This window comes from Thomasclavelia spiroformis DSM 1552, assembly GCF_025149465.1.
GTDB classification, from domain to species: Bacteria; Bacillota_I; Bacilli_A; order Erysipelotrichales; family Coprobacillaceae; genus Thomasclavelia; species Thomasclavelia spiroformis.
This window is the reverse complement of sequence record NZ_CP102275.1, coordinates 1-57,671: the sequence shown is the minus strand read 5'-3', so window position 1 is coordinate 57,671 and position 57,671 is coordinate 1. Positions and strand designations below refer to the sequence as shown.

The following is a 57,671-nucleotide window of genomic DNA, read 5'->3' as shown; positions in this document are numbered from 1 at the left end:
TTATTTTATCAAATCCATATTTTTTTCCAATTCCAATTGTATTACTTTCATGTTGTCGATAATAAATCAATGGCTCATTAATACTTTTTAAACCACCGTATAGAGCTGCAATAACTCCAAACCAATAATCATGGGCCCAGCTATTATTTAAATCACCAATATAATTCAATATTTCTTTTTTTATTGCAGTAGTTGCTCCAGTAACAAAATTATCGTTCAATATATAGTAAAGTGCATCATATTGATTATTCAAATATTTATCTTGATAACTTAAACTTTCAAAAAGGTTTCCTGTAACTTCTAAATTTTCATTTGTAATATATGCATTAGAAAATACTAACAATGTATCTGGATCATTATTAAATACCTGACACATTAGATCTATTTTATTTTCTTTCCAAATATCATCTTGATCGCAAAAGAAGATTATATCTCCTGAACATAATGTAATTGCCTGATAAAAATTCTTAGCAAACCCTAAATTTTTTTTATTCAATTTTAATGTATATTCAACATTACTCGATTTTAAAATTTCATTACAAATTTCTAATGTTTTATCTTTAGAACCATCATCACAAATAATAATCTCATCTATTTTTTTTGTTTGATGTAAAATACTATTCAATTGTTCTTCGATATATTTTTCACCATTATAGGTACACATTGCAACTGATACTTTCACATTTACACCTCTTTATCATGCAATTTTTTTTCTAATATCGCTATATGTTGAATTAAATTTTTCTGTTTTTCTTCTAATGTTGACACTCTAACAAACAATGTATAAACTACAATAATTAATAAAAAAATTATAAAAGCAAATACCATATTAGCTGTTGAAATTACCCCAATAAAATTTGCAGCAAAATATGCTATTTGAGGAAAAATAGCTACAATAATTAAAGCAATAGAACATAATAACCATACGAGAGCATAGTCAGAACGTAATTTGCCTTTCTTTACACTTTTTATCAATATTAAAAATAAAAAAACTGATAAAATAATTAAAATTAATTGTAATGTCAATGTCATTTTTTTTCCTCCTACTCTTAATTAAAAAATATAATTGTTATAAGAACTCTTAACATATACTGAATCGAACTACCTATTCCAGCATAAATACTTGTTCCTGCAACACGATCTTCCATCTTTACTTGAATTTCTTTCACTTTAAAACCTTTTTTCATTTGATATGCTAAAGTATCCGGTTCTGGTTTTCGATTTAATTCATATGCATAATCTTTAATTAATTTACGATTAATTATCCGCATCCCACTTGTAGGGTCATTTATTTTTTGTCCAGTTGTTAATTTAATCATTGTAGTAATTAAACGACTGCCTACCATACGAGCAGACATATGTTTTTTCACATCAACAAATCTTGAACCAATCACAATATCATGCCCATTTTCAATTTCTTTTACTAAAGCAGGTATATATTCTGGTAAATGTTGACCATCACCATCAAATTGAATTGCTGCATCATAATCATTCTCGTAAGCATATTTATATCCTGTTTGTACTGCACCAGTTAGTCCTAAATTAACTGGTAAATCAATATGATTTATTTTATTTTCATCAAGAATTTTGGGTGTGCTATCTTTTGAACAATCATTAATTACCACGTAATCACAACCTGTATTAGCAGCTTCTAGCTGTCTAACAACTCTTAAAATATTCTCCTCCTCATTGTAAGCAGGAATTATTACTAAAACTTTCATTTCTTTCTCCTTTATAATTTTATATTTTACAACATAACTAGCTATAAGAACTAACTTTCACAAATCGATATATTTTATCAAGATAATTAAAAGATGTAAAAGTCAACAAAATTCCATCTATAATAAATTTAAAATATCTCTTTTCTTCAATATCTTTCAATGCAATATTAAATCTTGCATTTGCCTTTAAATAACGTTTAGCTTTTCTATCATCATTATGATTATTTACATATTGCTTTGCCTCTTTAATATCTGCAATTTTATTTTTAGAATATTTTTTTGTTATAAATCTTGCAAAAAGATATTGCTCATATAAATTGCTTCTAGAAATACTAGAAGATGTCATTCGATACTTTAACACCGTTTCATCAATATTAGATATTTTATACCCATTTAAAACTGCTCTTAATGTAAAATCATAATCTTCACATAATGGCATATTTCGATAACCATTTAATTTCTCAAATACTTCTTTTTTTCCAAACCATGTTGGATGTGAAATAATTTGATTATATCTTAATGCTTTTTTTATCTTATCCATATTTGTAGGTACTTTTTTTATTGAATAAATGCTTTTTCCATTTTCATCTATCATTTGAGATATTCCACCAATTAAATCATAATTATTTTCTTCTAAATACCTCTTTTGATTTTCTATACGTTTATTGATTGAAATATCATCAGCATCCATCCTACAAATATATTTACCTTTAGCCAATCCAAGCCCTTTATTCAAAGATGCTGTAAGTCCCATGTTTTTTTCATTAACATAAAATTTAATTCTCTTATCTAGGTTTGCATATTCCTTAATAATTCTTATATGTAAATTATTGTCAGGATTATCTAAAATTATTATATATTCAAAATCTTTATATGACTGATTTAATATAGATTCTATTGCCTGTCTTAAAAAAATTTCTTCCTCTTTATAAGTAGACATAATAATTGATACTAAACACATCTTATTCTCCTCAATTTTTAATTATTTTTTAAATTATCATACAACATTTTTATTATATTATCATCTATATTTTCATCAAATTTTCTCGCCATTAAATAATTTGAATTAATTAGCTCATCATAATCATTTATGGTAAATGTTTTAGGATGATTTACCTGTCCATTCCAATCCACTAATGTCAACTTATCTTCACAAGTATCTTTATAGTTACTATTCATAAATAATGTTTGAAATATTGACTCATCAGGTACAAGACAATTTTTATAATAGCTTGAAAATAAATCTAATCTACTATAAATATCAAATATACAGTCATATGTTAAAACCCACCATTGACTACCAAAATAAAATTTCACATTCAAAAAATTTTTACGCTTTAAAAATAATGTTTTAGATAAACCACCGGTAACAATCATATAAATAATTTTCGTTACTCTAGAAAATAAAGATATTTTCATCAGCCATTCTGGATAATATAATTCATTTCTTTTTAGAAGTCGATTATATGTCAAATCACTTTGATCTATTACTTCAATAAAGTTTTTTCCTCTATTTTCTTCTAAATATTTTTTTATCTCGCTTTGATTCTTTAAAGGAAAGTCCTGCCCACTTAATAACCAAACGTAATCATATTTTTCCTTGCTATTAAAAACTGCTTGTAATAAATTTTTAGTAGCTTTAATCATTGAAATATTTCCCCACTTGATATCAATTCTTTTATCTTCAGGTAATATATGAATATTAGACCCCATTTTTATTAAGTTTTCGATATTAGATTTTTTATCTAAATGAATGAAGAAAATATTTTCTTTATCATTTAATGCATCTATCATCATGTTTATCTGTTTTGCATTTTTATGACATAAAATAATATAAGCAATTTTCATTATCAATTTCCTTTCAGGGTTTATTTTATAATGATCCTTTTCCATAAACTACACTTTTTACAGTCTTATACATAATTGTAAAGTCTAACCAAATTGACCAATTATGATAATAATAATCATCCAATTTACATCGATAACTGAATTCAACATCACTTCTACCATTAGCCTGCCACATTCCCGTAACACCTGGTTTTAGCTTAATAATTGAATCATAATATTGACCCATATCTTCTTTCTCTCTAGGAAGATAAGGTCTAGGGCCAATAAAACTCATTTCTCCTTTTAAAACATTAATAAACTGTGGCCATTCATCTAAAGAAGTTTTTCTTAAAAAATGACCAACTGGAGTAATTCTAGGATCATCTTTTAATTTTTTATTAGTCAAATATTCTTCTTTTATTTTAGAATCTTCCTTCATTAATCTTTCTAATTCTTTTTCAGCATTTGGTATCATTGATCTAAATTTATAAATTTTAATTAACTTACCATTTTTACCTATTCGATACTGTGAAAACATGATATTATCATAATCTCCACTTTTTACATATTTATATTTTACATACACCATTAATGGCAATAATGTTATTACCCCTACAATTCCTGCTAAAATATCAATAAATCTTTTAATAAACTTATCTAATATACCAATTGTATCATTTGATGTAGCTATTAATAATTGTCCATCAAAATCTTGTACTTCTGATGAAAAAGTCATTGTTCCATTAACATTTGGAAGATACTTTACAGAGGCAACTTTTCCATAAATATCACTCATAACTTTATCAATTACTTGTTGATTAGCTTCAGGTAAAGCAATGATTATTTGTTCAATTTCATTATTTTCAATAGCCTCATTTAAATTATCATAATCATATACTCTACTATGTTTAATAATATTTTCTTGTTTAAAACCAAATAAATCTTTAGTGTTATTTACATCTACATATCCCTTTACGCTAGTTAATGCAAATCTATTATTATTAGATATTTTTCCAAGTCGTGCAGCTTCATAACCTGTGCCAATTACTAAAGTTTTTCTTGCAAAAATTTCTCTAAATGCAATTCTTAAAAATCTTGATGCAAGTAAACTTATAATAAACATTGCAACAACCATAACTGTTAAATGAATTCTTCGATCATATCCATAACTTTTAGGTACTAAAACTAATAAAGCAATAAAAAAGCAAAAACTTGTTTTTACTAATTGCTTAATCTCATTCCAAATTAAACATGTTTTTAAAGAATAGTGCCCATAAATAAACATAAATAAAAAATATAATGTTCCTGAACCTATTATTAATTTAGTATCCATATGAAAATACAGACAAATAAAGTAATACATTACTATCTCAATTGCAAAAAGCATAATAGGCATTAATTTTCTATTCACTGTTTCACCTCTCATCGTTTTATTGATTAATATTTTTTATAAATTTCTACAAAGTTCTCGCATTAATAATATCATATATTAGAATATTTGTCATTTTTACCTCTATCATTTGTCTGCTTTCTACTATTTCTTAAAATCGACAAATATTCATATATAAGCTATAATAGTAAAAGGAGGATTAACTTAATGGAAACTTTTTATAAACATATGAATAATTTTATTTGGCAACATCCATTTATTAAAGGATGTATACACTTTACATCTAGATTTTGCCCATATATGATAATAATTTTCTATTCTTTATTTTTATTAAAAATTTATATTGAATGGCAAAGTCATCTTTTTTTCTTTATTAAGAATCCTTTATATTCTATTTTAATTGTAATTGTATTAAAATTAATAATTAATAGAAAACGTCCAATTCAAAAATATAATATAAAACCTGTAGATGATTTAAAAAGAAGAAACTATTCTTTTCCAAGTATTCAAGTTGCCTTTGCTGTTTCTGTGGCTCTTACAGTTCTTAGATATGGTCCTAATATGGGACTACTATTATCAACATTAGCAATTGCATTAACTATTTCTAGATTTCTATCTGGTGTTCATTATTTAAGTGATGTAATTGTCAGTATATGTATTGCATTTGCTATTAACATGATTTTTATCTAATTATATAGAATAAAATCCTGTTTAAACTATTATTTATTTTAGTTTAAACAGGATTTTTAATATTCTATTTTTTATATATTTGGATCAGTTGGATCCCATGTTTGACTTGATGGAATTTTTTGAGTCTTTGGTTTATTTAATGGATCAAATCTTCTTGTTACTATTTCTACTTTTGTTTTCAAAGTACAGTTATCATATATCCATTTAGCATCTTCACAAGTTAATCTTACACATCCATGTGAACACGTTGTTCCTAACTTATTATATTCCTCTGTTAATAATGTATATGGATTCATTTTATCATATGGAACAGAATGAAATAAAATTCTATTAACTATTCTTGTAGAATATTGCCCATAGCTTGATTCTACCAATGCTCGCCAACGATATTTAGCAGGTGTATAAAATGTCCCTGTTGGCGTATCATTCCCAACTGAACATATAAAACGTTTATACGCTATTTCATATTCACCTTCACCATTTTGTATTAAAACCGTTACTACATTAGTTTGTTTATTTACCCTTAATGCATATGAGTTTTGTAACCCTATTAGTTTTTCTAAATCCTCACACAAATTATCATTAGCATCATAGCAAACTTTAAATCCATTTCTATATGAAAAAGTTAATGATGATTTATTTGTTTCTACTGGTTTATCAGCATTTTTTGAATAGAGTTTAATTTCAATTGCTTCTAATCTATAGGAACCACCTACTGTTCCTGCAACTTTATCATTACTTGTCCAATCTAACCAACCAATATTTTGACAATATACCCGATAATACACATCATAATAATTTGATATTTCGCCACTTAATCTGATTTTTATCGCTTCAAGCCTTCTAGATTCACCGGTTGTACCACTAATAGCTCCATTACCTACATAATCTTGCCATCCGTAATCTTCTATGTAAGTACTATATTCAATCTTTCCAGCATAGTTATTTTCATTTAAAGATATTTGAATTGCTTCTAACCTTTTTGATTCTTCACTCATCCCACTTACATTTCCATTAGTAACTGTACCTAACCAGCCATAATCCTGTACATGAGTATTATAAAAAATATTTGGTATAGTATCATCAGTTTGTTGAACAGTCTCTATATTATCTTCATTACCATTTATAGCATATACAAAATTTAACATTGCAGTAAAAATCAACCCAAAACTAATCAATAAACATATTACCTTTTTCATAATTATCCCTCCACATTAATCAAAAATATTATACTTTAATATTACGAAATTAAATTTATTACTTGCACACTACTCTTTAATACTATTTTACTACATATAATCATAATTTTTAAGCCCATTCTAAAAGTTAAATACATATTTTGATTTTTATTTTTAAAAATATTACTTATTTATAATAAAAAAGATAAAACTAATGTCTTATCATTAAATATTCAACGAATAAAAATAAAAAGATTAACCCCTATGCAATGCAGGAATCAATCCTTATTATCTGTTTAAAAATTAAATTAGTATCAATAAATTTAGCTTCATTATCACCCTATCTTTTTATGATTTTATAAACTATTACTTTGCTGTTAAATATATTCGAAATTTATTTTAACAATCACTAATATTCTTTAAATGTATATATTCAATTATAAAATTTATCTATTTTTAATAAAATAATTTATATTACACTACCCTTACAGCATGTGTAAATTTTCCACTGGATACGGAAGAAATTTTAACCACCTCACCTGAATGAGGTGCATGTATATATTGCCCATTACCAATATAAATCCCTACATGTCCAGATTTCCATAATATATCACCTGGTTGCGCTTGTGAAACACTTATTTTGGTTCCACAATTACCTTGATCCCCAGAAGTTCTTGGAATTGAAATTCCTACTTGTGCGTAGCACCATCTAACAAGGCCCGAACAATCAAACGAATTAGGTCCATTTCCTCCCCACACATACGGACATCCTAATCTAGAATACGCAGCATCAACAATCTTATCACGTATTGTCGGTGTTATTTTTTTATAAGCTGGGCCTCCTCTATTAAAATCGTCTCCTTTAGCAATCAGTCTAACTTCAATAGCTTCTGATTGAAGTCTACCTCCTGTTGTCCCTGCTGGTTCACCATTTTTTGCCCAGCCTAGCCAATCATTTTGTGAAACATGCACCCTATAATATATATCAAAAAAATCAGATAATGTTGGCGATAATTTTATTTCTACCGCTTCTATAGCTCTATCTTGACCTTCTGTCCCAGACACTTGACTACTAGAAACCCAATTTTGCCAACCTATATCAGAAACATGCGCTCTATATAATATTCCGTTATTTCCTTCAAAATCACTTAAATTTATCCTAATAGCCTCCATTCTCTTACTTTGACCTGTAGTTCCTGCTGTTGTCCCTTCGCCAACATAATTCATCCATCCAATATTTTGTACATGTGCACTATAGTTTAAAATTGGTTTTGTTAATAAAGATTTACCTCCTGTTAAAAATTCACTTCCTTTGGTAACCAATCTAATTTGAAATGCCTCTGTTCGAAGAGAAATCCCCACTGATCCAGCGGTTTCTCCGTTTTTTGCCCAACCTAACCATCCTTTACTTGGAACATGTACTCGATAATATATATCATATTTATCAATATATTCATCTGTCAATTCAACTTGTACTGCTTCTATAGCAGATGACTTACCAGTAGTACCAGCTTGAATCCCTGATGTTACCCATGTTTGCCATCCAATTTCAGCTACGTGAGCACGATATTTTATCATACTATTTTCATTTTCTTTAAGATTAATAATTAATGCTTCTAGCCTCTTACTTTGACCTGTGGTTCCCGCTATTTCACCATTAGAGACTATCTCTAGCCATTTTTTGTCTTCGACATATGCTTGATAAGTTATCTCAGGTGCCTCCATTGCTTTTAATGCAAAAGATGGTGTTAAAAATCCTAAAGTTAAAATAATTATTGTACATATAAGCATTACTTTCACAAATAGCTTTAAAAACTTTTTCATAAGATTCTTTCCCAATATATCATTATTTATAATCTATTATTATAAAATAACGATTATGAAATATTTGATATAATTCCCTTTCCTTAATTTTATTTATAATTGTAAAAGTGAATATATGCTTTAATACTATTTTATTTATCATATGTCTTTTATTTAATAGTTTATTTTATATAATATATTATCTCTTCAATAATAAATGTGCTAACTTTAAAACTTACTTATACTAACCTCCTTTAATATTTATTTTTTTATGATTTGATATCTTCTTATATACTATTTTTAAAAACTTCATACATAATAAAATTATTTATAACATAAGATAAATATTAACAAATTTTATTTCTCTTATACTAATATTACAAATCTTAAATATCAATATGTGGCAATAAAAATTTTATATTACTATATCATAAATTATGATTATAAAATAAAAATAGTCATATCTATTTTAGATTATAATTTAATAGTTTTAAAACACTCACTTATTCACTTTATAATATAATAAATTTTTTATATTTCTTATTTTCAGTATAAATGCTATTTATATTTATTGTAATACATCAAAACTCTAATCAATTATTCTTTTATATATGTTAAACTTTATTATTTTCAACAAATTAATAAAATTATTTGTTTTCATATTATTATACTTATACTAACTATTTTTAGTATACACTTTTTTATAATTTATCTCAACATCAAATAAACTGCCACCTGATTGACTCCATATTACTATTTAAATAAAATATGCTACTATGCCAAGATTTTTGACTACATAAATGTAAGAAATTTAATTAATTGCTGCTAATTAAATATATTTATTTATTAGATGATTTAAAATCATAATGTAAATATACTCTTATCATATTATAGAAATTATAGAAACCTTTTATATATTCAAATATTAGACTATGTAGATATTCATAATTTATAATCTTAAATATGTTTTATCACTCTTTTAATCAATTCATGATAATAACTAATTTTCAACATATAAAAAAAGCAAAATTTTATACTCTCAAAACAAATATGAAACAATTTTAAAAAACAAAATTAACTCTACAATTAACCTTAGAGAAAACCCTATAAAAAATAATAAAAACATATAAGACTAACTAAAGTTTCATTGGATTTTAGGACATTATCTAATATATAATGTATTATTTTGTTATAATAATTTTTATCTGTCTTACAAACATGGGATTAAGATACAATTATTCCATTAATCTATATTTTGAAATCTTTAGAAAATAAAAAGAATGCATCCCATTCAATAATACCATACTACATATTATATAAAATGGTACAAAGAAATACATATGCACTTATGCTAAATGAAAATATTTATAATACAAAAAATCATTATCTGTTACAGATAGTAATTCTTCAGACATTTTTAAAATACGGAGTGATTAATCACTCCGTATTAAATGAAGATTATCTAAACTCCTATAACTCAAAGTTATTTTTGATTACTTATATAAACAAAGGAGAAAAAATTAGGTCTAAACATCCTCCAAATTATTCACCAAAACCGATAGGTATTTTAGAGCAATTTTTATTAAAGCGCCTGATTATTTAGAGCCTCTTTTATTATTTTACATTTATTTTTTTATAAACGGTCTTGCTGTATTTCCTGGCTCGCTTCCTCCTTTTTGAACAATCCTTATTTCTATTGCCTCTATTCTTTTGGACATTCCTTCACTTCCGGCACTTGCTCCATTTTTTGCCCAATCTAACCAGCCATAATCGGCTATATGTACACGATAGTAGATGTCATATTCTTTTTCCATTTCTCCTGTAAGCTTGATTTCTATCGCTTCCATCTGCTTATTTCTTCCTACTGTTCCTGCAACCGTTCCATTGCTTCTAAATTCCTGCCATCCAATATCTGCACTATGTGTTCGGTATTCGATATTCCCTCCATATGGCTGATTTTCTAATGAAATGCTTATTGCTTCCATCTGTTTGCATTTTCCTATTGTTCCTGAAATACTTCCATCATATACATCTGATAGCCATCCATAATCAGCTACATGCGAAGCATATTTTATATATCTTTTCTGCACATATGCTCTTTCTGTTGCTCCGGGTGCCCTGCTTCCTTTTTCTACCAATTTTATTTCAATTGCTTCAATCTGATAGCAATATCCTGCTGTCCCTGCTGCTTTTCCATTTAATGTCCAATCTAGCCATCCTAATTCCTCTGCATGTACTCGATAATATATATCATATTTCTCTTCAAGCTCACCCGTTAATTTAATTTTGATAGCTTCCATCTGTTTGTTTTCACCAGTTGTTCCTGCCTGGTTTCCATTATCTGTCCATGCCATCCAGCCATAATCAGCTACATGTGCACTGTATTCCACTGTACCTTTATATACATTATTTATCAAATTTATCTTAATGGCTTCCATCTGTTTGTTTTTGCCAGTTGTTCCTGCTGTTTCTCCATCACCAACTGTTTCTAACCAGCCATAATCAGCTACATGTGCCTGATAAACCAATTCTGGTTCTTGTTCTATTACCGTTACTTTACAGCTTGCTGTTTTTCCATTACTTGTTCTTACTGTAATTGTAGCTTCTCCTTCTGATATTCCTGTTACTTTTCCATTACTGTCTACTGTTGCTACTTTACTGTTGCTTGTTGTCCATGTCAATGCTTTACTGTCTGTTGTATCACTTGGATTGATCGTTGCTTTTAAATTAGTAGATTGATTTAAATTTAGAGTTAATAATGATCTATCTAATGTAACTCTTGTTATTGGTATATTTGAATTAATAACATTTATCGTTGATGAAAGTATCATTGTATTATTACCGACTGGTAATGATACTGTTAATTCTGTTTTTCCTCTCTTATGTGCTTGAATTCTATTGGTAATACTATTATAAGTAGCAATACTAGTATCTTTAATAGTCACTTTTTTTGATAGACTTATTATTGGATTAGCTTTAATCGTTAGACCAAGTTCCTTTTCTTTTATACCAGATATATCTAATGTTATCTCTTTTAATAAATCAACTCCAATAAATCCTTCTTTACCTGTTTTGTTATCAATTAATTTATCACTTCCATAAACTGTTCCAATTGCTTCATTTTGTTTAGTTTTATTAATATCATACAATACATTTTCAGGTTGTTTATATCGATCATAACTTGTAAAATATTGTGTTCCAACTACAGCTCCACTACTTTTCTTACCACTGCTTACAACACCATTAACATAACAATCTTGAATTGTTCCATTTTGATTTAAACCAATTAAACCACCTACATTTATTCCTTGAGTTACATTGGCACTACTATAACAATCTTTAATCGCTCCTCCACTAGATAATACTCCTGCTAATGCTCCAGTCCCTAAATATTGACCATTATTACTTGATTGATTAGATATTTTTCCTGATTTAATTGCAATATTTTCCAATTGACCACTAACTGTTCCAAAGATTCCAGTATGTGAAGAATTTCTATTTGTAATTGAAATATTTTCAAAATTTAAATTCTTAACAACTCCTCTACTTGATAAGGTGTTTATAAAGCTTGATTGATTATTAAGTGTTAAATTTTTAATAGCAAAACCATTTCCATCTAAAGTTCCACTAAAATTGGAAATTGTTTGAAAATTACTAACACCGCTTAAATCAATATCATTTAGTAATTTAAATACTTTTGTACTATTTTTTCTAATTAAATCAAGATCATCAACACTACTAATTAAATATGGTTTAGCAGTACTTCCATCACCTTGAACTATTGGTACATTAATATCAAAAGTTATACTATTGCTACTACTACTAGTGATATTAATAGTAATCCCACTATTTGTACCATTACTATAAAATAATGTATCATTATTCCAACTATACGTTGTATTAAGTGGTTTACCAATGCTACTGCGACCATTTTTACTTAATACTGCTTGATTTAGATTTCCTTCTCCTTTACCACAACCAGTTTCATTTGGCCTAAAAACATATAAATAATCATTTTTCCCAGTTGAAGTACCATTCATATTTCCATTTTTTACTTTAGAATTAATTCGATATACAACAAGTCCATCACTAATACTTGTATCAGATGCATAAACTTTATCTCGTTTTTCATAATATTCCACAATAAAAAACTCATCTTCATTAACTGGTGAAACTATTTTAACAGCTCTTTTTTCACTTGGGTTAGAATATTGTGGCTTATTCAAAGTAACACTTGTAGACGATTTTACCTCCGATAAGCTATTCCATCCTAAATTGTTATACTCGCTTGTCATATATGCCAATATACCCTGTGGGTTATAATTTGTTGTAGTAGCCATAATATCATAAAATCCAACTGGATCACCACCGCTATTATAACGATATAAATCAGGTAATCCTAAAACATGCATATACTCATGAATAATTGTACCATAAGTACCTTGGTTCATTGAAAAAACGCCACCTAAATAATTACTATCATAAGTATTAATTAAGTTATATGTATTAACTTTCTTTCCTTCTAAAGTAACATTTAAATTCATCCCACTAATTTTATGAGACCATAATAAATCAGACCATTCTACTTTATCCTCAGTTACTTTATCAGCCTCAATAAAAAAAGAAATAGCATCAACATTACCATCATTATTTTTATCTAAATCACTTGCATTAAAAACTCTTTCGATACTTTCTTTAGCTTTAGATAGAATTTCATTTACTAACTCTTCTTCTCTTTCACGAGCTTGAGTTAATGTGTAACCATTTGGATTACTAGCAGATTTTTTCATGTAATAACTGCGATTTTTTGATAACATTACTGATACTACATTACCGCTTTTATCTTGTGGAAAAAAAGTAGTTTTAGTAGTCATTTTATGATATGTATATTTTTCAACATATTCTTTTAATGAAATAATCGGTACGCTACCGTTGGGTGTTTCCATATTTCGATTACCCTTATTCATTACAGCCTCGGCCTTGCTTAATGTTTGTACATCATCAAGACTTGTTCCTGTTTTATCAGGAAATTCAACCATTATTGCAAGATAATTGTTTTCTTGAGGTGCACTTGAACGTAAATAACGATTATGTGTTATTGGTTTTACCTCCTCTTTTTCTAAACCATACATTTTAGTATAATCCAATAATCCCCCCGCATGTTCTTCTAATAATGTTGTATCAAGTTCATCATTTTTTCCATAAACAGATATAACTGTAAATGACCCCATAATTAATGAACCTATTAACATTGCAATAACTAATTTAATTTTCATATTACATTCCTCCTGATTATATTTTACTACATATAATCATACTTTTTAATACAAAAAAGATAAGTTAAAACATATTTTAGATTCTTATAAGACATAAATAAAGGAAGATTTAAAATTTATTAAAAATCAATAAATTTAAATCTTCCTCTTTTTTATCTCAATTATTTTTTTATAAACGGTCTTACTGTATTCCCTGGCTCGCTTCCTCCTTTTTGAACAATCCTTATTTCTATTGCCTCTATTCTTTTGGACATTCCTTCACTTCCGGCACTTGCTCCATTTTTTGCCCAATCTAACCAGCCATAATCGGCTATATGTACACGATAGTAGATGTCATATTCTTTTTCCATTTCTCCTGTAAGCTTGATTTCTATCGCTTCCATCTGCTTATTTCTTCCTACTGTTCCTGCAACCGTTCCATTGCTTCTAAATTCCTGCCATCCAATATCTGCACTATGTGTTCGGTATTCGATATTCCCTCCATATGGCTGATTTTCTAATGAAATGCTTATTGCTTCCATCTGTTTGCATTTTCCTATTGTTCCTGAAATACTTCCATCATATACATCTGATAGCCATCCATAATCAGCTACATGCGAAGCATATTTTATATATCTTTTCTGCACATATGCTCTTTCTGTTGCTCCGGGTGCCCTGCTTCCTTTTTCTACCAATTTTATTTCAATTGCTTCAATCTGATAACAATATCCTGCTGTCCCTGCTGCTTTTCCATTTGATGTCCAATCTAGCCATCCTAATTCCTCTGCATGTACTCGATAATATATATCATATTTCTCTTCAAGCTCACCCGTTAATTTAATTTTGATAGCTTCCATCTGTTTGTTTTCACCAGTTGTTCCTGCCTGGTTTCCATTATCTGTCCATGCCATCCAGCCATAATCAGCTACATGTGCACTGTATTCCACTGTACCTTTATATACATTATTTATCAAATTTATCTTAATGGCTTCCATCTGTTTGTTTTTGCCAGTTGTTCCTGCTGTTTCTCCATCACCAACTGTTTCTAACCAGCCATAATCAGCTACATGTGCCTGATAAACCAATTCTGGTTCTTGTTCTATTACCGTTACTTCACAGCTTGCTGTTTTTCCATTACTTGTTCTTACTGTAATTGTAGCTTCTCCTTCTGATATTCCTGTTACTTTTCCATTACTGTCTACTGTTGCTACTTTACTGTTGCTTGTTGTCCATGTCAATGCTTTGCTGTCTGTTGTATCACTTGGATTGATCGTTGCTTTTAGTGTTTCAGTTGTCCCTTTTACAAGTGTTGTTTCTTGTTTGTTCAATGTTACACTAGAAATTGATAAATCTTGAATAATTCTAAACATTACTGCTTTTATTTCATTATCTCCTGATGTAACTCCACTTACTGAACCCTGATTAGTCCAATCTGACCATCCTTGATTAGATAAATATGTTCGATATTGTAATTTGTATCCATCATTATTATTTAACGTAGCATTGATTGCTTGTAATGATAATGATTTACCTGTACTACCAATAATTGTATCTCCTTTTACATTATCATAATTTACCCAACCATTTACTTTATCATATGTTTTTACATTCAATTGATAATTACTGCTGATATTATCAATTCCAATTTTAAAAGCTTCTAGTGCATAAGATTTTTCAATATTCCCAGCTATTTCACTATCACCTACATAATCTAACCAACCGTCTTGGCTTATATGAGCTTGATAATAAATACTTGGTTTTGTAATTATTACAGAACCATCTCTTACTAATTTAAAATCAATTGCTTGAATATTTTTTCCACTTATTCCTGCATCTTCACCTTGATTAACCCATGGTTGCCAACCGATATCAGCACTATGAACTCGATACTGTAATCGATATCCAGCTTGATTACTTAAATTAAAGTTAACAATTTGTAATGCTTTATCAGCATTTCCAATTTCTGTGTCTGCGGTAATTTTATCATAGGTTAGCCATTTACCATCACTATAAACTTTAGCTGATAGTTTTGCCGATTTCACAGCATTTGCTAAAGATATTTTAATTTGATATAAATCCAATGATCTTCCTGTAGTACCTGCTGTATTTGGTTCCGTTACTTGTTCTAACCAACCAATATCTTGACTATTAGCACTATATGAAATAGTTGGTTCACTACTATCTTTTCCTGTTGGCTGTCCAGTAACATTTTCAGTATTTTGGGCTATTGATGAACTAGAATTAAAACCGTTGCTTACTACTGTTACACTTGATTTTGGAATATATCCATAATCTTTATCAAAAGAATATTCAGCCTGACTAGGCATATTTATAATTCCTGTACGATTACTATTTACCGCACCATCTGATTGTATTTTATAATAATTATTTTTTTCTCCATTTTTTAAAATAATAAATGGATAATTAGCAGGTGCTTGATTTTTTAAAGTAGTTGTTTTACTTTTGGGATAAGTTGAATAAAGTGTATTTGAATTTGATACTGCATCGCTTTTTATATTTATAACGCTATGATTAGCATTGATCGTATCTTTAATAACAATTGTATATTTATATGAATCTTTTGATCCTAAATAGCTATCTATTTTCCAACATACTGCTGCTGCTTTTTCTCCCCAATAAGGATCAGAAGCATACTTAACATTAATTCCACTACCTTTATCTCCTAAATTAGCTCCAAAATATCTACCATCTGTAACAGGATCTAAATATCCTTTAGATATGAATTGTGATGAATGATAATAAATGCTATATTCTACAGACGAATATCCATTTGCGCTTCCTCCAGGATCACTATCATATGCTGCATGCCCAAATAAATTATTTTTTTCTGCTGCAATTCTACTACAACCCCATGCACTTTCATTTGCTGCTACTCCAATCATAAGTAAAGCATTAGTTCCATATTTATTTTGATTTTCAATAAAGGCATCAGCCATATTTCTCAATTTTGACGTACGTCCATAACTATTTTCTGATGCTGTAACCATTGAAGCTATAGCATTATTTAACTCAACTGCACTATAAGCAGTAATACTTCGATGAGAAAGATACTCATAATAATTATAGTATGGTGAAGAGCTATTCACTGAATTAGCTCTAGTATTATTACGATAATCATTCAACATTTTTGCATAGCTTGCATATGTACTTCCTTCATAAAAATAGTGACCATCGTAGCTATAATAATCCACACCTTCTTTTAAATACGATGGTTTAGGTCCATAATCTAAGGCTGATCCATAATTACTACTTGCTAGATTAGTACTAATACCATGATATATTCTACCATTTTTCACGTAATATTTACTTAATGTGTTTACTGCAGAGCTTGTATATTCTAAAACTTGAACTTCATTAACATTAACCCAACCAACTACACCAGCCTGCATAAATTTTACTTTTGTTGGATTTGATTCATTATCATATCCTAAAAATGCTCCATCAGCTGCATAGTAACCATTTGTATACCCAGCTCTACCAGTAGTAACCTCTGTATATTCGGTATTATATGATGATGAACTTTTAGTTCTAAAATTTACTACCGCAACAGATGAATTACTAATTCTTGGTTGAGCATCCATTACTTGTCTTCTATTTATAACATCCGTTTCTTCTAATGGATGAACATTTCCATTTTCATCCATTGTCGTTATTTCTTGATTAGTATCGAGTATTGCTCCTACTTCTGTTTTATCTTTGTAATCATCAAGAGTAGATGCTGCTTTTTCTTTTGCTGAAACATCTATCAAAAAATAACTATTTGAAATACATACGGTTATTACAATTAATACCGCTAAAATCTTTTTAAAGATATTTTGCATCTAATAATCCTCCTTTTTTTCTCTCCGTTGGCATTATATCAATGATTTGTCTAAAATACTATATCATTTTATTAATCACATAATTTGTTAAAATGTCTAGCATTATTTAATACTACACCTATAAATAACATTATCAAAAATTTTGATATTTATTTCATAACAATACTATTTCTTATATCCCTTAGCTACCACATACATCCCAATATAAATTATCTCAGATACAAACATGAATGTAATCATAATTACAACAAATGATGCTAAAGGACCATATACAGTAGTATAATCACTAATACTAAAATAATATTTCAAACCTAATATTAATAATAATAATAAAATACTTGCTATAGCTGTTCCTTTCATAGTATCGATCCAAGCTACTTTTACTCCTGGTATTATTTTATATATTAATGATAACAAAATAAATAATACTAAAAACAAATATGTATTATCAAAAATAAATATATTACTAAGATTAATAAAACTATTAATAATTGGTATAAATGCTAATAATGAAGTTATTAGCATTAGTAAAATAAGTACTATTAATGTTTTAAAGACTGTTATCATTCTTTCAACTATAAAATTTCGATTACTTGTGTAATTAAATAGTGTTTTTGAAATTTCATACATTTGATTGATTCCTTTACTAACTACATACAAAGAAATTATAAGCACAACCATTGATGAAATACTAATATGTTTAGCTGTTAGTGAACTTGTAACAATATTTGAAAATTCCGGTGTTAAATATTCAGTAAGTAATACTTCTAAATTACTTAAATCAATATTAAATAATGAAGATAAAAATGCGCATAATGAACAGATTGGAACTATTGACATAATCAAATAATATGCTAAAGAAATACTGGCATTTTTACTAACCTTTCTTCTATAATTAGATATTTTATAGTTTATTTGGATATAAATATTATTTATTACTTTTTTCATAATACATTCCCCTATCATATTTAGTATATATTAGAAAGCATTTATATACAATTAATTTCCTGGGCAATAACTTTCATTTATTTATAAAATGACTTATAATATAAATATGGAAAAATTATATTCGACAGGTGAATTTGCTAAAATTGCCGGTGTAACAATAAGAACAATTAGATACTATGATAAAATTGGTCTTTTAAAGCCAACAAAAGTACTCAATAATGGTTATCGACGATATTGTAATAACGATTTAATTACATTACAAAAAATTGTATCTTTAAAACAATTAGGATTTTCATTAGAAGAAATTTATCCTTTAATTCAAGATAATGATAAAAACAGTTTTAAAAAATCAATTCAACTACAAATTTCTTTATTAGATCAAAAAATCCAAAAATTAAATGCTTTAAAAGAATCACTTAAATCAACAAAAAAATTATTAAATAAAGAAGAAATTCCTTGGGATAAAATTATTGAATTAATCAATCTATCATCAATTGAAGATAAAATAATTGAACACTATATGAATACAAATAACTTAGATACTCGAATAAGTTTTCATGATACTTTCTCAGTTAACAAAAATGATTGGTTTTCTTGGATATTTGAACAAATTGATTTTTCAACTGTTTATCGACTGCTAGAAATTGGATGTGGTAATGGTAAACTTTGGGAAAATAATCATTATAATTTACGTAATCGAGAAATATTTCTATCAGACAATTCTGCTGGTATGATAGAAGAGACAAAACAACGTTTAGGTGATGATTATAACTATTTAATAATTGATTGCAATGATATTCCTTTTAAAAGTAATTATTTTGATAATATAATTGCTAATCATGTTTTATTTTACTTAAACGATCTTAATCGTGGTTTACAAGAAATAACTAGGGTATTAAAATCTGGAGGTACTTTTTATTGTAGTACATATAGTAAATTGCATATGAAAGAAATAACTGAAATAGTTAAACAATTCGATAACAGGATTTCTTTATCAATAAATTTTCTACCTGATCATTTTGGATTGGAAAATGGAAAGGAGATTTTATCAAAATATTTTAGCTTTGTTGAACTAAAAAAATATGATGATTATTTATTAGTTAATGAAGCACAACCATTGATTGATTATATACTTAGTTGTCATGGTAATCAAAATGAATATCTTAGTAATCGTTTAAAAGAATTTAAACACTATATCAATGATTTAATAAATAAACAAAATGGTATTAAAATAACTAAAGATTGTGGATTATTTATATGTACTAAATAATAAAAGAGCTAAAAATTAGCTCTTTTATTATTTTACTTTTCCAGCATACATTTTTTCAAAATAATTTTGATATTCACCAGATAAGATATTTTGCCACCATTCTTTATTATCTAAATACCATTGAATAGTTTGTTGAATACCTGTATCGAAATTGTATTTTGGTTTCCATCCAAGTTCAGTTTCTAACTTAGTTGGATCAATAGCATATCTTCTATCATGTCCTTTTCTATCTTCAACAAATTTAATTAAAGATTCAGGTTTATTTAAAGCTTTTAAAATAGTTTTAACAACTTCTAGATTTGTTCTTTCATTATGACCACCTACATTATAAACTTCACCAACTCGACCATTTCTAATAATTAAGTCAATTGCAACACAGTGATCATATACATGTAACCAATCACGAACGTTATCACCTTTACCATATACTGGTAATTCTTCGTCAGCTAATGCTCTAGAAATCATTAATGGGATAAGTTTTTCTGGGAAATGATATGGTCCATAGTTATTAGAACATCTTGAAATTGTTACTGGCAAGCCATATGTTCTATGATAAGCTAATACAAATAAATCTGCAGAAGCTTTTGAAGAACTATATGGGCTAGAAGTATGCAATGGTGTTGTTTCTGTAAAGAATAAATCTGGGCGATCTAATGGTAAATCACCATATACTTCATCAGTAGAAACTTGATGATATCTTTTTACCCCAAATTCTTTAGCTGCATCTAATAAAGTAGTAGTTCCCATTACATTTGTTTTAACAAAAATTTCAGGATCTGTGATACTTCTATCAACATGTGATTCTGCAGCAAAGTTTACTACAATATCAAATTTTTCTTTTTCAAATAAATCAAAGATAAACTTACGATCAGCAATATCACCTTTTACAAATTTATAATTTGGTTTACCTTCAACTGGTTTACAAGTTTCTAAATTACCAGCATAAGTTAATAAATCTAAGTTTACAATCATATCTTCTGGATGATTTTCAACCATATAATGAACAAAGTTTCCTCCAATAAAACCTGCTCCACCTGTTACTAAAATTTTCATTTATTTATCTCCTTCGTATACAAATTGATTATTTGATTCTTCAAGTGTTGGTCCAGTCATATCTTTTTCACTTAAAACTGGTTCAATTCCATCTAATAATTTACCCCAATCAACATTACATGTAGGATCATCATAACGCATACCACCTTCAGATTCCTTATTATATACATTATCTACTTTATATCTAAATTCTACATCATCTGTTAAAGTTAAAAATCCATGTGCAAAGCCTTGAGGAATAAAGAATTGACGATGATTTTCTGCACTTAATTCTACAGATACCCATTTACCATAAGTAGGACTTCCTTTACGAATATCTACAGCAACATCTATAACTTTTCCTTTAGTGCATGATACTAATTTAGATTGAGCATATGGTGGATTTTGCCAATGCAAACCTCTTAATGTTCCTTTTTGTCCGCTAAATGACATATTGTCTTGAACAAAATCAACAGTTATTCCTAATTTCTCATATTTAGGTTTAGAATAAGTTTCTGTAAAATATCCACGGTGATCACCAAAAACATCTGTTTCAATAATTAATACTCCAGGAATTTCAGTTTCAATTACTTTCATATAATTTCTCCTTATTGATCTATAAATTTACCATCTAAAACATCTTTTAAATATTTACCATATTGATTCTTTTTATACAATTCATATGACTTACTTAATTGATCTTTAGTAATCCATCCATTATTATATGCAATTTCTTCTAAACAAGCAATCTTACGATTTTGATGTGTTTCTACAGTTTTCACAAAATTAGTTGCATCTACTAAACTTTCATGAGTTCCTGTATCTAGCCATGTAAAACCTTGTCCTAATAAAGTTACATCTAGATTACCCTTTTCTAAATAAATTTTATTCAAATCTGTGATTTCTAACTCACCACGTGCACTAGGTTTTATACTTTTAGCATATTCAACAACATTTTTATCATAGAAATATAACCCTGTTACTGCATAATTAGATTTAGGATTAGCTGGTTTTTCTTCTAAAGAAATAGCCTTTCCATTTTCATCAAATTCAACTACTCCAAATCTTTCTGGATCATCAACATAATATCCAAATACTGTTGCTCCACTAAATTTATTAGCTGCAGCTCTTAAATGTTTACCTAATCCATGTCCATGGAAAATATTATCTCCTAGTACCATTGCACACGCTTCTCCATCGATAAATTCTTCACCAATTATAAACGCTTGAGCTAATCCATCTGGTGATGGTTGTACTTTATATTGTAATGAGATTCCAAATTGACTTCCATCACCTAATAATTCTTCAAATCGTGGTGTATCATCTGGTGTAGAAATAATTAAAATATCTTTAATTCCTGCTTCCATTAAAATACTTAATGGATAATAAATCATTGGTTTATCATAAATTGGTAATAACTGTTTACTTGTTACTTGCGTTAAAGGATATAATCTCGTTCCAGATCCTCCTGCCAATACAATACCTTTCATTTTATATTCCTCCTTATTTACATATCCTATATTAAACCCTAACGTTACGTAATGGTCAAGGATTATATTTATTTTTATTGAATAAATGAAAATTATAAGCTAAAATATGTAAGATATTTAAAGAAAGTGTGGTTAGATGAAAGATATAAAAGTTATTATAGGGATATTAGTTGGAAATACACTCTATGCTCTTGCTGTGGCAATGTTCATCCTTCCTAATGATTTAATTACAGGTGGAACAACTGGTATAGCACTATTTCTAAATACAACATTGAATATTCCTGTTACATTATTTGTTTCTATCTTTAATATTTGTATGTTTTTATTAGGATGGAAAATTTTGGGTAAGAAATTTGCTTTAACTACTTTAATAAGTTCATTTTATTATCCATTTATCTTAGGAATTTTAGAGAATATTTTTAAAAATGAGATAATGAGTAATGATACTTTATTATGTGTTATTTTTGCGGGAATTATGATTGGTGTTGCTATTGGATTAGTTATTAGATGTGGAGCTAGTACTGGTGGTATGGATATTCCTCCGTTGATTTTAAATAAAAAATTAGGAATTCCTATTTCTATTAGTATGTATGCTTTTGATTTTTTTATTTTGCTTGGTCAAATGTTGATTCGCAAACGTGAAATGGTTTTCTATGGGATTTTGTTGGTACTAATTTATACTATTGTACTAAATAAAGTTTTAGTAATTGGAAAATCACAAATTCAGGTAAAAATTGTTAGTTCTAAATTTGAACAAATTAATAATATGATTATTAATAAATTAGATCGTGGTTCTACATTAATTCATGGTGAAACAGGTTTTATGCATAATAAGTATCCTATTGTATTAACAGTTGTTAATAATCGTGAATTAACACTTTTAAATAACTACGTTTATCAAATTGATAGTGATGCATTTATGATTATAAATAAAGTTAATGAAGTTCGTGGAAAGGGCTTTTCTTCAGAAAAAAAATATATACAAAAATAACCAAAAAAGAGATTATCACACTTTATTAAGTGTAACAATCTCTTTTTTATTTTTTAATAATGAATAAATACTGGATCACCTGAATTAATTAATTCATATAATTTTTTAGCATCTTCTTCTTTTAAATTTAAACATCCATGTGAGCCTTTTGTTTTATATAAATCAGGTGTCCACTTATCCCAATCACTACGATTTAACGCATGATACCCTGTTCCAGTCCACATAATTCTGATCCAATATTTTACTGGCGTTTCATAATCTTCACCAACTAAAACTTTTTCTAATCTTTTTTCTTTAATATACCATACTCCCGTACGAGTAATTCGATCTTGCTTTTCTGTTGGTAAACCACTGACACAAATACATGAATATGCTAATTGGCCATCACGATAGACATAAATCCTTTGTTCCGTCAAATCAATTTCACTATAATTTTTAGTATCCCAATCATTTTCAAAATTTTGGTAATCTTTTTTATATCCTTTATTGCTATAAATTGGTTCTAATTTAGTAGTTAATTTATCTATATTTTCTTGATTTTTATTTTCAATATAAGCATTTATTAGATCTTCGTCAGTTTTTTCAGTAATTATATCATAAACTTGTTCTACTATTTTATCATAATCAAGTCGCCATCCATAATCACCGCCCGAAATTTCTATAACTTGTCCGGTATGAGTAGTAAAATGACGAGTTTTTCCTACTGTTTTATATTTCAAACAAAAATCTTCAATCCATTCACTCATTTCATCCTTATCTAAAGTTACTTTACCAGAATCACCAATAATAAGCCAATCTTTAATGTCATCAGGTGTAATAGTTTCTGTTACTCCTTCTCCCATATCCCATGTAATCCAATTTAAAAGATAACTATTATATGTAGATAATTGTTTTTCAATATTTTTATTAGTTGATTTTTCATAAACATCTGGACATGCTTCTTTATCAGTTAAATCAATTTTAGTTTGAACATCTTTTAATGCTTCTTTAATAATTGTTTTAAATTCATCTATATCTAATTTATTTCCATTTACTCCTTCAACAATTTTGCCTGTTTGAGTTTTTTCGTCATATTCAACATGATCTGGAATTGATTCTTCAATTTTATAATCGTCACTTCCATTGACCAATACTGAATTATTAATTAATTTTTCTAATTTATCTTGATTGTAAGTTATCTTCAAATTAACTTCATAATCGTGATTTGCAAATATTCCAAATAAACTACGACCATCAAGATGATTAGAAAAACTCTTTTCTAGATTTTTTTCATAAGTAGCTTTTAAATCAATATCCTTACCGTTTATTTTAAATGAAATATCATTTTTTCCAATAATCTCTAACTTATAATTATTAACCCTATTAGCAATTTCTTCCTTTGATTCATTATATGTTAAATTTGATACATCTATGCTATTAACAGTAGTATTAGGATACCACTTATCTCGATAGTATATTGATGTAAAAGCAAAAAATAATATATATCCTAATAAAAGAACTCCAATAACTTTAATCCTTGTCCTTACTCTTCTTCTTTTCTTTTTCATGATACTCGAATAACTACTCCTCTTTTTCATTTTATGACCATTATATCACAAAAATTAACTGAATCAATTATTAAACATAATTAACATTAAAAACTATTCTTATTTGATAATACTTAAAAGTCGACATATGTTGTCGACTAGTTTAATCCTTCGATATCTTTTTCTGTTAGTTTTTTGCCACTTTCTATTTTATTAATAACTTTTTTTATTTTATTTAAAACTTCTTTATCTGGAATAGTAATATATGTCTTTTGTCCTTTTTGTGAATATGTATTATATGATTGAGAGTCTTTACCAGTAATTTGTACATTAAAAATATCCCAATTTGCCATATCATCTAATTGCATATTTATTAATGATTTAATATCATCGCTTGACATATCGGTTTCAAAACTTCCTTCAATTGCTGCTAAAATATTTTTATAGTTAGTAATAATTTTAGGTGACATTGCTTTTTTCAACATTGCTTTTAAAAGACGTTGTTGATTTTTTCCACGATCGAAATCACCATGTGGTAAAGTATATCTTTCACGTACAAAGCATAAAGCTTTTTCACCATCCATTTCATTCATCCCTTTTTTTATTTCATAATTGCCATGTAAGGTAGTAAATGCATATGGAGATTCGACTTCTACACCACCTAATGAATCAATGATATTGATTATACCACTAAAATTTGTTTTTGCATAATAATTAACTTTCATATCCAAAAAGTCTTCTAATGTTTGAATTGTTTCATTAATTCCATACATGGCTGAATGAGTTAATTTATCCATTTTACCATTTCTATGTAAATTTATTTGTGTATCACGTGGAACACTAATTAATAATATTTGTTTATCGATTGGATTTACACAAACCACCAAATTAACATCTGCTCGAGATATTGTTGATACAGAACCATATGTATCTATTCCTGTTAAATAAACAATGAAAGGGTTATCTACTACATCTGTTTTAGTTGTTACTGTTTCTATTTTTTCTTGTATCTCTAATGTATAAATTACATTAGTTTCATCTACAAATCCCTCATGATTTGTTTCTAAAGTACTTAAATATGATTGATCTGCAATAATACAATCAACATCACCTTTATATAAAGCATCTGCTAATTGAATATAATCTTTATATACTTCCTTTTCGGGTTCTTTATTTGTCTTATCTTGAATTTCTACCAAAGCTTTTGTAATATATGAAGTACTTTTTTTATTTTCAATTCCAATTAATTTACCATTTAAATCATTTACTTCTTCAATATTACTAGTTTTCAAAGCATAAACGGCAATAACTCGTGTCTGCATAAAAGCATCAGTAATATTACTAATGAAATTATCTCCAATGGATGCATAAACACTCCCTGTTATTAATAATATTGATAATATTAAACTAGTAATTTTGCTAAAAAATACCCTGCTTATTGAACCAGTTCTTCTTTTTTTTCTCAATCCTGATGTTATCCATATTGTCTCTGCTAAAAACAACATAATTATTAATATTACCAAAATCATATAGTATTTTAGTGGAACAACTTTTAAATTAAAAATATATGTTAAAAATACTATTGATGTAATTAATTGAATTGTTAATATTACTCCTTTTGAAGTTAATTTAGAAAATACACTTTTTCTTCTTCTTCTCTTTTTCACAATCTTCACCCCATAAATAACAGTTTTATATTATCATATTATAATATCATATCAAAGAAAAATTAGTAAATAATTGAATTGTTAAGAATAAATGTTTTTATTATAGAAAATAAAATGAGATGTTCAAATAAACATCCCATTTATTTTTTAATTTTGTGAATTATCTATTTCTGCTATATCTTCGTCAGTTATTTTCTTTCCTTCTTCAACTGAATTAATAAGCTCTGCTATCTTTTTCACTTGATCTTTATCTGGCTTCATTACATATACTTCACTTCCACGCATAGAGTAAGTTTTAGTAGTCATATAGCCTTTTCCTTGAACTTGAACATCATATATTGACCAATCTGCCATATCATTTAATTGCATATTGATTAAAGATTTAATTTCATTACTTGACATATCGGTTTCAAAACTTCCTTCAATTGCACTTAAAATGTTATTAAAATTAGTAATAATTTTTGGTGACATTGCTTTATCCATCATTGCTTTTAAAACTTTTTGTTGATTCTTACCACGATCAAAGTCTCCATTTGGCAATGCATATCTTTCACGTACAAAACATAATGCCATATCGCCATCCATTTCATTTTTACCTTTTTTAATTTGATAATTACCATGCAATGTTTCAAAACTATAATCTGATTCTACTGTAATTCCACCTAATGCATCAATAATATTAGTTATACCACTAAAATTTGTTCTTGCATAATAATTGATTTGCATATCTAAGAAATTTTCAATTGTATTAATTGTTTCACTTGTACCATAAATACCAGTATGTGTTAATTTATCCATTTTTCCATTACGATCTAATTCTATTTCACAATCACGTGGAATACTTGTCATTAAAATCTGTTTTGTTTTTGGATTAACTGTAACAATTAAATTTACATCACTTCTAGATACAGTGTTGACACTACCATAAGTATCAATTCCAGTTACATATACATTAAATGGATTTTCTGTAACATCAGTTTGTTTTGTTGTTACGCTTAATTTTGCATCATATTCATATGATTTAATAACTTTTGTTTCATTATCAAAATTTTCATGATTTGCTTCTAACATTGATTTATATTCTTGACCTACGACTATTGCATCTACTTTACCTTCATATAAAGCATCGGCAAGCATTGAATATTTATCATATCTTGTATACTCTTGTTCACCTATTTCATCTTCCATATCTGAAATAGCTTTAGCTATTGTTGTCGAATCATGTTGATAAGAAACTCCAAATTTATCGCCATCAAATTGCTCTAATTTTGTTTTTTCGTTATCTTTCATAGTAATTACTGATACCAAATATTTTTGTGTACTAACATCTGTTACATTATTAAAAAATGATTCACTTCTCATAATATACGTGGTTCCAATCATTAATACTATACTTATCAATAAGCTAATAATTTTAGTTATAGCACCTCTTTTGCTACGTAAACCTTGTTTTTGCTTTTTTTGTCCACTATACATAATAATGAAAAAGATTATTATTAATAATGCTAAAATTACTATTATCGGTATTAAATGTTTTAATGGAATTATATTTAATACAAATATAAAATATGTAAAAACTGCAGTTGCAATTAATTGTACTGTTAATACTAAATACTTAGAAGTTATAAATCTTACAAACTTATTTTCTTTCATGTGACCTCCTCTATACTTTAATTATCTTGTTAAATAATATCATATTATGTTTTATAATACAAATTTATATCGAAATTATAACATTTTTTTCTTTCGACAACTGTCGTTATTATCCTTTACAATTCGTTAATTTTTCTCGAATTAACACGAAAAATTTACATATTTAAAAAATTCCTTTCATTAGTTTTCTAAATCAAAATTTTTTTATACTTAAAGTCTTTCATCTTTAATGGTGTATAAATATAATAAATTTTGTCTACAAAGCGAAAGGGGAATAAAAAGATGACAGACATGAAAAAATATACTGTATATATTTTAGAAGAAAACAAAGATTTACTAAATAATATTAAAGAAAGTATAATTAAAACAAATAATTTTACAGTTATTGGTACAAGTGATAACGCAACAAATTGTTTAAATTATTTATCAACTAATAATTGTGATTTATTAATTATTGATTTAATGTTAACAAATATTGATGGAATTGGAGTTTTAAACAAATTAAAAACAATCAATAGTCATGCATATAATAAAGTTGTATGTATCACTAGTTTTACAAATCCTTTAATTTGTGAAAATTTAGAGAAACTAAATGTTAACTACTGTTTTAAACAACCATTTGATATTAATTATTTCACAAATACTTTAAATTCAATTATGAAAGTATCATTGGAAGATATGAAAGATATGAATCAAAATGAATCTGAAAAATACAAAAAGATTAAGTTAGAAAATGAAATAACAGAAATTCTTCATGAAGTAGGAATTCCTGCTCATATAAAAGGTTACATGTATTTAAGAACTGCAATTTTATCTACTTATTACAATATTGAATTACTTGGACAAGTTACTAAAGTACTTTATCCTGATATTGCTCGACAATATAGTACAACTGCTTCAAGAGTCGAAAGAGCAATTCGTCATGCAATCGAAGTTGCATGGAATCGTGGAAACACAGATGCTATTGATGATATTTTTGGTTATACAGTTAGTGCTACTAAATCAAAACCGACTAATTCAGAATTTATTGCTATGATTGCTGATAAATTACGTTTAGAACATCAAACCAAAGCAGCTAGTCGTCATAGTTATTTATAAATAAGTATTTCTATTTGTAAATTTTAAACAAAAACAGTTTTTAGATAATTAGCTAAAAACTGTTTTTTTATTAATAATAACTAGTTGACAAGGTATCTGCCATTTTTGAAATAAACTCTGAATTGCATGGTCTTCTTTTTGCTCTTATTCCAAATATCTTTTCCAATTCTTTTTGATTACCATTCATCCATGTTACTTTGATAACATGCCTTATTGATTGTTCTACTCTAGATGCTGTGGTACCACATTTTCTAGCTATGCTAGGATATAACTTTTTAGTTACTTCATCTAATAAATTAATATTGTTACATACTTCACTTATACCTGTTAATAAATAGTTATATCCTTTTAGATGACATGGCACACCAATATCGATAAAAATTTTATTCAATTCATTTTTTATAAGTTTGTTATCTTTTTTTTTAGAATTTTCAAATTTATCATCGAACATACGTTTAACTATTTCCATAAAATAATCTAAATTAAATGGTTTTCTTAAACAGTAATCTATTGATAATTCCTTTAGAATATCAAATATTAATATATCAAAATCACTAATACAGATCAATTTCTTAAATGATTGTGGATTATTCTTTTTCAATTGTGTTATCAGACCTACTGCATCAATATTAGTAAGCATAAAATCAATTACAAATAAATCACTTTCATGATTTATCAAATACTTCAAACATTTTATACCATCATCAAATATACCTATTATTTCATAATCACTATTACTATTTATTTTATTAACTAAACTTTCTTTCAATAAATAATCTTCTGTTAAAACTACAATGCGTATCTTCTTATTCATTTTAAATAACTTAAGTACTTTTTATGCACTTTTCCTCCCCATATAATTTATTCCCATTTTGAACACATCATTTATAAATAAAAACCTTAATACATGCTCTATAAAATATTTATATTTATCAAAATAATTTGCCAATACTTAACGCAATTTTTTAAGTACTATCAATAACATATATAGTAATAATTTTTATACTTAATTTCCCCTTTATGTATGTTAAAACCCATAAATCAACTATATATCATTATTTTCCTCTTATATTAAAATATCTTATTTTTCTTATAAAATCAATACTTTTAATCAAAAATATTTAATAGACCAAATTAGACTTATAATTTTATTTAAATAAACTACTTCCAATTCTTACCATTGTTGCCCCATATTCTAAAGCTATTTTATAATCATTTGACATTCCCATTGATAACTCAGTTAAAGAGTATTCAGGATATTTAATTTTTAGTTGATTAAATAAATCCTGTGTTAATTTAAAATATTCTCTTGTCTTTTCTGCTTCAATATTCGGGGCCATCATCATTAATCCTTTTACTTCAATATGCGGATAATTTTTTAATGTATCAAATACTTCTTCTATCTCTTCAACCTTAAAACCATGTTTACTTTCTTCTTTAGATATATTAACCTGAATTAAAACTTTCATTACCAAATTATGTTTGTTTGCTTGTTTTTCAATTTCTTTTATTAATGAATAGCTATCTACTGAATGGATTAGATCAACTTTATCAATTATATATTTTACTTTATTAGGTTGTAATGTTCCAATCATATGAAATTTACAATTACCGTTATATTTTTGATATTTTTCTAAAAATGCTTGAACACGATTTTCTCCAAAATACATTACTCCTAAGTTCTCTAATTTATTAATTTCATCTATACCTACATATTTAGTAGCTGCAATTAATTTTACATCATTCAATTCATCTAATATTTTTTTAACTGCCAATTCATTTACTACCATATTAAGATCCTCCTTACTCATTTAAATATTTTTCCTAAAAATATAATATCATTATCATGGCTTTAATAATAGTTTTATATTTTAAATTTAACTGTACACTTTATTTTAACATAATCTGTATATTTTTAAACACACAGATTAATGTTAATATATTGAATCAAGGGGGATAAATATATGAATAATAAAACATTAAAACTAGCAACAATTGGATTAATGTCAGCACTAGCTTATATATCTTTTACTTTTTTACAAATCAAAATACCAACTCCTGGCGGAACTACTTCATTTCATTTAGGAAATACATTTTGTATTTTAGCAGCATTATTACTAGGTGGAATTCCTGGTGGCTTAGCTGGAGCTATTGGCATGGGAATTGGTGACTTACTTGATCCAACATATGTCACTTATGCACCTAAAACAATAATTTTAAAATTGTTAATTGGTATTTTTACTGGCTTATTTGCTCATCAAATTTTTAAAATTAATAATTCTAAAAATGATTCAAAATTATTTGTTTATGTAATAATTTCTTCATCAGCTGGCATGCTTTTTAATATTATTGGAGAACCTATATTTGGATATTTTTATAACTTAATTATCTTAGGAACTCCTCAAAAAGCGGCTGCTACCTTAGCAAGTTGGAATGCTATTACAACTGTAGTAAACGCAATTATTACTATTATTCTATCATCATCAATTTATCTAATCATTAGACCTAGATTAATTAAAAATAATTTATTAACTAAGCTCTCACCAGACAATAGCAAAAAATATAAATAATTTTATTTTAATATGAAATAGCTAGATAACTGCTAAATCAGTTAACTAGCTATTTTTAAATATTAATGAATTTTGGTACCATTAGGTAAATTTTCAACATTAATTACTTCTAATAAATCTTTGGTTTCGCCTGCTAAAACCATTCCTTGTGATTCTACTCCCCTTAACTTAGCAGGTTTTAAGTTAGCAACAACAATTACTTTTTTACCTACAAATTCTTCTGGATTATAGTAATCTGCAATTCCGCTAACTATCTGTCTTGTTTCTTTACCTAAATTAATTTTTGATACCAGTAATTTATCAGCATCAGGATGTTTTTTACATTCCTCTACCGTTCCAACAACTAATTCAACCTTTTTAAAATCTTCAATTGTAATTAAATCATCTTCCTTTACTTCTTGTACAGTAGATAACTTTGCAACTTTCTTTTCAATTTCTTTCGAATCTAAACGTGCAAATAAAATTTCTGGTTTTTCTGTAACTTTTGTTCCTTCTTTATATGCACCAAATTCATTTAATGTTTGGTAATCTCTTTGATCTGTATTTATTTGATCTAAAATTTTATTTGCCGTTGAAGGTATAAATGGTATTAATGCGATAGCACTAAAACGAATACTTTCAATTAAATTATATAAAACTGTTGCTAAACGCTCTTTTTTACTTTCATCTTTAGCTAATGCCCATGGCATTGTTTCATCAATATATTTATTAGTTCTTCTAAGTAATGTAAAAATTGCATCTAATGCATCTGATGATTTAAAATCATCCATTTTATTTATTACTTTTTTTGGCATTTCTAATGCAATATTGATTAATTCTTCATCCACTGGTTCATATACTTTTGGATTATTAACTATTCCATCAAAATATTTATTAGACATAGAAATTGTTCTATTTACTAAATTACCTAATACATTTGCTAAATCAGAATTTATTTTTTCAACCAATAAATCCCATGTAATACTTCCATCGTTATCATATGGAATCTCATGTAATACATAATATCTAACTGCATCTACTCCAAAAATATCAACTAAATCATCTGCATAAATTACATTCCCCTTTGATTTAGACATTTTACTTTCACCTTGTAATAACCAAGGATGTCCAAATACTTGTTTTGGTAATGGAATATCTAAAGCCATTAACATGATTGGCCAATAAATTGTGTGAAAACGCACTATATCTTTTCCAATTAAATGTAAATCTGCTGGCCAATATTTTTTATATAATTCTCCATGATTACCATCTACATCATATCCTAAACCAGTGATATAATTAGTTAATGCATCTATCCATACATATACGACATGTTTTGGATCAAAGTCTACTGGAATTGACCAAGTAAACGATGTTCTTGATACGCATAGATCTTGTAAACCAGGTTTTAAGAAATTATTCATCATTTCATTTTTACGTGATACTGGTTGAATAAATTCTGGATGTTTTTCAATATGTTCAATCAGACGATCTGCATATTTTGATAATTTAAAGAAATACGCTTCTTCTTTTGCATCATTTACAGGTCCTCCACAATCTGGACATTTACCATCAACTAATTGTGATTCTGTAAAAAACGATTCACAAGCAGTACAATATTTACCTTCATAGTGTCCTAGATATATGTCACCTTGATCATATAATTTTTTAAATATCTTTTGAACTTGTTTTTTATGATACTCATCTGTAGTTCTCATAAAACGGTCATATGTTGTATCCATTAAATCCCATATTCTTTTAACTTCAGCTGCTTTTTCATCTACAAACTGTTGTGGTGGAATTCCAGCTTCTTTAGCTTTTAATTCAATTTTTTGACCATGTTCATCTGTTCCAGTTTGAAAATAAACATTATATCCTTCTTGTCTTTTAAATCTTGCAATTGCATCAGCTAAAATAATTTCATAGGTATTTCCAATATGTGGTTTTCCTGAAGTATATGTAATAGCTGTTGTAAGATAATAATCTTTTTCATTTTTCATATATTCATTCTCCTTTCAAAATAAAAAAACGTCCTTATAAAAGGACGAAATAATCGCGGTACCACCTTTTTTACACATTACTGTGCCACTCTAAACTTTTAACGCAAGTTAGACGTTTATCTTTAACTATTCAAGATAACAGCTCCGGGGCCATCTCTTAAAGCTTAACTCTTAGTTTCCACCAGCCACTAAGTCTCTATTTGCGCTACTTTAACATCTTCCCATCTTTGCTTTTTCAATCTTAACTTTAACAAACTATAGAACTAATGTCAATTATTTTTCGATTTATCTATTCATTTGTTTTTAATGTTTCACGTGAAACATTTTTATTGCCATGAATGATTTAATTCCATGTATATTTTTTGCATTTCCAAATCAGTTTTTTCCATCATCTCTGCACATTTTTTCAATCTTTGTTTTATTTCCTCATTAGCTTTTTTATCTGCTTTATACACTAATTCATGTTCTAATGATGCCCAGCAATCCATTGCAATAGTTCTTATTTGAATTTCAACAGGTACATTAATTAACAAATCATTTTGATATACTGGAACTGTCACTATTAAATGTAAACTTCTATAACCATTCTTTTTAGGATAAGTTATATAATTATTATATTTTATCAAAACAACATCTTCTTGTAAAATTAATAATTGTGCAATATAATGTATATCATTTATATAATTACATATTACCCTTAATCCGGAAATATCATTTATTTTTTTTATACCTTCTATATTTTTTTCTAATTTTTTTCTTTCCAACTTATTTATAATACTTTTTGGTGATTTTATTCTATATTGTATATTATGTATGGGACTATGACCATATTCAAATTCTAGATTTTGATCTATTATTTCTAATTTTATTTTTATTATTTTTATTGCAGCTTTATAAGGTTGCATGAGCTGTTGAAATTTTTTTTGTTCATCTAATATATTATCTATTTTTTGATTCATTTTTTCACCTCATTATTATTGTAAAAAATAATTTTATTACTAATTACAATTAATAATGTTATTTTATGTAAAACATATTATAAATATGCACATTTATTCTCTTTTTTATTCATTTTAATTTAAAATTTAATAAGATTATTTTACATACCTATTATAAATTTTAAATTATTAAAAACCTTCTGTAGTCGGTATTTAAATACTTTCACTTTCTACTAGAAGGTTATCATAGTAAATACTTATAATTATTAAATATTAAAATTAATTATTTAATAACATTTTTTAATTCTTTATATTGACTTAAGGTTTCTAGTGTTACAAACTGATAGCCATTTCTACTTAGTTCTTCTAACGCCATCTCTAATCCATCTATCGTAAATGTATGAATATCATGTATCAATATTACTGCTCCATCAAATGCTTTGTTTACTATTGTTTCTTTTATCTTTTGAGCATTCTTTACTTTCCAGTCCTCGGTATCTACATTCCATAGCGCTATCTTCATTCCGTTATTTGCTATTACCTGTTTTGCTGTTTCATTCACTGCTCCATATGGGGGTCTGATGATTTCTGGTTCATAGCCTGTTATTTTAAATATCTCATTTTGTGTATCCACTATCTGTTTTTCTATTCCGTTTGCATCCAGTTTCCTTAAATCCGGATGATCCCATGAATGACTCCCTATTTCAAATCCTTGTTCATAGACGGTCTTTACTATCTCCGGATATTGTTTTACATTCTTCCCTAACATTAAAAATGTTGCTCTTCCGTCGTATTTTTCAAACAGTTCTACTGTTCTTAATGTATTGCTTTTATGTGGTCCATCATCTAACGTTATCGCTATCATTTTTTTATTTGGATCTACTTTTGGCTGCGCTGCCGGTTCTTTTATGTCTAATGGTGCATCAGATGGAATATTTTTATTGGCTAATCTGATCAGCTCTTTATTTTGACCATAATCTATTTCTATCTTTTCTTCATTGTCATTATATATTGTAAGCTTCTTTTTTCCAATTCTAAGATCTATGTGTTCTGGTTCAATTTTATCTATGCCATTTATATTTGACAATGTTCTTTTATAAGATCTTCTTAAACAGTCATTTACGCTAAGAATTTTTTCTTTATTTAAATCGTAAGCAAAACGTTTAGTTTCTGTGTCTGTTTTTTCATTATCTTCATTATATCGCTGTGCTGTAAATGAAAGATTAAGATACTGATCAAATACTTTATCAATAGAATAATCCATATAAATGATATCTTTACTGTTTTTACTGGCTTTTTGATTATCAAGATATTCTTTATAATAATCATTAATGATAGTATTAAGTTTTTTACTTTCAGTTTTTGGATAAAATAAAGAGATATACAGTTTTTCGCTGTCCTTATTATAATGCATTACTTCACCAGTGTGTTTATTATCAGCATTATACTGGTTATAAGCATCATACTTTTTCCTATCAATCATAAACCATCCAATACTCACTATTAAGATTGCTATTAACAGGATCACTATATATAATATTTTCTTCTTTCTTTGATCTAATTTATATGAGTGTAACAAATTAACTCAATGCCTCCCTAACTATATAATAATTATCTCACAATGTTTCACGTGAAACATTATAAAAATAATTTAAATATTATTTTGATGATATTTAGCATATACTTCATTCTTTTTTAAATTTCTAACTTTTGCTACTTCTTTAATTGCATCTTTAACTGACATCCCTTTTGCAATATATTCATCAACATGCTCTATAATAGTTTGCTCAAAAACTGGCTCTTCTATTACACCATTATTTCCTGATACAACTATAACTATTTCACCTTTTAAATTTGGACTAATCTCAAGTATTTCATCAATATTACCACGAATAATCTCTTCATGTTTTTTTGTTATTTCTCGACATAATGCAATTTCTCGATTTCCAAAAATTTCTAACATTAACTGCAATGTTTTAGTAATACGATGTGGTGATTCATAAAAAATTATAGTTTCTTGATTTTTTTTTAAATTATCTAATTCTCTCTTCTTTTTTTTATCAGAATGATCTAAAAAACCATAAAAAATAAATGGTTGTGGTGAAATTCCTGATACAACTAATGCATCTAAACATGCATTTGCTCCACTAATTGGTATTACATTTATTTCTTTTTTTATAGCTTCTTTTACTAGCTCATAACCAGGATCAGAGATTGCTGGATAACCTGCATCACTAACCAATGCAATATTATTTCCCTCTAATAATAAGTTTATTATCTTTGGAATTGATTGCTTAATATTATGTTCATGGTGAGAAATTAATTTTGTTTTAATATTATAATAATTTAATAATTTAATTGTATTTCTAGTATCTTCTGCTGCAATATAATCAACTTCTTTTAATATTCTTATTGCTCGATATGTTATTTCTTCAAGATTACCTATTGGTGTTGCAACAAGATAAATACATGGTTTCTTATTTTCAAAACTTTTTTGTCTATTCATTTATTTCTTCTCCAAACATTTTTTTTATTTCATCACTATAACTCCCATCATTATTGTGTGCATATAATGGTGGCTCTATTTTTAAACCTTTTTTTCCTTTATAAATTCCTTCTACCAGTAAAATATGACTCTCTTTATTATATTTAGGATATACAAATTTAATTCTTTTTGGCTCAATATCATATTTTTGCATTAAATTTAATATTTCAATCATCCTTTGAGGACGATGAACCATGGCAAATTTTCCACGATTATCTAAAATTTTCGCAGCACTTTTAATAATTTCTTCTAAATTAATTTTTATCTCATGACGAGCAATAGTTAAAAATTCATTATCGTTTAAATTACTATCTTCATCTACTTTAAAAAAAGGTGGATTACATACTACTAACCCAACTTTTATGGAATCATTTACAAATTCTTTAATATCACTATGAACAATTTTTATTTGATTATCTAAACTATTTAATGTTATATTTTTTTTTGCTAATTCTACTGCTTCTTTTTGAATTTCAACACCAATTATTGGTTTATTAGTTCTTCTTGATAAAATTAAAGGTATAGCTGCATTATTTGTTCCAAAATCAACAATTTTCTTTACATCTTTTGTGATTGTACAAAAGTTAGCTAGTAAAACAGTATCTAAAGAAAAATTAAACATATCCTTTCTTTGAATAATTTTTAAATTATTATATGCTAATAAATAATTAATTACTTCTTTATCCATTTTTAGATACTCCATTTTTGAATTTTATTTCATCAAGATTAACAAATATAATTGCTCCATTATTATCAATTTTAACTAAATCATTAATTACGTTTAATCCCAATACTTTAACTTCTTTATCTTCATATCTTACCTTACTACCAATTTTAGGAAAACGTTGTTTTTCAATACTATAAACCTCATCTTCATATTTTAAACAACACATTAGTCTTCCACATGAACCAGAAATTTTTTCTATATTAATAGCTAACATTTGATTTTTTGCCATATTAATAGAAACACCATTAAACTCTCCCAATAATGTTGTACAACAAAGCGGTAATCCACATGTTCCAATTCCACCAATAACTTTTGCTTTATCACGTGGTCCTATTTGACGTAGTTCTATTCTACATCTAAATACAGTAGCTAATTCTTTTAAAAGTTCTCTAAAGTCAACTCTTTCATCAGAAGTATACATAAAAATTACTTTTGCTTTATCTAAAGTAAATTCGCAATTAGTCAATTGCATATCAACATCGTATCGAGCTATAATATCACGACATGTAACTAAAGCTTCTTGAGCATCAATTAAATTCTTTTTATATATTTCAATATCTTTGACAGTTGCTTTTCTTAAAATCGATTTTAATTCTGTATCAAGATTAAATTCTTCGATTGACATTAATCCTTGCGAAATTTCTCCTAATTCTAACCCTCTAGTAGTTTCAACTACAACATATTCACCTTTTTCTAATTCTAAATCTGTAGAAAAATAATATACTTTTCCTGCACTTTTAAATTTAACACTTGCTAATCTAAGATTTTCCATAAATACTCCTTTCTATAGTCTATACATTATACTATCCATCAACAATGCAACGTTTACATTACTTTCAATAATATTTATTGCTTCTAAGATAATTTCTATTTGTTTTATTATTTTTTGATCTGGTACATTTACCTGTTTAAATAGTTCATAAGATGATTTAAAAATAATTTTTTGATTATGTTTCACGTGAAACACATCTTTAATTGCTAATAATAACATATTTAAAAATAATTTAATATCATTACGTTCTTTATATTTTTTTAATAAATTTGTTTGTACATTAATAATTAGATTATTTCTTTTAAAATACAAATCTTCAATAAAATTTTTAACTTGTACCTGCATATATTCAAAACGTTCATCATATAGATTTTTTGCCTCATCTAAATCATTTGATAAATATGAAATAATTGTAGCAGCTTCATTAGGTATATCTAAATCTATTAAATACTTAATAATATTTTCTTTACTATCTGGTTTTATTTCAATTACTTGACATCTTGATAAAACAGTAGGTAAAATTCTGTTTTTGTTTTTTGTAGTAAATAAAGCATATATTCCTTCAGTAGGTTCTTCCAACATTTTCAACAAAGTATTCATTGCTTCAAGTGTAGCATATTCAATATTTTCAATAATATATATTTTAGCTTTTCCTTCTAGTGATGATTTTTTAAATGTATTTTGTATTAACTCAATATCTCTCTTTTTAATTGAACTATCTTTTCCATTTAATCTAATAATATCACCATATTTATTTTGAGCAACTTTTCTACAATCATTACATTGCATACATGCAAGCGTTTGATCACAAATTAATGACATAGCTAAAAAAATTAATGGTTTTTCAGTATTATTCCCAACTAATAAAAACGCATGAGGTATCTTATTTTGTGAAAATTCATTATAAATTAAATTATAAAATAACGGCTGATGGTCTTTTAAATATTCTTTCATATTATCTTCTTTATAATGTCAATAACTTGACTTGCTACTTCATCAATTGATTTACTTGCATCAATTTTTGTTATTCTATCAGCATATTTTTCACAAATACTCATATAGCCCTCATATACTTTTTTATGAAAATCATTAGATTCCAAATCTAATCTATCAGTATCTCTATGATTTTTATTAATTCTTTCTAAACCAATTTCATAAGGTATATCAAAAAATATAGTAGTATCTGGAAATACATCACCTATTGCAAATAAATTTATTTGATATACTTCATCAATTCCAATATTTCTTGCAACTCCCTGATATACCAATGAACTATCTATAAATCGATCACAAATGACTAAATAACCATCATTTAATGCAGGTTCAATTTTTTCTATTAAATGTTGTCTTCTTGCTGCAGCATATAATAATGCTTCTGTACGAGCTTCCATTGCAATATTTTTTTTATCAAGAATAATAGCTCTTATTTGCTCAGCAATATCTATGCCTCCTGGTTCCCTTGTTAATAATACTTTATATCCTTCAGCCATTAACTGATCAAATACAATTTTTGATATAGTAGTTTTTCCACTACCATCAGGACCTTCTAATGTAATGAATTTACCTCTCATTGTTATTTCCTTTCAAATTATTATCATATACAATCTATACAAGATTATATCATATGTAACAGTTTCATACAATTTAATACTTTTAATACATTTTTAGCACTCTCCTATTGACAGTGCTAAAAATTAGTATTATACTATAAATGTAATCAGAAAAGAGTATTGATTACATACGATTATAAGTAATTTCGAAATTTATTTGGAAAGAGGCGATTATTATGAAATTACTTCCTGGGTTAACTACTTTTAATAATTTATTCGATGATATGTTTGATGATTCATTTTTTAGAAGCTACAATAGCTATATGAAGACAGATATAAAAGAAGTTGATAATCAGTATGTACTTGATATTGAAATGCCTGGTTTTAATAAAAAAGACATCTCAGTTGAGTTAAACGATGGATATTTAACAATTTCCGGTAATAAATCAACTAATAATGATGAAAAAGATACAAAAGGTAATATAATTCGTCAAGAAAGATATTCGGGTTCATGTAGTCGAAGTTTCTATGTTGGTGATAGTATTAAAAAAGGAGATATTAAAGCTAATTATGATAATGGTGAATTAAAAATTTATTTACCAAAAACAACAACTAAAGAAGTTGAAAATCATAATTATATACCAATTGAATAACCTAATTCCGACATTTAAATGTCGGAATTTTATATTAGTGTTATTAAATATATAACTATTATCCCAGGTAATCCTAACATCATTAAAATAAAAATATTTAAAATATTATAAGTAAAATAATTTCCAGTAATTATATTAAAAATATATATTATTATTAATGATTTAAAAAATAGCATTAACATTTTACGCATAAAAAAGCACCTCATTACATTATATGAAGTGCTTATATTTTTTTTCTACCTTCTAATGATTTTAACAATGTTAATTCATCTGCATAATCTATATTACTTCCAATTGGTAATCCATTAGCAATTCTACTCGTATTAATATTTCTTTTAGCAAGTAATTTAGCTAAATATAAAGCAGTTGTTTCACCATCTCTTGTTGGATTAGTGGCAATAATAACTTCTTTAATTGAATCATCTAATCGATTAAATAATGATGCAATATTCAAATCATCCATCGTTTTTCCATCAATAATTGACATTGTTCCATGTAAAACATGATACAATCCATTATATTCTTTTACCTTTTCCATTGCAAAAACATCCTTAGATTCTTCTACTACACAAATAACACTCTGATCACGGCTCTTATCTTTACAAATATCGCATATTTCATCCTCACAAATATGTCCGCATTTTTTACAATAATGAATGTTATCATGAATAGATGCTAAAGTTTTAGAAAAATCATCAACGTACTCTTTATCCATTGATAAAATATAATAAGCTAAACGTTCTGCACTTTTTCCACCAATACCCGGTAAGCGTTTAAAACAATTAACTAAATTTTGAAAAGATCTTGGATAGTTCATAAAATTCTCCTTTATTTTTCAAATTCAACAATATCACCAAATAACTCTATTGCCATTGCTTGAGCTTCACTCAATTCTTTTTTTTCTTCTTTATAAACACCAATATGATGTAAAACAATTGGCTGAGGATTTGGTAAAGATCGAGTTCTATTCATTTCAATATATCTATTTCTTATATCTGGCCAAATATTACTTTTAACTGCAATAAAATCATAGCTTTCCCCTAATACTTCTTGCAAAAAGTTTTTTAATTGATAGTAATTTTCTGTACTATTAACTTCATTAATATTAGGTTGATGATCAAATGAAATAATAATTCCACCTCGTGCAGCTGCAACAGGTTTTCCATCGCAAAGCATTGAAGCAAATTTAGCAGTATTAAGATTAAATTTATATCTTGCAATTACTGGCCACTTTTCTTGAATATCATTAAGAATTCTTCGATCAGCCTGAACTAAAATATTTAATATATCATCAAAAGATACATCAATGTTTTTATTTTCAATTATACTTACATTTTCACTTTGATCATTTTTATTATCATCAATGATTTTTTCTATTGTACCAGGTAAAATTTCTTCTTGAATACTCTCATTTGTTTTTTCAACTATATCTTTATCTGCTTTATCTTTTTTATCTTCTTTATTTTCTGCTATATTACTTTCTAAATTTGGAGCATTTTCAATAATATTATCTGCCTTAACTAAAATTTTATTTTCATCTTTAATTTTATTACATATTTTTAATAAAGCCAATTCAAAATAAGTATCTGCATTTAAGGAATAATTATAATGATTACTAGCATCAACTAAAATATCAATAATTTCAAATGATTCTTCAACTGATATATATGATATTAAATTTTCAACATCTTTTTGTGTCAAAACAAATAAAATACTAGCATCCTGTGTATTTTTATAAATAATAACATCTTTTAAAACATCTATTAAATCATACGTTAATCTTTTTATATCAATACTAGTACTTAACATATTATCCAGTGATTGTAAAACAGATTTTAAATCCTGTGAAAGTAATTTTTTTATAAATATAATTTTATTATCCATCGATAATAAACCATAAACTTTATTAACACTATCTATACTTAATTTATCATTGTAAGCTAAGCATTGTTCTAGAATACTTAATGCATCTCGCATTCCACCTTCAGCTAATTTTGCAACTAACTTCAAGGCATCTAATTCGTATTCCTTATTTTCATTTTTTAAAACATATTCTAATCTAGAAACTATATCTTGATCATCAACTTTTTTAAAATCAAATCTCTGACATCTAGAAATAATTGTTGGTAAAATTTTATGTGGTTCTGTTGTAGCTAAAATGAATATAATATGTGCTGGAGGCTCTTCTAAAGTTTTTAATAAAGCATTAAAAGCACCTTGAGACATCATATGTACCTCATCAATAATATAAACTTTATATTTACCATTAATTGGTGCATATTTAACTTTATCTATTAAATCTCTTACTTCATCAACCCCATTATTACTTGCTGCATCAATTTCGATTACATCAGGATGTTGAGATGCAGTTATAGCTTTACAATTAGGACAATTATCGCAAGGTGGATTGTCCCCTGTACAGTTCAATGCCTTTGCAAGTAACTTTGCAACAGTTGTTTTTCCTGTTCCTCTAGGTCCTGCAAATAAATAAGCATGCGCTATACGATTTTCTTTAATTGCATTTTTTAAAGTTGTAACTATATGTTCTTGTCCAGCTACTTCATCAAATGTTTGGGGTCTATATGACCTATATAATGCTTTATATGACACTTAAAATCACTCCTCATACAATCTATTATACTACATAGTTATACATTAAAAAAGATTCAATCTATTGATAGAATCATTTATACTAATTCAATTTTAGCCTATTTTCTTTTTATTTTAAAATATTCTTTTATTATTTTAGAACATTTATCACCTAAAATACCAGTTACAATCTCTGGTCTATGATTAACAGGAAAATTACAATTATAAATGCTTGTTAAAGCAAGCCATCTATTTTCAAAAGCTCCAAACACAACTTTTTTTATTCTACTATTTATTATTGCACCAGAACACATGACACAGGGTTCAAGTGTAACATACAATGTACATTCATCTAAATACCAAGACTCTAACTTTTTACATGCTTCATTTATTGCTAAAATTTCTGCATGCGCAGTAGCAAGATTTGTAGTTTCACGTAAATTATGTGCACATGAAATTACTTCATTATTTTTAACAATTACAGCTCCTACAGGCACTTCATCTTTTTCTAAACACTTTAAAGCTTCTTGATAAGCTATCTCCATAAACTTGATATCTTGATTCATGTAAATTCTCCTTTTTATAAAAAAGCCACTACACATAGACGGTTATTCTTAATGCTGCTACCTTCCGGTCCTGACATGGTTCGAAGCCGACTATTGTAATGGCAAAAAATATTATAATATATTTAAAATATAAATTCAATAGTATTTTTAAATTTAAATAAATTTAACTCAATAAATTGACATATATATCACATCATGCTAGAATTTTACCGACAAGTTGTCGGTTTTGATTTATAATAGGAGTGTGTAAGTGATGCGATTAATGAAAGAAGCAGAGGAACGAAAAAAAGAAATATTGGATATAGCAGAACAGCTATTTATAGAAAAAGGATTTGACAATACTAGTACCAACGATATATTGCGAGAAATTGGCATTGCCAGAGGAACACTATATTATTATTTTAAGTCAAAAGAAGAAATATTAGATGCAGTAATTGATCGAATTACTAATCAGTTAGTTGAAAAATCAAAAGAAATATTTGATCAAAAAGAACTTTCTGTCTTTCAACGTTTTACAATGATAACATTTACACTCAATATAGACAATAATAATCTTGGACATGAAATTTTAGAACAAGTACATAAACCACAAAATGCACTTATGCATCAAAAAATGCAAAAATGTATCTTGTCAGGAATTACTCCCCTTATCACATCATTAATTGAAGAATTAACTTTACAAGGAATATGTCAAACGGATTATCCACAAGAAACAGCTGGGATGGCGCTAATTTATTATAACATTATGTTTGATGATCTTATGGCACTTGATCAAAAAAGTAAACAAAAAAAATTAACCGCATTTATTTATAATCTAGAAAGACTTTTACATATAGAACAAGGTAGTATTCATGAATTAATTTTATCATGTCACAAATAGCTTACTAATTAATACAAAATAATTATAAACTAAAATTTATGGAGGATTAATATGAACATTATTGAAGTAACAGATAGAAAACCAACACTAATAGAACAGTTATTAGAAGTATGGGAAAGCTCAGTAAAAGCAACACACTTATTCTTATCTGAAAATGAAATAAAAGAAATTAAGAAATATGTTCCACAGGCATTACAAGAAATCCCACACTTAATAATTATAGAAAATGAAAATCATATTCCAGTAGGATTTATGGGAATCGTAGAACAACATCTTGAAATGCTTTTTATTTCTCACAAAGAAAGAGGCAAAGGATTTGGTAAAAAATTACTTAAATATGGAATAGAAAAATATTCAGTAAATGATTTAGCAGTCAATGAACAAAATCCTCTTGCTAAAGGTTTTTATGAACATATTGGATTTAAAGTTTACAAAAAAACAGAGTATGATGAACAAGGAAATCCTTACCCTCTTTTATACATGAAATTAGACTAAAAAATTTCTATTCTATCAAGAACTTATATAAAAACAAATTGTAGAAACCATAAAATCTATATAGAATTTTAAAAGAGAACAATAAAATAAAGAAATTCTAGTACTATTATTTTTGTAGAATTGAAAAATTAAGATTTTATCAAACTATTAAATAATTATTTTCCATATCTTCCTAAATTAAGCAAACTGTAAATGAATTTTAATTTAATTCATTTATATGAATCTTTATCAACAAAAAAAGATATCAAAACAATTTACGAACATTAAAAAATTGATTCTTTTCTAAAAAAATCAATTTTTTAATGTTTCTTATAAATTCAATGAAAAAAGCGTAGGTTATGTATCACTATTTAGTGAATTACAGATAGCCTTCGCTTTTTATATCAAACACATAAGCTCCTTATAAGTAATAAATTAAATTTTTAAAGCTATGTTATTACTTGTTAAAATGATAATCATCATTCTTATTTTAAATTTTCTATAGATATAAATTCATTAAATAAACATCTAAATAACGATCATTTAATTTCATATAATTTTCATATGTTCCAATAATTTCGAATCCAAATTTATGATATAAAACAATTGCTATTTCATTATCTGTAACAACTTCTAAATCAATTATTTCGATTCCAGCTTCTACTCCATATCCAATTACTGCACTAACTAAATTACTACCTATTCCTTGATGCCAATATTCTTTTAAAACACTAACTCCTAAATCAGCACGATGTTTTAATCTAGATTGTTTATGACCCTTTAAAGTTGCAATTCCAACAATCTTATCACCATCTTTTGCTAAAATCATAACTGAATGATCATTTTCATGCATTTCTTGAATAAATTCCATTTCCTGAATAGTGTTTAAATTAATTTCATTATTTCCATAATTGAGATTATCAGTTTGACCAGTTACTATATTTAAATAATTAATTATTTCTTTTGCATCATTAGATTTTGCTTCACAATATTCAATATTCATTATTTTTACCTAGTATATTATTAATATACTTCTCCTTTCTTTAAATTTTATATAAATATCAAAAAATTGAGAAATAAAAATAAAGAAGTAAATATAAAATTTAACCTCACTATAATTCAATTACAAAATATTTTAATAATATTTATTAAGGGTTTAATATGTATTATAAATTTATATTTCTAAGAACATTATAACATAAATATAATTTATCAATACTAAATTAGTCCCCTTATTTCTATTTTATTTAAATTTTTTAATTAGCCAATTTGCCACACCATCATTTTCATTACTATCAATTATAGCTGTGGCCTGTTCTTTTAATTGATCAACAGCATTTTCCACTGCATAACTTTGATTAGAAATTTTAAACATTTCCAAATCATTAATTGCATCACCAAAACAAATAACTTCATCGTATTTTAAAATTTCTTTAAGTTTTAAAATAGCATTAGCTTTTGATGCTGTTTTAGGCATAATTTCCAACCAATATTCAGCACGATAAATTTCCTGTTGAAAAGTAACGTTATAATCCACATTATCTTTCAATATTTCATATACTGAATTTAACTCTTGATAACTTCCAATCACTGTAAAATAATATACTTCCCCTTGATATAAACTATGTAAATCATTAGTTAAATTAATGCGAGGATCATCTTTTCGTTTAGTTAAATATTCTTTTATCCCATCATTTAATTTTTTATTGATAATTGTAACTCTTTCTTTACCATCTATCAAAGCATAAACCATTGGATTTATTTTATTTTTTTTCATAACATTTTTAACAAATTCAACTTGTGAATCATTAAAAATATTCTTATGAATAAATTTACCACTTTTTCCATCAATAATAAACGTACCATTATAAATAATCAATGGTAAATTTAAATTTAAATTTTTTGTTATTGGTGTAGCTGAAACTAAAGAACGTGCAGTAGCATAAGTAAAATTCATTCCTTTATCAATTAATTTATTAATTGTTTCAATAGTATAATTACTTATACATCCTTTTTTATTTAATAAAGTCCCATCTAAATCACTTATATATAAAGTTTTCATATCTAAAAAGATAACTATTTTGTAGTTATCTTTTCCTTTCCGCCCATATATGGTCTTAATGCTACTGGAATATTAACACTTCCATCTTCATTTAAATTATTTTCAAGAAAAGCAATTAACATTCTTGGTGGTGCAACAACTGTATTATTTAATGTATGAGCAAAATATTTTCCTTTTTCTCCATTAATACGAATATTTAAACGACGTGCTTGAGCATCTGTTAAATTTGAACAAGATCCAACCTCAAAATATTTTTTCTGTCTAGGTGACCATGCTTCAACATCAATACTCTTAGCTTTTAAATCAGCTAAATCACCAGAACAACATTCTAATGTTCTTACTGGTATATCTAAAGATCTAAATAAATCAACTGTATTATTCCATAATTTATCAAACCACATCTTACTATCTTCTGGTTTACATACTACGATCATTTCTTGTTTTTCAAATTGATGAATTCGATAAACACCACGTTCTTCAATACCATGAGCACCTTTTTCTTTTCTGAAACATGGTGAATAAGATGTATATGTATATGGTAATTTAGATTCATCTAAAATATTATCAATAAACTTACCAATCATTGAATGTTCAGATGTACCAATTAAATATAAATCTTCTCCTTCAATTTTATACATCATACTATCCATTTCTTCAAAGCTCATAACTCCTGTAACTACGTTACTACGAATCATATATGGTGGAATAACATAAGTAAATCCACGATCAATCATAAAATCGCGTGCATATGAAAGAATTGCCGAATGTAAACGAGCAACATCTCCCATTAAATAATAAAAACCTTGTCCTGCAACTCGCCCTGCAGCATCCATATCAATCCCATCAAATTTTTCCATAATTTCTGTATGATAAGGAATTTCAAAATCAGGTACTACTGGTTCTCCATATTTAGTAATTTCAACGTTTTCACTATCATCTTTACCTAATGGTACTGAATCATCTATAAAATTTGGAATTTTCATCATAACATCTTTTAATTCATTACCATATTTAGTTTCTAATTCTTCTAATTGCTTTAATTCATCTGCCATTTCGTTTACTTGTTTTTTATTATTTTCAGCAGCTTCCTTATTACCTTCACGCATAAATTGCCCAATTTCTTTAGATAATCTATTACGCATACTTCTTAATTCACTAGCTTTTGTTAATACTTCACGATAATCTTTATCTAATTTATAAGCTTCATCTACTAACCCAATCTTATCATCTTGAAATTTCTTTTTCATGTTTTCTTTAACTAGGGTTGGGTTTTCTCTTAATATTGCAATATCAATCATTTTTATTCTCCCTTGTTTATATTTTTTATAGAATTATATATTAATTATAATCTTTATTCAATTATTGTCAAAGTGTTTATTTTTAAACAATTTAATATTTCCAAGGAAATATTAAATATATGAAATAATCGAGGATCAATTTCCCCGATTATTTTATATTATTTTGTAGTTTCATCATCAACATCATCTTGTTCAACAGCTTTTTCTACAACTTCAACAGATGAAACTTTATTATTTTCATTAACTTTAATCAAACGTACCCCTTGAGTAGCTCGACCAGCAGTTGTTACTTGTTCCATTGGTAAACGAATCATAATACCATCATCAGTTATAATCAATAAATCTTCATCACCATTTACTGCACGTAATGCCACAATTTTTCCATTACGTTCAGTAGTATGAATTGTTTTAACTCCTTTACCACCACGATTAGATAAACGATATTCTTCTAATGGCGACATCTTACCATATCCTCTTTCAGTAACAACTAAAATATATTTTCCTTCTTTATCAGTTGTCATTCCTACAACTTCACTACCATCAACATTAATACCTTTTACACCACTTGAAATACGTCCCATTGGACGAACATTACTTTCTTCAAAACGGACAAGTTTACCATTTGATGCAGCAATTAATATTTGATCATTACCACTTGTAAGCTTAACTTGAACAAGCTGATCATTATCTTTTAGACAAATTGCAATCTTTCCAGATTGACGGATTAGTTGAAATTCATTGATGTGAACACGCTTTACTATTCCATCTTTAGTAACAAAGAATAAATAATAATTACTATTTTGTTGAATTTGTTTTCGATCAATATTAATCATTGATTTAATACTTTCTTCTTTATCAAGATCCAATAAATTAACAACTGGCAATCCTTTAGCAGAACGTCCAAATTCTGGAATATTATATCCTTTTAAACGATAAACTTTTCCAAAATTAGTAAAGAACAACAAATCATCATGAGTTGACATATTTATTAATGAACTAACTATATCATCATTATTTGTTGACATACCTTTAATACCGCGTCCACCACGATTTTGTGACTTATATGTATCTACAGGCATTCTTTTTATATAACCATTATTTGTAAGTGAAATAATAACATCTTCAACTGGTATTAAATCCTCATCTTCTAAATCAAATGTTCCTTGAATTATTTCAGTTCTACGTTTATCCCCATATTTATCTTTGATTTCCTCTAATTCATCATGAATAATTGATAATAATCGCTCTCTATTTTCTAATATATCTTTTAAATCTGCAATAATTTCTAATAACTTATTTAAATCATCTTCAATTTTTTGTCTTTCCAAACCAGCTAAACGTTGTAATTGCATTTCACGAATTGCCTTAGCTTGTTTATCAGACATATTAAATTCTTCCATTAATCTTGTTTGAATAATGTCAGTAGTGCGACTTGAACGAATTAATTCAATTATTGCATCAATTTGGTCTAATGCTCTTTTTAAACCTTCTAAAATATGAGCGCGATCTTCAGCTTTATTTAATCTAAATTTGGTTCTACGTCTAATAACTTCTTCTTGGTGTTCAAGATATAAACTTATCATTTCTTTTAAATTCAATGTTTTTGGTTCATTGTTTACTAATGCAATACAATTTGCACCAAAAGTAGTTTGTAATGATGTAAGTTTATACAATTGATTTAAAATTACTTCTGGTTGAATATCTCTTCTTAATTCAATTACAACTCTAATACCATCACGATTTGATTCATCACGGATTTCTGTAATTCCTTCAATTTTTTTATCTCTAACTAATTGAGACATCTTTTCAATCATTCGAGCTTTATTAACCATATAAGGAAGTTCTGTAACAATAATTACTTTTTTATTACCTTTTTCCTCTATCTCAGTCTTAGCCCTCATAACAATTAAACCATTTCCTGTCTCATAAGCCTTTTTGATAGCACTTTTACCTAAAATATATCCACCAGTTGGAAAATCAGGTCCCTGAATATAATTTTCCATTAATTCAACTATTGAAATATCAGGATTTTTAGCTACTGCAAGAATTGCATCTATTACTTCTCCTAAATTATGTGGTGGAATATTAGTTGCCATCCCTACTGCAATTCCAGTTGAACCATTAATTAATAAATTAGGAATTCTAGCAGGCAATACAGATGGTTCTTGCTCTTCACCATCATAATTAGGAATAAAATCAATCGTATCCTCTTTTAAATCTCTAACTAGTTCACTAGAAATTTTAGACATTCTAGCCTCAGTATAACGTTGCGCTGCAGCGCCATCACCGTCAATTGAACCAAAATTTCCATGACCATCAACTAACATATATCGATAAGAAAAATCTTGAGCCATTCTTACTAATGCCTCATATATCGAAGAATCCCCATGAGGATGATATTTCCCCATTACTTCTCCAACAATACGTGCTGATTTTTTATACGGGGTTCCTGGTGTACAACCTAAATCACTCATGCCGTAAATAATTCTTCTTTGTACAGGTTTTAAACCATCACGAACATCAGGTAAAGCTCTAGCAACAATAACTGACATTGCATATTGCATAAAAGAGTTTTTCATTTCAGATGTTAATTTAACTTTTCTAATTCCACGTTCTTCCATTTTTTCTCTCCTTTATTAAATATCTAAATCAGTTACATATTTTGCATTTTCTTGAATAAATTCACGTCTAGGTTCGACTTTTTCTCCCATTAACATATCAAAAATCATATCAGCTTCCATCGCCTCATCTAAATCAATCTGATTTAAAATACGTTTTTGTGGATCCATTGTAGTTTCCCATAGCTGATCAGCATTCATCTCTCCTAACCCTTTATAACGTTGAATACTATACTTAGCACCTGAACCGATTTTTGTTTTTAAATCTTCTAATTCTTCATCACTATAACAATAATGTTCTTCTTTACCATGTTTTAATAAATAAAGAGGGGGTTGTGCTGCATATACAAATCCATTTTCAATTAATGGTTTTAAATAACGATATAAGAATGTTAACATTAAAATTCTAATATGCCCACCATCTACATCAGCATCGGTCATAATTACAATTTTATGATATCTTAATTTATCAAGATTAAATTCTTCACCTATTCCTGTACCAAATGCTGTAATCATCGAACGAATTTCTGCATTTCCAAGAATTTTTTCTAATCTAGATTTTTCAACATTTAATATCTTTCCACGTAACGGTAAAATTGCTTGAATTCTACGATCACGTCCCATTTTTGCACTCCCACCGGCAGAATCCCCTTCGACTATAAATATTTCACATTCACTAGGATCTTTACTTGAACAATCAGCTAACTTACCTGGTAAATTTGAAACTTCCAATGGATTTTTTCTTCTTGTCATTTCACGAGCTTTTTTAGCTGCCATACGAGCTCTTGAAGCAATAATTGCTTTATCTACTATTATTTTAGCAGTATCTGGATTTTCTAACAAAAATTTATCTAAAGATGTAGCAATGATATTACTTGCAATTTTTCTTACTTCAGCATTTCCTAATTTTGTTTTAGTTTGCCCTTCATATTGAGGATCTGGGTGTTTTACTGAAATAATTGCTGTTAGTCCTTCTCGAACATCATCTCCTGATAATGTTTCATCATCTTTTTTCAATAAACCTTTATTTTTTGCATAATTATTAATAACTCTAGTTAAAGCCATTCTAAAACCTTCTTCATGAGTTCCACCTTCGTGAGTATTAATATTATTACAAAATGAATAAATATTTGATTGATAGCCATCATTATATTGCATTGCAACTTCAATCGTTATATCTTGTTGTATGTCTTCAACATAAATAATTTCTTCATGAATTGGTGTTTTATTTTTATTAATAAAACTTACATACTCTTTAATTCCACCTTCATAATGATAAACTTGTTTACGATTAATTCCGTTACGTTGATCTTCTAATGATAAACGTAATCCTTTATTTAAAAAAGCTAATTCTCTAATTCTTTGATTTAAAGTATCATAATCATAAACAGTACCTTCTTTAAAAATTAATTTATCTGCTTTAAAAGTGACAATTGTTCCTGTAATATCAGAATCTCCAACAACCTTCAACTTATCTACAGGTTGACCGCCATTTTCAAATCTTTGATAATAAACATGTCCATCACGATGAACATTAACTTCTAACCATTCAGACAATGCATTTACAACTGAAGCTCCAACTCCATGCAAACCACCAGATACTTTGTATCCTCCACCGCCAAATTTTCCACCGGCATGTAATACCGTAAAAATTGTTTCAACTGTTGAAATTCCTGTTTTTGCATGAGTTCCAGTTGGCATTCCACGTCCATCATCAATAACTTGAACAACATCATCATCTTTTAAAATTACGCGAATATGACTCGCATATCCTGCTAATGCTTCATCAATAGAATTATCAACTATTTCCCATACCAAATGATGTAATCCTCTAATTGATGTAGTTCCGATATACATCCCTGGTCTTTTACGAACTGCCTCTAATCCTTCTAAAACCTGAATATCAGATTCATCATAACTATGCTTTACTTTTTCTTCTGACATTATGTAGCCTCCTTGCCACTTTCAATATATATTTTCTTTGCTCTTTCTATAATCTGATGATTAATATCATCAATAGAAGTAGTTGTAATAAATGTTTGAATCTTTTGATTCAAAATATCTAATAACATATTTTTTCTTGTTTTATCTAATTCAGATAAAACATCATCCAATAATAAAACTGGATACTCCCCAATTTCTTCCTTAATTAACTCAATTAAGGCAATTTTTAAACTTAAAACAACTGTTCTTTGCTGTCCTTGAGATGCATATAAACAAGCATCATTATCGTTCATATATATTTTTAAATCGTCTTTATGAATTCCTATATGACTTTGCATATATTTAATATCACGACGATGATTTTTTTTGTATAAATTTAAGATATTTTCATAATTAAGATCATCTTTAAGAAAACAACTATAACGTAATTTAATAGCTTCATTATCTTTTTGTGCTATTTTTTGATAAATCAAAGAAACTTTTTGATCTAATCTACTTATAAATTGTAATCTTTTTTTTATTAATTCGACTTGTAATTTTGATAACTGCTCATCTAATACTTCTAAATACTCATCACCGCTACTATTTTTTTTATTAAGTATTTTTAAATATTTATTACGCTCTTTAAGTAAGTTAGAATATTTACTTAAATTAAAAACATATATCGGTGAAATTTTAGAAATTTCTAAATCAATAAAACGCCGACGATTACTTGGATTTCCTTTAACCAAATACAGATCATCGGGAATAAAAACAACAACATTCAATAAACCTACAAATTCACTTATTTTATGAATATCTTGATTATCTATTTTAGCATTTTTAAAATTACTTCCTAAAATTATCTCTAAATTTCGCTGCTTGCTGTTAGAAATGACTTTACCTTTAATTCTAGCAAACTCATTATCAAACATAATCATTTGTTTATTAACATGGCTTCTAAAAGATTTTCCAACTGACAATAAATATATTGCCTCTATTAAATTAGTTTTTCCTTGTCCATTATTGCCAATTAAAATATTAATATCTTGACTAAAATCAATAACAAAATGACTATAATTACGAAAATTATATAAATTTAATGATTTAACTATCATTAATCAATAATAAACTCTTCTCCATCAAAATTAATTCGATCACCAGCTCGCAGTTTTTTACCTCTTCTTACTTCAACTTCATCATTAACTAAAACCAAACCATCTTTAATAACCATTTTAGCATCAATTCCACTAGAAACACATCCAGCAAACTTTAAAAATTGTCCTAAAGTTATGTATTCATCTTTTATTTTTATCTTTTTCATAATGACCCTCTTTTTTTATAAAATCTAGCGCTATTATAACATAAATTATTTTAAAATTCAAAAAAATCAGCATATAAACGCTTTTTTTATAAAAAGTATAAAAATGTCAGTTTTTAATAAACTTCGATTACATACAAAATTTATCCACATATAATTAATTCATATATTAAAATAGTACTTTCACGAAAAAAAAACTACAAAATTGTAGTTTTAAAATGTTCTTACAGGTAAAACTAATTGAATAACATCTTCATTTTCATAATCTTTAATGATAAATGGTTTCATTTCTCCTGTAAATAATATTCTAATTTTAGAACTATTAAAAGCTCTAATTGCCTCATTAACATATTTTGAACTAAATGAAATACTTAGAGGTTCTCCTTTATAAAAAGCTTTATCCAAAATTTCTTCCACAGATCCAATTTCTTGCATATATGATGATAATAATACCTGGTTATCATCCATATCTAATTTAATAATATTATTTTGTTCATTAGTAAGTAAAGAAACACGATCAATTGCATTTAATAAATAATGTGTATCTATATTTAATTCATAATCAAAACTATTAGGAATTAAACGATTAGTATCTGGGAAACTTCCATCAATTAATCTAGTTTGAATAATATTATTGTCAAATACATATAATACTTTACGATCTGAAACATACATTTCAATAATTTCATCTTTTTCAATAATCTTAGATATTTCATCTAATGATTTTTGAGGAATAGTAATATTAAAAGTAACATCTTCATTTAAAGAAACTACTTTTTTAGCTAAACGATAACTGTCTGTAGCTGTACATTCTAATTGATTGTTAGTAGCTTTAAAATTAATTCCAGTTAGAATTGGTTTATGTTCTTTATCGCTTGCAGCAAATTTGGTTTGAGAAATAATATTTTTTAAGACTAAAGAATTAATATCAATTTTTATACCATTTTTAGATAAATCAATTCTAGGATAATCTAAAATATCAGTTCCATTTAAATCAAACTTAGATGTAGGACTTGAAATTCTAGTTAAAGCTCCATCAAGTATTTGAATATTAATATATTCACTATCAATTTTGCGAACAATATCTAAAATATAACGTGAATTAAGAACAACCCCTCCTGTTTCATAAATAGTTAAATCTTCATCTTTTATTATTTTTGTTTGAATTGTAATATCAGAATCACTACCTGTTAAAATTAAACAATCATCATGTAAATCAAACTTAATTCCTGTAAGTACAGGTAAAGGACTACGAATTGAAACAGCTTTAGTTGTTTTAGATAAAGCATTTAATAACTTAATTCTTTTAATTTTAAAATTCATGAATTTTCTCCTTTTTAGTTTATATTTATATATTTATTTTAAGTATTTTATTATTACTATTATAGTGTGAATAATGTGTATAACTAAAAAAATGTAATAAATATCATAGTTTTTTATGTGCATTAGATATTCACTAAATGTGGAATAACTGTGTTTTAATGCACATTTAGTTTTTCTTTTAGTTTATTAATAGCAAGTTTATAATCTGAATCTTTAGCGATTTTTGCCTCTACTCTAGCACAAGCTTTCATAACCGTAGAATGATCGCGATTACTAAATGTCATACCGATTTCAGAAAAAGTAATATCTAGTAATTCACGCATTAAATACATACACATCTCTCTTGGAGTAGTTAATTTTCTAGTTTTATTTTTAGAAATTAATTGATCAATAGTAAGATAATAAAATTCTGCAGTTGTTTTTAAAATAATTTCTTTAGTAAGAGCAGTTTTTGGAGTAGTTACTTTTTTATCATCTTTAAAAGATTCTAAGGCAAAAGCCATATCTATATTATTAGTACAATTCATAATACTACAAAAAAATAATCGTTTTAAAGCACCTTCGAGACTTCTAATATCTCGACAATAATGACTAGCCATAAAATCAATAACATCTTCTTGAATAATTAAAGAAGGATTATCAAGATTTTCTATTTTTTTCTCTAAAATAGCCCTTGCAGTTTCAAATTCTGGGGGATCAATTCCAAAACTTAATCCAGAATTGAATCTACTGATCAATCGTGATTCAATCCCTTGGAGATCTTCTGGCATTTTATCACTTGTAATAACAATTTGTTTATTATTATTGATTAATTCATTAAAAATATGGAAAAATATTTCACTACTTTTTTCTTTATTAAATAAAAATTGAATATCATCAATTAATAAAATATCTAATTGTTTATATTTTTCATAGATTTCATCACCATCTTTTCCCTTCATAGCACCAATTACTTCATCGACAAAATCTTTACTGGTAATATATCGAATATTGAGATTGGGATTAATTTCTTTCGCATAATTTCCAATTGCATTTAATAAATGTGTTTTACCAAGTCCAGGATTACTATAAATAAATAAGGGATTGAAATTAGAACCAGGATTAGTTGAAACAAGTAAGGCCGCATTTTGTGCCATTCTGTTAGAACCCCCAACAACAAAGTTTTCAAATGTTAAACTTTTATTAAGGTTATCTTTAAAAACTTCTTTTTTTGCTTGAATAATAGATTTATTAAACTCATCCTCACCTAATATTTCAACAGTAACTTGTGATGCAAGCATACCTGAAAGAATATCTTCGATATCGCTAAGATTATTTTTTATTGTTTCGACATTAAATGAAAAAGGTGTAGTAATAGTAACTTTATTATTATTAATAGACGCAATTTGTGCATTTCTAAAAACCGATTCCATGATTACTTTATCAATCTTACGTTCCTCTGGAAGAGTTTGTTTTTCGAGAGTATCAAGACATAATTGCCAAATTTTACTATTATCGCGCAT

At 26.8% G+C, this 57,671-nt stretch carries 47 protein-coding genes, 1 other RNA gene and 1 other annotated feature (1 of these 49 running past the window's edge); of the genes, 8 read left to right on the top strand and 40 right to left on the bottom strand.

The genetic code is table 11. The features are described from left to right. The 6 genes in view from NQ543_RS00240 to NQ543_RS00215 are tightly spaced (at most 37 nt apart) and all read right to left on the bottom strand, a layout consistent with a single transcriptional unit that may run on beyond the window. Positions 1 to 682, bottom strand: the 5' portion of a protein-coding gene (locus tag NQ543_RS00240; RefSeq protein ID WP_004610818.1) for a glycosyltransferase family 2 protein. The gene continues 311 nt to the left of window position 1, outside the view; only the first 682 of its 993 coding nucleotides appear in the window; it begins with the start codon at positions 680 to 682; its stop codon lies beyond the left edge, outside the window. Positions 683 to 684: 2 nt separating this feature from the next. Next, positions 685 to 1,032 carry a DUF2304 domain-containing protein gene (locus NQ543_RS00235; protein WP_004610819.1) on the bottom strand — a complete coding sequence of 116 codons (348 nt, stop codon included), beginning with the start codon at positions 1,030 to 1,032 and terminating at the stop codon, positions 685 to 687. Between the two features lie 17 nt (positions 1,033 to 1,049). Beyond that, positions 1,050 to 1,721: a glycosyltransferase family 2 protein gene (locus NQ543_RS00230; RefSeq protein WP_004610820.1), complete on the bottom strand. Its 672-nt coding sequence runs from the start codon at positions 1,719 to 1,721 to the stop codon at positions 1,050 to 1,052. Positions 1,722 to 1,758: 37 nt separating this feature from the next. Further along, the gene (locus tag NQ543_RS00225) at positions 1,759 to 2,682 is read right to left on the bottom strand and encodes a glycosyltransferase (RefSeq protein WP_039904791.1); all 924 of its coding nucleotides are present in this window, start codon (positions 2,680 to 2,682) and stop codon (positions 1,759 to 1,761) included. A 17-nt stretch (positions 2,683 to 2,699) separates the two neighbouring features. Further along, positions 2,700 to 3,569 (bottom strand): beta-1,6-N-acetylglucosaminyltransferase, encoded by an 870-nt coding sequence (locus NQ543_RS00220; protein ID WP_187362830.1) that lies wholly within the window; start codon positions 3,567 to 3,569, stop codon positions 2,700 to 2,702. A 25-nt stretch (positions 3,570 to 3,594) separates the two neighbouring features. Continuing rightward, on the bottom strand, positions 3,595 to 4,959 hold the full coding sequence (locus NQ543_RS00215) for a sugar transferase (protein WP_039904792.1): 1,365 nt from the start codon (positions 4,957 to 4,959) through the stop codon (positions 3,595 to 3,597). A gap of 186 nt (positions 4,960 to 5,145) precedes the next feature. Here NQ543_RS00215 and NQ543_RS00210 point away from each other — a divergent pair, with 186 nt between their 5' ends. Then, positions 5,146 to 5,628, top strand: a complete 483-nt coding sequence (locus tag NQ543_RS00210; RefSeq protein ID WP_004610824.1) for a phosphatase PAP2 family protein — start codon at positions 5,146 to 5,148, stop codon at positions 5,626 to 5,628. Positions 5,629 to 5,699: 71 nt separating this feature from the next. Here the strand turns inward: NQ543_RS00210 and NQ543_RS00205 are convergent, their stop codons facing one another. The 5 genes from NQ543_RS00205 to NQ543_RS00185 all read right to left on the bottom strand — a co-directional run bounded on the left by NQ543_RS00205 (position 5,700) and on the right by NQ543_RS00185 (position 18,654). After that, the gene (locus tag NQ543_RS00205; RefSeq protein ID WP_004610825.1) at positions 5,700 to 6,827 is read right to left on the bottom strand and encodes a L,D-transpeptidase family protein; all 1,128 of its coding nucleotides are present in this window, start codon (positions 6,825 to 6,827) and stop codon (positions 5,700 to 5,702) included. Between the two features lie 453 nt (positions 6,828 to 7,280). Next, positions 7,281 to 8,630: an NlpC/P60 family protein gene (locus NQ543_RS00200; RefSeq protein ID WP_004610826.1), complete on the bottom strand. Its 1,350-nt coding sequence runs from the start codon at positions 8,628 to 8,630 to the stop codon at positions 7,281 to 7,283. Between the two features lie 1,604 nt (positions 8,631 to 10,234). Continuing rightward, a complete protein-coding gene (locus NQ543_RS00195) occupies positions 10,235 to 13,885 on the bottom strand; it encodes an Ig-like domain-containing protein (RefSeq protein WP_004610828.1) in 3,651 nt (1,216 codons plus the stop codon). Between the two features lie 161 nt (positions 13,886 to 14,046). Then, positions 14,047 to 17,706 (bottom strand): glucosaminidase domain-containing protein, encoded by a 3,660-nt coding sequence (locus tag NQ543_RS00190; protein WP_004610829.1) that lies wholly within the window; start codon positions 17,704 to 17,706, stop codon positions 14,047 to 14,049. A gap of 165 nt (positions 17,707 to 17,871) precedes the next feature. Next, positions 17,872 to 18,654, bottom strand: coding sequence for a YihY/virulence factor BrkB family protein (locus NQ543_RS00185; protein WP_148344844.1), 783 nt, complete (start codon positions 18,652 to 18,654; stop codon positions 17,872 to 17,874). A gap of 106 nt (positions 18,655 to 18,760) precedes the next feature. Here NQ543_RS00185 and NQ543_RS00180 point away from each other — a divergent pair, with 106 nt between their 5' ends. Further along, a complete protein-coding gene (locus NQ543_RS00180) occupies positions 18,761 to 19,924 on the top strand; it encodes a MerR family transcriptional regulator (RefSeq protein WP_039904891.1) in 1,164 nt (387 codons plus the stop codon). A gap of 27 nt (positions 19,925 to 19,951) precedes the next feature. Here the strand turns inward: NQ543_RS00180 and rfbB are convergent, their stop codons facing one another. Genes rfbB through rfbA form a run of 3 tightly spaced genes read right to left on the bottom strand, consistent with a single transcriptional unit; the run spans position 19,952 to position 22,446 of the window. Further along, entirely contained in the window at positions 19,952 to 20,977 is a 1,026-nt protein-coding gene (gene rfbB / locus NQ543_RS00175; RefSeq protein ID WP_004610832.1) for a dTDP-glucose 4,6-dehydratase, read from the bottom strand. Continuing rightward, positions 20,978 to 21,553, bottom strand: coding sequence for a dTDP-4-dehydrorhamnose 3,5-epimerase (gene rfbC / locus NQ543_RS00170; protein WP_004610833.1), 576 nt, complete (start codon positions 21,551 to 21,553; stop codon positions 20,978 to 20,980). It lies immediately after the preceding gene. A gap of 11 nt (positions 21,554 to 21,564) precedes the next feature. Further along, complete coding sequence (gene rfbA, locus NQ543_RS00165) at positions 21,565 to 22,446, bottom strand: glucose-1-phosphate thymidylyltransferase RfbA (protein ID WP_004610834.1); 882 nt, start codon at positions 22,444 to 22,446, stop codon at positions 21,565 to 21,567. A gap of 136 nt (positions 22,447 to 22,582) precedes the next feature. On the opposite strand from rfbA, the gene NQ543_RS00160 reads away from it, so the two are divergent. Then, a complete protein-coding gene (locus NQ543_RS00160) occupies positions 22,583 to 23,437 on the top strand; it encodes a YitT family protein (protein ID WP_004610835.1) in 855 nt (284 codons plus the stop codon). Positions 23,438 to 23,490: 53 nt separating this feature from the next. On the opposite strand, the gene NQ543_RS00155 is transcribed toward NQ543_RS00160, so the two are convergent. The 3 genes from NQ543_RS00155 to NQ543_RS00145 all read right to left on the bottom strand — a co-directional run bounded on the left by NQ543_RS00155 (position 23,491) and on the right by NQ543_RS00145 (position 28,283). After that, positions 23,491 to 25,014, bottom strand: a complete 1,524-nt coding sequence (locus tag NQ543_RS00155; protein WP_187362831.1) for a L,D-transpeptidase — start codon at positions 25,012 to 25,014, stop codon at positions 23,491 to 23,493. A 107-nt stretch (positions 25,015 to 25,121) separates the two neighbouring features. Then, complete coding sequence (locus tag NQ543_RS00150; RefSeq protein ID WP_004610837.1) at positions 25,122 to 26,639, bottom strand: LCP family glycopolymer transferase; 1,518 nt, start codon at positions 26,637 to 26,639, stop codon at positions 25,122 to 25,124. A 138-nt stretch (positions 26,640 to 26,777) separates the two neighbouring features. Further along, positions 26,778 to 28,283, bottom strand: coding sequence for an LCP family protein (locus NQ543_RS00145; RefSeq protein WP_004610838.1), 1,506 nt, complete (start codon positions 28,281 to 28,283; stop codon positions 26,778 to 26,780). Positions 28,284 to 28,565: 282 nt separating this feature from the next. Here NQ543_RS00145 and spo0A point away from each other — a divergent pair, with 282 nt between their 5' ends. Beyond that, positions 28,566 to 29,381, top strand: coding sequence for a sporulation transcription factor Spo0A (spo0A, locus tag NQ543_RS00140; protein ID WP_004610839.1), 816 nt, complete (start codon positions 28,566 to 28,568; stop codon positions 29,379 to 29,381). A gap of 70 nt (positions 29,382 to 29,451) precedes the next feature. Here spo0A and NQ543_RS00135 read toward each other — a convergent pair whose 3' ends face one another. After that, positions 29,452 to 30,195: a sporulation initiation factor Spo0A C-terminal domain-containing protein gene (locus tag NQ543_RS00135; protein WP_004610840.1), complete on the bottom strand. Its 744-nt coding sequence runs from the start codon at positions 30,193 to 30,195 to the stop codon at positions 29,452 to 29,454. A 334-nt stretch (positions 30,196 to 30,529) separates the two neighbouring features. Continuing rightward, positions 30,530 to 31,171 (bottom strand): YggS family pyridoxal phosphate-dependent enzyme, encoded by a 642-nt coding sequence (locus NQ543_RS00130; RefSeq protein ID WP_039904797.1) that lies wholly within the window; start codon positions 31,169 to 31,171, stop codon positions 30,530 to 30,532. Positions 31,172 to 31,345: 174 nt separating this feature from the next. On the opposite strand from NQ543_RS00130, the gene NQ543_RS00125 reads away from it, so the two are divergent. Further along, positions 31,346 to 31,951 (top strand): ECF transporter S component, encoded by a 606-nt coding sequence (locus tag NQ543_RS00125; protein WP_004610842.1) that lies wholly within the window; start codon positions 31,346 to 31,348, stop codon positions 31,949 to 31,951. A gap of 62 nt (positions 31,952 to 32,013) precedes the next feature. On the opposite strand, the gene metG is transcribed toward NQ543_RS00125, so the two are convergent. From metG to tmk, 8 genes are all read right to left on the bottom strand, one after another. Continuing rightward, positions 32,014 to 33,930, bottom strand: a complete 1,917-nt coding sequence (gene metG, locus NQ543_RS00120) for a methionine--tRNA ligase (RefSeq protein WP_004610843.1) — start codon at positions 33,928 to 33,930, stop codon at positions 32,014 to 32,016. 37 nt (positions 33,931 to 33,967) lie between these two features. Beyond that, positions 33,968 to 34,167: a binding site (T-box leader), on the bottom strand. 89 nt (positions 34,168 to 34,256) lie between these two features. Continuing rightward, positions 34,257 to 34,889, bottom strand: coding sequence for a GTP pyrophosphokinase (locus tag NQ543_RS00115; protein ID WP_004610844.1), 633 nt, complete (start codon positions 34,887 to 34,889; stop codon positions 34,257 to 34,259). Between the two features lie 262 nt (positions 34,890 to 35,151). Further along, complete coding sequence (locus tag NQ543_RS00110) at positions 35,152 to 36,351, bottom strand: polysaccharide deacetylase family protein (RefSeq protein WP_148344845.1); 1,200 nt, start codon at positions 36,349 to 36,351, stop codon at positions 35,152 to 35,154. Between the two features lie 168 nt (positions 36,352 to 36,519). Next, on the bottom strand, positions 36,520 to 37,374 hold the full coding sequence (gene rsmI / locus NQ543_RS00105; RefSeq protein WP_004610846.1) for a 16S rRNA (cytidine(1402)-2'-O)-methyltransferase: 855 nt from the start codon (positions 37,372 to 37,374) through the stop codon (positions 36,520 to 36,522). Continuing rightward, a complete protein-coding gene (locus NQ543_RS00100; protein ID WP_039904801.1) occupies positions 37,367 to 38,101 on the bottom strand; it encodes a tRNA1(Val) (adenine(37)-N6)-methyltransferase in 735 nt (244 codons plus the stop codon). Before NQ543_RS00100 ends, rsmI begins: the two co-directional genes overlap by 8 nt. Next, positions 38,094 to 38,912 (bottom strand): PSP1 domain-containing protein, encoded by an 819-nt coding sequence (locus NQ543_RS00095; protein WP_004610848.1) that lies wholly within the window; start codon positions 38,910 to 38,912, stop codon positions 38,094 to 38,096. The genes NQ543_RS00100 and NQ543_RS00095 overlap by 8 nt, the downstream gene beginning before the upstream one ends. A 12-nt stretch (positions 38,913 to 38,924) precedes the next feature. Then, a complete protein-coding gene (locus tag NQ543_RS00090) occupies positions 38,925 to 39,866 on the bottom strand; it encodes a hypothetical protein (RefSeq protein WP_004610849.1) in 942 nt (313 codons plus the stop codon). Then, positions 39,863 to 40,483: a dTMP kinase gene (tmk, locus tag NQ543_RS00085; protein WP_004610850.1), complete on the bottom strand. Its 621-nt coding sequence runs from the start codon at positions 40,481 to 40,483 to the stop codon at positions 39,863 to 39,865. The genes NQ543_RS00090 and tmk overlap by 4 nt, the downstream gene beginning before the upstream one ends. A 215-nt stretch (positions 40,484 to 40,698) precedes the next feature. Between tmk and NQ543_RS00080 the strand changes: the two genes are divergently transcribed. Then, positions 40,699 to 41,115, top strand: a complete 417-nt coding sequence (locus NQ543_RS00080) for an Hsp20/alpha crystallin family protein (RefSeq protein WP_004610851.1) — start codon at positions 40,699 to 40,701, stop codon at positions 41,113 to 41,115. 223 nt (positions 41,116 to 41,338) lie between these two features. On the opposite strand, the gene recR is transcribed toward NQ543_RS00080, so the two are convergent. From recR to ffs, 4 genes are all read right to left on the bottom strand, one after another. Further along, entirely contained in the window at positions 41,339 to 41,932 is a 594-nt protein-coding gene (gene recR / locus NQ543_RS00075; protein ID WP_004610853.1) for a recombination mediator RecR, read from the bottom strand. Between the two features lie 11 nt (positions 41,933 to 41,943). Then, positions 41,944 to 43,725 (bottom strand): DNA polymerase III subunit gamma/tau, encoded by a 1,782-nt coding sequence (gene dnaX, locus NQ543_RS00070; protein ID WP_004610854.1) that lies wholly within the window; start codon positions 43,723 to 43,725, stop codon positions 41,944 to 41,946. A gap of 98 nt (positions 43,726 to 43,823) precedes the next feature. Further along, positions 43,824 to 44,270 (bottom strand): nucleoside deaminase, encoded by a 447-nt coding sequence (locus NQ543_RS00065; RefSeq protein WP_004610855.1) that lies wholly within the window; start codon positions 44,268 to 44,270, stop codon positions 43,824 to 43,826. Positions 44,271 to 44,288: 18 nt separating this feature from the next. Beyond that, positions 44,289 to 44,376: signal recognition particle sRNA small type (ffs, locus tag NQ543_RS00060), an RNA gene on the bottom strand. A gap of 147 nt (positions 44,377 to 44,523) precedes the next feature. On the opposite strand from ffs, the gene NQ543_RS00055 reads away from it, so the two are divergent. Together NQ543_RS00055 and NQ543_RS00050 are read left to right on the top strand one after the other, a co-directional pair. Continuing rightward, positions 44,524 to 45,150: a TetR/AcrR family transcriptional regulator gene (locus NQ543_RS00055; RefSeq protein WP_039904803.1), complete on the top strand. Its 627-nt coding sequence runs from the start codon at positions 44,524 to 44,526 to the stop codon at positions 45,148 to 45,150. A 51-nt stretch (positions 45,151 to 45,201) separates the two neighbouring features. Beyond that, a complete protein-coding gene (locus tag NQ543_RS00050; protein WP_004610857.1) occupies positions 45,202 to 45,645 on the top strand; it encodes a GNAT family N-acetyltransferase in 444 nt (147 codons plus the stop codon). 478 nt (positions 45,646 to 46,123) lie between these two features. Here the strand turns inward: NQ543_RS00050 and NQ543_RS00045 are convergent, their stop codons facing one another. The 9 genes from NQ543_RS00045 to dnaA all read right to left on the bottom strand — a co-directional run bounded on the left by NQ543_RS00045 (position 46,124) and on the right by dnaA (position 57,671). Next, complete coding sequence (locus tag NQ543_RS00045; RefSeq protein ID WP_004610858.1) at positions 46,124 to 46,627, bottom strand: GNAT family N-acetyltransferase; 504 nt, start codon at positions 46,625 to 46,627, stop codon at positions 46,124 to 46,126. A gap of 240 nt (positions 46,628 to 46,867) precedes the next feature. Then, positions 46,868 to 47,686 carry a Cof-type HAD-IIB family hydrolase gene (locus NQ543_RS00040; RefSeq protein WP_004610859.1) on the bottom strand — a complete coding sequence of 273 codons (819 nt, stop codon included), beginning with the start codon at positions 47,684 to 47,686 and terminating at the stop codon, positions 46,868 to 46,870. 14 nt (positions 47,687 to 47,700) lie between these two features. Then, complete coding sequence (gene serS, locus NQ543_RS00035) at positions 47,701 to 48,984, bottom strand: serine--tRNA ligase (protein ID WP_004610860.1); 1,284 nt, start codon at positions 48,982 to 48,984, stop codon at positions 47,701 to 47,703. A 158-nt stretch (positions 48,985 to 49,142) separates the two neighbouring features. Continuing rightward, entirely contained in the window at positions 49,143 to 51,605 is a 2,463-nt protein-coding gene (gene gyrA / locus NQ543_RS00030) for a DNA gyrase subunit A (RefSeq protein WP_004610861.1), read from the bottom strand. A gap of 15 nt (positions 51,606 to 51,620) precedes the next feature. Beyond that, entirely contained in the window at positions 51,621 to 53,546 is a 1,926-nt protein-coding gene (gyrB, locus tag NQ543_RS00025; protein ID WP_004610862.1) for a DNA topoisomerase (ATP-hydrolyzing) subunit B, read from the bottom strand. Then, positions 53,546 to 54,643 (bottom strand): DNA replication/repair protein RecF, encoded by a 1,098-nt coding sequence (gene recF, locus NQ543_RS00020; protein ID WP_004610863.1) that lies wholly within the window; start codon positions 54,641 to 54,643, stop codon positions 53,546 to 53,548. Before recF ends, gyrB begins: the two co-directional genes overlap by 1 nt. After that, positions 54,643 to 54,849 (bottom strand): RNA-binding S4 domain-containing protein, encoded by a 207-nt coding sequence (locus tag NQ543_RS00015; protein ID WP_004610864.1) that lies wholly within the window; start codon positions 54,847 to 54,849, stop codon positions 54,643 to 54,645. The genes recF and NQ543_RS00015 overlap by 1 nt, the downstream gene beginning before the upstream one ends. A gap of 210 nt (positions 54,850 to 55,059) precedes the next feature. Continuing rightward, positions 55,060 to 56,169 (bottom strand): DNA polymerase III subunit beta, encoded by a 1,110-nt coding sequence (gene dnaN / locus NQ543_RS00010; protein ID WP_004610865.1) that lies wholly within the window; start codon positions 56,167 to 56,169, stop codon positions 55,060 to 55,062. 155 nt (positions 56,170 to 56,324) lie between these two features. Then, on the bottom strand, positions 56,325 to 57,671 hold the full coding sequence (gene dnaA, locus NQ543_RS00005; protein ID WP_004610866.1) for a chromosomal replication initiator protein DnaA: 1,347 nt from the start codon (positions 57,669 to 57,671) through the stop codon (positions 56,325 to 56,327).

Excerpts from the sequence above, each read along its gene's own strand:
- NQ543_RS00200 (WP_004610826.1), bottom strand. The coding sequence starts at position 8,630 with ATGAAAAAGTTTTTAAAGCTATTTGTGAAAGTAATGCTTATATGTACA.
- NQ543_RS00125 (WP_004610842.1), top strand. The coding sequence starts at position 31,346 with ATGAATAATAAAACATTAAAACTAGCAACAATTGGATTAATGTCAGCA.
- dnaN (WP_004610865.1), bottom strand. The coding sequence starts at position 56,169 with ATGAATTTTAAAATTAAAAGAATTAAGTTATTAAATGCTTTATCTAAA.
- NQ543_RS00180 (WP_039904891.1), top strand. The coding sequence starts at position 18,761 with ATGGAAAAATTATATTCGACAGGTGAATTTGCTAAAATTGCCGGTGTA.
- rfbA (WP_004610834.1), bottom strand. The coding sequence starts at position 22,446 with ATGAAAGGTATTGTATTGGCAGGAGGATCTGGAACGAGATTATATCCT.
- metG (WP_004610843.1), bottom strand. The coding sequence starts at position 33,930 with ATGAAAAATGAAAAAGATTATTATCTTACAACAGCTATTACATATACT.
- NQ543_RS00185 (WP_148344844.1), bottom strand. The coding sequence starts at position 18,654 with ATGAAAAAAGTAATAAATAATATTTATATCCAAATAAACTATAAAATA.
- rfbB (WP_004610832.1), bottom strand. The coding sequence starts at position 20,977 with ATGAAAATTTTAGTAACAGGTGGAGCAGGTTTTATTGGAGGAAACTTT.
- recR (WP_004610853.1), bottom strand. The coding sequence starts at position 41,932 with ATGAACTATCCAAGATCTTTTCAAAATTTAGTTAATTGTTTTAAACGC.
- NQ543_RS00050 (WP_004610857.1), top strand. The coding sequence starts at position 45,202 with ATGAACATTATTGAAGTAACAGATAGAAAACCAACACTAATAGAACAG.
- NQ543_RS00090 (WP_004610849.1), bottom strand. The coding sequence starts at position 39,866 with ATGAAAGAATATTTAAAAGACCATCAGCCGTTATTTTATAATTTAATT.
- NQ543_RS00155 (WP_187362831.1), bottom strand. The coding sequence starts at position 25,014 with ATGAAAAAGAGGAGTAGTTATTCGAGTATCATGAAAAAGAAAAGAAGA.
- serS (WP_004610860.1), bottom strand. The coding sequence starts at position 48,984 with ATGATTGATATTGCAATATTAAGAGAAAACCCAACCCTAGTTAAAGAA.
- NQ543_RS00210 (WP_004610824.1), top strand. The coding sequence starts at position 5,146 with ATGGAAACTTTTTATAAACATATGAATAATTTTATTTGGCAACATCCA.
- rsmI (WP_004610846.1), bottom strand. The coding sequence starts at position 37,374 with ATGAATAGACAAAAAAGTTTTGAAAATAAGAAACCATGTATTTATCTT.
- NQ543_RS00115 (WP_004610844.1), bottom strand. The coding sequence starts at position 34,889 with ATGAATCAAAAAATAGATAATATATTAGATGAACAAAAAAAATTTCAA.
- NQ543_RS00045 (WP_004610858.1), bottom strand. The coding sequence starts at position 46,627 with ATGAATATTGAATATTGTGAAGCAAAATCTAATGATGCAAAAGAAATA.
- NQ543_RS00230 (WP_004610820.1), bottom strand. The coding sequence starts at position 1,721 with ATGAAAGTTTTAGTAATAATTCCTGCTTACAATGAGGAGGAGAATATT.
- gyrA (WP_004610861.1), bottom strand. The coding sequence starts at position 51,605 with ATGGAAGAACGTGGAATTAGAAAAGTTAAATTAACATCTGAAATGAAA.
- recF (WP_004610863.1), bottom strand. The coding sequence starts at position 54,643 with ATGATAGTTAAATCATTAAATTTATATAATTTTCGTAATTATAGTCAT.
- NQ543_RS00195 (WP_004610828.1), bottom strand. The coding sequence starts at position 13,885 with ATGAAAATTAAATTAGTTATTGCAATGTTAATAGGTTCATTAATTATG.
- NQ543_RS00135 (WP_004610840.1), bottom strand. The coding sequence starts at position 30,195 with ATGAATAAGAAGATACGCATTGTAGTTTTAACAGAAGATTATTTATTG.
- NQ543_RS00100 (WP_039904801.1), bottom strand. The coding sequence starts at position 38,101 with ATGGATAAAGAAGTAATTAATTATTTATTAGCATATAATAATTTAAAA.
- rfbC (WP_004610833.1), bottom strand. The coding sequence starts at position 21,553 with ATGAAAGTAATTGAAACTGAAATTCCTGGAGTATTAATTATTGAAACA.
- NQ543_RS00095 (WP_004610848.1), bottom strand. The coding sequence starts at position 38,912 with ATGGAAAATCTTAGATTAGCAAGTGTTAAATTTAAAAGTGCAGGAAAA.
- NQ543_RS00080 (WP_004610851.1), top strand. The coding sequence starts at position 40,699 with ATGAAATTACTTCCTGGGTTAACTACTTTTAATAATTTATTCGATGAT.
- NQ543_RS00065 (WP_004610855.1), bottom strand. The coding sequence starts at position 44,270 with ATGAATCAAGATATCAAGTTTATGGAGATAGCTTATCAAGAAGCTTTA.
- NQ543_RS00225 (WP_039904791.1), bottom strand. The coding sequence starts at position 2,682 with ATGTGTTTAGTATCAATTATTATGTCTACTTATAAAGAGGAAGAAATT.
- gyrB (WP_004610862.1), bottom strand. The coding sequence starts at position 53,546 with ATGTCAGAAGAAAAAGTAAAGCATAGTTATGATGAATCTGATATTCAG.
- NQ543_RS00015 (WP_004610864.1), bottom strand. The coding sequence starts at position 54,849 with ATGAAAAAGATAAAAATAAAAGATGAATACATAACTTTAGGACAATTT.
- spo0A (WP_004610839.1), top strand. The coding sequence starts at position 28,566 with ATGACAGACATGAAAAAATATACTGTATATATTTTAGAAGAAAACAAA.
- NQ543_RS00110 (WP_148344845.1), bottom strand. The coding sequence starts at position 36,351 with ATGATTGATAGGAAAAAGTATGATGCTTATAACCAGTATAATGCTGAT.
- NQ543_RS00235 (WP_004610819.1), bottom strand. The coding sequence starts at position 1,032 with ATGACATTGACATTACAATTAATTTTAATTATTTTATCAGTTTTTTTA.
- NQ543_RS00040 (WP_004610859.1), bottom strand. The coding sequence starts at position 47,686 with ATGAAAACTTTATATATAAGTGATTTAGATGGGACTTTATTAAATAAA.
- dnaA (WP_004610866.1), bottom strand. The coding sequence starts at position 57,671 with ATGCGCGATAATAGTAAAATTTGGCAATTATGTCTTGATACTCTCGAA.
- NQ543_RS00190 (WP_004610829.1), bottom strand. The coding sequence starts at position 17,706 with ATGCAAAATATCTTTAAAAAGATTTTAGCGGTATTAATTGTAATAACC.
- NQ543_RS00055 (WP_039904803.1), top strand. The coding sequence starts at position 44,524 with ATGCGATTAATGAAAGAAGCAGAGGAACGAAAAAAAGAAATATTGGAT.
- NQ543_RS00220 (WP_187362830.1), bottom strand. The coding sequence starts at position 3,569 with ATGAAAATTGCTTATATTATTTTATGTCATAAAAATGCAAAACAGATA.
- NQ543_RS00145 (WP_004610838.1), bottom strand. The coding sequence starts at position 28,283 with ATGAAAGAAAATAAGTTTGTAAGATTTATAACTTCTAAGTATTTAGTA.
- tmk (WP_004610850.1), bottom strand. The coding sequence starts at position 40,483 with ATGAGAGGTAAATTCATTACATTAGAAGGTCCTGATGGTAGTGGAAAA.
- NQ543_RS00205 (WP_004610825.1), bottom strand. The coding sequence starts at position 6,827 with ATGAAAAAGGTAATATGTTTATTGATTAGTTTTGGGTTGATTTTTACT.
- NQ543_RS00160 (WP_004610835.1), top strand. The coding sequence starts at position 22,583 with ATGAAAGATATAAAAGTTATTATAGGGATATTAGTTGGAAATACACTC.
- NQ543_RS00130 (WP_039904797.1), bottom strand. The coding sequence starts at position 31,171 with ATGGTAGTAAATGAATTGGCAGTTAAAAAAATATTAGATGAATTGAAT.